Here is a 57,671-nt window from a genome sequence, read left to right on the forward strand (position 1 = left end):
GAGCCAAACAACACTGCTCTACCAACTCCTTCTGGGCTTCGATGAACTGAAGCAACTCGCTGTCGAATTCTGCGTAACTCTTTGTTTACCAAGGAGTTTTCCGTTTCGACTGCGCCGGAAGTGGGGCGAATTATAGACTTCCAGAATCTGCCGTCAACCTTTAATTTCATTTTTCTATCGAAGAGCCCAGCAACTCTTAAAAACCTCGCCTTCTATATAGAAGGCCCAAGAAATTGAGCAATATATTGCTCAATTGCCAGCAGTTGATCATCATAGTGCCCTCTGCCTCTATATGAACCTGGACAAACACCCCCAATGACCACTTCATCCCGCAGCCTGGGCTCGGCGCTGTTTCCTGTCGGCCTACTGCTGATTGCCATGGCCTCTATACAGTCGGGCGCTTCACTGGCCAAAAGCATGTTCCCGATTGTGGGCGCCCAAGGCACCACCACCCTGCGCCTGGTTTTCGCCAGCATCATAATGCTGCTGTTGCTGCGCCCCTGGCGCGCCAAACTCACCGCCAGGTCACTGCGTACCGTCATCGTTTACGGCATGGCGCTGGGCGGCATGAACTTCCTCTTCTATATGTCATTGCGCACCGTGCCCCTGGGTATTGCGGTAGCCCTGGAATTCACCGGCCCACTAGCCGTTGCCATCTATGCTTCCCGGCGTGCCGTCGACTTCCTGTGGATAGCCCTGGCCATTATCGGCCTGCTGCTATTAATACCCGTCGGTGAAGCAAGCCAAGGCATCGACCTGACCGGCGCCGCCTACGCATTGGGTGCGGGGATCTGCTGGGCCCTCTATATTCTGTTCGGCCAGAAGGCTGGCGCGGACAATGGCGTGCAAACCGCGGCTCTCGGCGTAATGATCGCCGCACTGTTCGTCGCCCCCATCGGTATCGTCCATGCCGGTAGCGCGCTGCTGACACCCGCGCTGATTCCGATCGCCATTGGCGTGGCGATTCTTTCCACCGCCCTCCCCTACACCCTGGAGATGGTCGCCCTGACCCGCCTGCCCGCGCGCACCTTCGGCACGCTGATGAGTATCGAGCCCGCGTTCGGTGCGCTTTCCGGGCTGTTTTTCCTCCAGGAATACCTGTCCCTGGCGCAATGGCTGGCGATCGCCTGCATTATCCTGGCCTCCGTGGGCGCAACGCTGACCATGCGTAGCCAGTCAAAGCCAATCATCGCGGCAGATTGAGACAGGATTTAACGAAGCTCTGGCATTTGCCGCTCAATTAGGCCATGTTTAGGCTGTAACTCAGTGTCAGTCATGGAGATTTTCGAATAAGGACATCCACCGACCCTACACTTGAGAGCGAGCAAAGCCAGCATCGGGCATTCCAACGGCGCGGCTATTAAGGATGGTAATGAAGCGAATTTTGATACTGCTTGTCGTCATCGCCTTGGCTGGGTGTGCCGCAACCACCAAGACAGAAGTCAAACGCGGAAAGAAAGGGCTGCATATCAACTGCTCTGGCCTGTCCTCCTCTTGGGACCAGTGCTACACCAGCGCAGCCAACTCGTGCGGCAAGAAAGGCTACAGAGTGATCGCCAAATCCGGCGACAACAGCGAGGAGCCGGGTGACTACCCCTTCGGCATCAACCCGGCCGGCTATACCAGCCGTAGCATGATCGTGCTCTGCAAGTAAGCGCTCATTCCTGCGAAATTCTCTGACTGAGCTCTTCATAGCTCGATGCAAGTACCTGCGCCTGAACCTGCGGGTCGACCATCATCCTGGCCACCACCAGTGCACCCACACACTGGGATAAGATCGCCCAGGCCAGGCTTTCGCTCTCCAAGATCCGCGCCCAGTTGGCCTGCAGCCGGCAAATCCACTCCTGGGCGTGTTGGCGTACCGCGATATCCGCACGGGCAATTTCCGCGCCCATGCTCGGCAAGGCGCAACCGTCTTGCACTTGCTCCACATGGGCCATGCTCAGATAGAACTTGAGGCAGCGCTGCAGGCGCTCCCGACTCTGCACCTCGCCCACACTCAAACGCTCCAGGCTTTGGCTCAACTCATGCTCGACGATGGAGCTGAACAGCGCGTCCTTGGACGAAAAGTGGCTATAAAAAGCCCCGCCACTCAGGCCAATGGCTTTCATCAGCCCATCTACGCCAACGCTGGCAAACCCTTCTTTTTTCGCCAGGGCCGCACTGCTGTGCAGGAGCTTGTCCCTGGTTTGCTGCTTGTGACTGACTGAATAGCGCATCGCCTCTCCCCTTGAAGACACCACCTTGACGCCTGCCGAATCGTAGCATAACGTTCGTTTAGTTAACGATCGTTTACCCAAGGACTTGCCATGACTGAGAATAAGAAAATCGTACTGGTCGTCGGCGCAGGCGACGCTACAGGCGGCGCCATTGCCAAGCGTTTTGCCCGCGAAGGTTATGTGGCCTGCGTCACCCGACGCAGTGCCGACAAGCTGCAACCCCTGGTGGACAGTATCCAGGCTGCGGGCGGCGAGGCTCACGGCTTTGCCTGCGATGCACGCAAAGAGGACGAGGTGATCGCGCTGATCGAGCAGATCGAAAGCGAGCTGGGTCCGATTGAGGCATTCGTGTTCAACATCGGCGCCAACGTGCCGTGCAGCATCCTCGAAGAAACCGCCCGCAAATATTTCAAGATCTGGGAGATGGCCTGCTTCTCAGGCTTCCTCAATGCCCGTGAAGTGGCCAAGCGCATGGTGACCCGCCAGCGCGGGACGATTCTGTTTACCGGGGCCACCGCCGGGTTACGCGGTGCCGCAGGCTTTGCCGCCTTTGCCGGGGCCAAACACGGCATTCGCGCCCTGGCCCAAAGTATGGCCCGCGAGCTGGGCCCGATGAACATCCATGTGGCCCACGTGGTCGTGGATGGCGCCATCGACACGGACTTCATCCGCGACAACTTCCCAAGCAAATACGCGCTCAAGGACCAGGACGGCATTCTGGATCCCGAGCATATCGCCGACAACTATTGGCACCTGCACCGCCAGCCACGGGATGCCTGGACCTTCGAACTGGACCTGCGCCCCTGGAACGAAACCTGGTAAGCACGCCAACATAACAATAAGCAGCGAGCATCCAACATGAGCAAAACCCTGGAATTCTTCTTCGACCTCGGCAGCCCCACCACCTACCTGGCCTACACCCAACTGCCCGGAATCTGTGCCGAAACCGGCAGCCAACTGGTGTATCAGCCCATCCTGCTGGGCGGCATCTTCAAGGCCACCGGCAATGCCTCGCCCGTCACCATCCCGGCCAAGGGCCGCTACCTGCTGCAAGACCTGGCACGCTACGCCAAGCGTTACGGGGTCCCCCTCAAGTTCAATCCGCACTTCCCCATCAATACCCTGACCCTGATGCGCGCCGTCACCGGCATTCAACTACGCCAGCCAGAACGCTTTATCGACTTCATCGACTGCCTGTTCCGGGCGATATGGGTGGAAGGGCGCAACATGGGGGATCCAGCAGTCGTAGCGGCGGTGCTGGCGCAACACCACTTCGACCCTGCCCAGGTGCTGGAGCTGACCCAGGATGAGGAGGTCAAGGACGCCCTCAAGCACAAGACCGAAGAGGCGATTGCCCGTGGCATGTTTGGGGCGCCTGCCATGTTTGTCGGCCAGCAACTGTTCTTCGGCCAGGATCGCCTGGACTTTGTCCGCGAAGCTTTGAGTTAAGCCTGCAAGCCGCTCGCCGGCCCACGCCTGCGAGCGGCCAGGCCTTATATAGCTGCCGTGCGCAACTGCAACCATTCCAGCGCGGCGCCGCTGAGCAACGGGCTCAAGCGTTGACGCACCTGGGCATGGTAGTCGTTGAACCACTGTCGCTCCTCGATCGTCAGCAGGGACGGTACCAGGCAACGGGTATCAATCGGGCACAGTGTCAGGGTTTCGAACTTGAGGAACTCGCCGAACTCGGTCTTACCCGCCTCCCGGTTCAACACCAGGTTCTCGATACGCACCCCCCAACGCCCTGGGCGATAGGTACCCGGTTCAATGGAGGTGATCATGCCCGGCTGCATCGCAGTTTGCGGCGCGGCCGCCGCCTGGTAGGCAATCACCTGCGGGCCTTCATGGACATTAAGGAAGTAGCCCACCCCGTGACCGGTGCCGTGACCATAATCCACGCCTTCGGCCCAGATCGGTGCGCGGGCGATGGCGTCCAGCAATGGCGAGAGGATGCCCTTGGGAAACTGCGCGCGCGACAAGGCAATCACGCCCTTGAGCACCCGCGTGCAATCGCGCTTTTGTTCCTCGCTCGGCGTGCCGATGGGCACCATCCGCGTGATATCTGTGGTGCCGCCCAGGTACTGGCCGCCCGAATCAATCAGCAGCAGGCCATCGCCTTCGATCACCGCGTGTTCTTCTTCGGTGGCATGGTAATGGGGCATCGCGCCATTGCCATTGAACGCGGCGATGGTATTGAAGCTCAACGACACATAATCCGGACGACGGGTACGCGCGGCCGTCAGGTGTTCATCAATGGTCAGCTCAGTGATGCGCTCGCGGCCCAAGGCCGAGTCCAGCCAGGCGAAAAACTCGCACAACGCCGCGCCATCCTGCTCCATGGCCCGGCGAATATGCTCGGCATCCGCCAGGCTTTTACGGGACTTGGCCAATGTAGTCGGGTTGAGGCCTTCGACCAGCTTCACGCCACTGGCCAGATTCTCCAGCAGCCCCGCCGTCACGCGTGCAGGGTCCACCTGCAGGCTGGCCCCGTCCGGCACTTCAGCCAGGGCCGCGGCCACTTCACTGTAGTCCCGCAGCGTCACGCCATCCTGTTCCAGCACCCCACGCAACTGGGCATCGACCTTGCCGAGGGCAACAAACAGCGTGGCCTGCTGCTGGTTGATCAGGGCGAACGAGACAAACACCGGGTTGAACGAAACATCTGCGCCGCGCAGGTTAAACAGCCAGGCGATGTCATCCAGGGTGGCAATAAAATGCCAATCCGCGCCCTTTTCCTTCAGGCTGGCGCGCAGTGCCGCGAGTTTTTCGCCTCGGCTGACGGTGGCCTGGGGCGGCAGGTGCTGGTAGATCGGCTGGTTGGGCAGCGCTGGGCGGTCGGTCCAGACCTCGCTCAACAAATCAATATCGGTACGCAGGCGCGCGCCCCGCTCAGCCAGCTTGCCGCCCAGGGTACGGGCCGACGCAACAGCCATCACCGCGCCATCCACGGCCACCACCCCGCCTTCCGGGGTTTGCTCCCCCAGCCACTCCAGCGGGCCGGGCTGCCCCGGTTGCAACTTCACCAACTCAATGCCGCTGCCGTTGAGTTCCTTGGTCGCCTGCTCCCAGTAACGGCTGTCTGCCCAGACGCCGGCGAAATCAGCCGTGACAATCAGCGTGCCGACCGAGCCATGAAACCCCGACAACCATTGCCGGCCCTGCCAGTAGCCCGGCAAGTATTCGGACAGGTGCGGGTCGGCCGATGGCACCAGCAGGGCATCAATGCCCTCCCGCTTCATCAACTCGCGGGTGCGCGCCAGGCGCTGGGGAACCGTTCCATGGGGCAAAGGCTGCGTACTCATCATCTCTCCTGCTAAGCACTCATAATTGTTATGTATTTCAAACCGCCCAAAAGGCCGGTGCGCTGGCCAACGAGTTCTTGATCAATTGCACCGCCTGATCGATATCCTGCCCGGTGGTAAACCGCCCCAGGCTCAAGCGAATGGTGCGACCGGCACTGCGCGCATCATGCCCCAGGGCAAGCAGTACATGGGAGGGCGCATTGCTGGCCGAATTGCAGGCAGAGGTCGCCGAAAAAGCGATCCCGGCGCTCAAGACCGCCGAATTGAACTCGCCTTCGCTGAAGGTCAGGCTCAAGGTGTGGGGGATCCGCTGGGTGGCGCTGCCGTTCAGGCGCACGCCGGGAATGTCCAGCAATTGCTCAAGCAAACGCTGGCGCAGGGCGACAATACCTGCCGACTCTTCGGCAAAGGATTGCGCGGCCAACGCGAAGGCACTGCCCATGCCTGCAATCTGGTGAGTCGCCAGGGTTCCCGAGCGCAGCCCGCCTTCGTGACCACCGCCATGGATCTGCGCCGTGACGTTCTGCTGCGCCCGCGGCCCGACATACAGCGCACCGATGCCTTTGGGGCCATACAGTTTATGCGCCGAAAACGACATCAGGTCCACCGGCCAGTGCGCCAGGTCGATCTCGACTTTGCCCGCCCCTTGCGCCGCGTCCACATGCAGCAGCGCGCCATGCTCACGCACCCGCGCACCAATGGCCGGGATGTCGTTGAGCGTGCCCAACTCATTGTTGACCAGCATCAACGACACCAAAAACGTGTCTTCGCGCAGCGCCTGGCTGACCGCCTCGACGGTAATCAGGCCATCGGCATCCGGCACCAGGTAGGTCACGGCAATCCCGGCTTGCTGCAATTGGCGGGCGGTGTCCAGCGTTGCCTTGTGCTCGATCTGACTGGTGATGATATGGCCACCGGCCACGCCCCGCGCCTGGGTCACACCCTTGAGCGCAAGGTTGTTGGATTCGGTAGCACCCGAGGTCCAGACGATCTGCTCGGCCTGGGCGCCGACCAGCTCCGCCACCTGACGGCGCGCTTGCTCGACCGTGTGCCGGGCCTGTTGGCCAAACGCATGGGAGCTGGACGCAGGGTTACCGAAATTGGCGTTGAAACCCAGGCACTCGACCATGACCTGGATGACCCGCTCATCCACCGGGGTGGTGGCGGCGTAGTCAAAATACAGAGGACGTTTATTCATGACGTTTAGAGACCCGCAGAGCATGTTCCCGAGATCAGCGTCTCAGGGGCAGCGACCAGTACAGAGTTCGTCAGGTTAACCTGATCGGATGCCATTAAAGAAAGACCACTTTATTTAAAAGTGCGTAGGAACGCTCCTGAAATTGAGCTTAACAGGCTCGACGAAAAGGATGGAAAACAAAAAGCCCGAAGTTCCTGTACGGAACCTCGGGCTCTGGGACGCCGCAGTTTGTCTCAGCTCGGACGGTCATGCAGGGTGACGTTGCGCTCGGCATTCATTTCACCCTGGCGATCAAAGCCCATTGGCGCCTGTGGCCGGGCTGCGAGTTCAGTTTTCTTCTGTTGATATTCATCAAACGACAAACCCCGCCGGTTCAGCCCTTCCATTGCCAATTGCCGGCTCTCCTCGACGGAGTACGGGCGCAATTCAGGCGCCGGACGGGTCGCACAACCAGCAAGAAAAGAGGCGACCAGCAACAAGGCAACAGAAAGTGAATGGTTCATGACGAAGGTCCTGCGAATTGGGCGTTGAGGCAATGGACACAGGCTACTCCCGCCTTTGCATCGGGAAAAATCATCCTCTGTGATAGTCGCTATCAGTCAATCCTTCATATTTCTTTTTGTTCTATAAATATACAAACACATTTGTTTACGGAATAAAAAAGACCCTCTATAACAGACTCCCAGCGTCGCAACTGCCTCCACGAGCCGCTCGGCCTCGCCACTGAACGCCTGCAAGCGGCGCAGGCCTGGTACGAGGTGGCGCACCGCGTTGGGCCAGCCCCTGCCGACATCCACGTCCTATTCCTTGAGGTGCCCATGCAGCTTTTGACCCTCGCGCCCTCGCCCGCACTCGCCACGTCGATTCGCGCCACCGCGCAAGTCTTCGAAGACCCCAAATCCCGGGCCTTGCTCGCGCATATCCAGCAAGTGGCGCCCAGCGAAGCCAGCGTGCTGATCATCGGCGAAACCGGCACCGGCAAAGAGCTGGTGGCCCGCCATATCCATAACCTCAGCGCCAGGCGCAACCGACCGTTCGTGGCGGTGAATTGTGGGGCGTTTTCCGAATCCCTGGTGGAAGCGGAGTTGTTCGGCCATGAAAAAGGCGCGTTCACCGGCGCTCTCGGCGCCAAGGCTGGCTGGTTCGAGGAGGCCGACGGCGGCACCCTGTTCCTCGATGAGATCGGTGATCTGCCCATGGCCATCCAGGTCAAGCTGCTGCGCGTCCTGCAAGAACGCGAAGTGGTGCGCCTGGGCTCACGCAAGAGCATTCCGATTGATGTGCGGGTGCTGGCGGCGACCAATGTGCAACTGGAAAAAGCCATCAATGCCGGGCATTTCCGTGAAGACCTGTACTACCGCCTGGACGTGGTCAGCCTGGAACTGAGCCCCTTGCGCGAACGCCCCGGCGATATCCTGCCCCTGACCCGGCACTTTATCGACGCCTACAGCCAGCGCCTGGGCTACGGCCCCATCACCCTCAGCCCCGAAGCCGAGCACAAGCTCAAGGGCTACAGCTGGCCGGGCAATATCCGCGAGCTGGAAAACGTCATTCATCACACCTTGCTGATTTGCCGCAATGGCCTGATTGAACGCGATGACCTGCGCCTGTCGAACATGCGCATCGAGCGCCAGGATGATAGCCAGCACAGCCTCGACCACAGTGCCGAAGCCTTGCTGGAGCGTGCCTTCCAGAAACTGTTTGACGAACAGGCCGGTGCCTTGCATGAGAAAGTCGAGGACGCATTGCTACGCGCCGCCTACCGCTTCAGCCACTACAACCAGGTACACACCGCCAACCTGCTGGGCCTGAGCCGCAATATCACGCGTACGCGCCTGATCAAGATCGGCGAACTGGCGGTCAACAAGCGGCGCCCAGAGGGAAGCCTGCAAGGTGAGCGCATGCTGCATCTATCGATATAGGCTGCACGCCAACGCGTTGTCGGCGCTGCGCTCGATACTGCGCAGCACCTGGAATGAACCGAAGGTCACGGCAGTAGCCTGATGGGCACGAATCAATGCCCAGAAGTTCTCGCCCTCGCTCTCCAGCCGCTGGAACGCCGTGGCACCGTCTTCGCGGGCCTGCCATTGCAGGTAGTTGAGCACCCGCCGCCCGTCATCACTGACCAGCACACTGGCACTCAGAAACCCCTCATGGCCTTGGGCCAGGCGCTCGCTCTGCTCGGACAGCGCCAACACCAGCGCGGACTGCTGCCGGGGCTCGATCTGAAACTCGATCACTTGGGTAAAACCATGACTTTTCGCTGAAGCTTGCATGACAAATCCCCTTTAGCTGTAGGTGCCACGCAGGGTAAAACCTCTAGTTAAGTTAAGGTCAAGCCTCTGTTTGAGAAACTGTTGAATGCACCGTTACAGGACAGTCGTCGGTTGCCCGCAGGCCACGAAAGGCCTGACCTATAGTGAAAAGACCGGAAGACCCGGCCCCTCACCCCCCTCAAGGAGAGCGAAATGAGCGTTAAACCCATTCCCGATGGCTACCACAGCATCACGCCCTACCTGGGCATCGACAAGGCAGCTGAAGCCATCGAGTTCTACCAAAAAGCCTTCGATGCCACCGTTTTCATGCGCCTGGACATGCCGGACGGCAAGGTCGGCCACGCCGAACTGCGCATTGGCGATTCGCCGATCATGCTGGCCTCGCCCTGTGATGAAATGGCCTTCGGCAGCCCTGGAGCGCACCCCACCAGCGTTGGCCTTCACCTGTATGTGAAGGACGTCGACGCACAGTACAAACAGGCGATCGCGGCAGGCGGCACGGCTATTTCCGAACCCAAGGATCAATTCTACGGCGACCGCTCCGGCACGTTGAGGGATCCCTTCGGACACGTCTGGTTCCTCGCCACTCATATAGAAGAGCTGACCGAGGAACAGATTCACAAGCGCGCCAAAGAGCTGTTTGCATAAGCCCCAATCCCCTAAAGCCCGCTCGCCACAAGGTGCAACCGCCCCCAGTGGCGAGCGGGCTTGCCCGCGCTGGGCTGCGTAGCAGCCCCGACCAGCAAGACCACCTGACTCTTGCAGAAACATCGAGTAGCCAGGTTTTGGGGCTGCTGCGCAGCCCAACGCGGGCAAGCCCCCTCGCCACACTTTTTTGTGCTCACTAACTGAACAGCAATGAGCCCCAACAGGGGTTTCCCGCGCACCTGAAACATTTGCTTTCATTTCTGCCTTAGGGTTTTGCGATTCTCATCCGTCTTAACTTAGATACAGCCCGTCGCGTAAGCAAAAGCTACGACCGGCCTTTCCCGGGCCTTTTCTGCCCTCCTCCGATCAAGACCCCCATAGACATGTCGAAGAAGTCACGCTCCAAACTCTGGTTTCTCGTCCACAGCTGGCTGGCATTGCCCATCTGGTTCTTCGTACTGATCGTCTGCGTCACCGGGACCCTGGCGGTGGTCAGCCAGGAAATCGTCTGGCTGGCCAACCCGGAAATGCGCGCCAGCAAGCCATCGGACGATGCCGAACTGCTCACTTACGACCAGATCCTCGCCGCGATCAAGCAGGCCGAGCCAAAGGCCATTGTCGAGTCCATCGTCCGTCCGGACGAATCGCATTTTGCGCTCGACGTCGACATCAGCTACCCCGACGGCCGCTCCGTGGCGGTCTACGTCAACCCGTACACGGGGGTCATCCAGGGCATCAGCCCATCGTTCAACTTCCGCCAGTTCACCCGCGCCTTGCATGGCTGGTGGCTGGTGCCGTTTACCAATGGCTTCAGTTGGGGCTGGTACCTGGTGTCGTTCCTCGGGCTGCCGATGCTCGCGTCGCTGGTCACAGGCCTGGTGGTGTACAAACGGTTCTGGAAAGGGTTCTTCAAGCCAACCCTGCGCTTCAAGCATGGGGCGCGGATTTTCTGGGGCGACTTCCACCGCCTGAGCGGCATCTGGTCGATCTGGTTTATCGCGGTGATTTCCATCACCGGCACCTGGTTCTTGATCCAGGCGCTTCTCGCGGACAACCAGATCACCATCTCCAGCCAGCCGATCGTGCCGGTGATCTCCCGGGACAAGGTGCCGCTGTCGGCCCCCGGTGTACCGGCACCGATGATCGCCCTGGACGATGCCATCAACATTGCCACCCAGCGTATCCCCGGCTTCGACGTCAGCTTCGTCGGCCTGCCAAGCAATGCCTACAGTCACTTGAGCATCGGCGGCCGCGGCTGGTACCCGCTGATGTTCCAGACGGCCGACATCAACCCCTACAACGGTGAAATCGCCGCCACGCACCTGCTGTCCGACCGCACGGGCCTGGAGTTCGTCACCGAGTCCATGCGCCCGCTGCACACCGGCGACTTTGGCGGGATCTGGATCAAGCTGGTCTGGTTCTTCTTCGGCCTGTTGCTGAGCATGATGGTCCTCAGCGGTCTGTTGATCTGGAGCAAGCGCACGGCCCTGGCCACGCTGCACGCGCTCAAGCGCAGCACCAAGGCCACGCGCAATACGGCGCCGGCCAACCCCATCGGCGCCATGCAGGCTGAAACCTCGGAGGGCAAATAATGAGCAAGGCCACCACCGTTCAAGCGCCCTCGCCACTGCGCGCCTTCTGGCTCAAATGGCGCTTTCACATCAATATCCTGCTGTTGCTGGTGCCCCTGGGTTTTATGCCCAAGTACTTTGCCGACGTCGCACTGTTTCGCGGCGACGCCGGCCTGGGCGAGCGCGAGGTCGGTGAAGTGCAGGTCGGCCCGTGGAGCATTACCCTCGCCGAGTTGCGCAATGAAGCGCCCCGCCCCGACCCGGCCGGCCCGATGAAATCCTTCAACGCCGCCCTGTGCGCCACCTGTGGCGACCAGGTCAAGGCCACCTACCTACGCATCGGCAAGCCCCGCAGCCTGCGGGCCGCCGGGGTGATTTTCTTCGGCACCCCGTACCGCATGGGCGCTGTGCTGCCGATCCCGGAACGCACCCCGCCCGACGCCGAACTGTGGATCACCATGGAAGGCTGGGACGGCAGCATGCAGCAGGCCTCCATTCCCTTGAGTCAGGCTTCGCCTGCCACCGTCGCCTGGTTGAACAAGCAAGGAGTTAAACCATGACTTTACTGCGCCTGACCCGCGCCTGCGCCGTGCTGATCCTCAGCCTGGGTGCAAGCAACTACGCCCTGGCCCACAACCCGATGTGCGAATGCAAGGAGATCCCCGGCGAACAGATCCAGTGCACCGGTGGTTTTTCCGACGGCAGCGGCGCGCCCGGCGTGACCCTGGATGTGATCGGCTACGACGAAACCATCCTGGTGCCCGGCAAGCTGGGGCCCGACTCGACGTTGACCTTCAAAAAACCTGCCGCCGAATTCTATGTGCTGTTTGACGCCGGTCCCGGCCACGTTGTCGAGATCGACCAAGCGGATATCCAGGCGCCATGACCCCCATGAACCCAGGCAGCACCCAGGTGGTCCGGCCCGCCGGTGCCGGGCACGAAACCCTCTACGTCCTGCTGCTGTGCCTGATCATCCTGGCCGTCGCCGGCACGGTGGTGTCCCTGCACGGCGAAACCCAGGCCGTCGAGGCCGTGGCCAGCCACCAGTTGGACGCCCGCCGCGACCTGAGCGCGGCCGAGCAAGGCATCTATGCCGACCTGCGGGTGACCCTGGATGAAATCCAGTTGCTGGCGCAGGAACAAAGCACCCTGCCGACGCCGGCGCAACTGGCCGAAGAAGGCTTCGCGCCCTTCGCCCAGGACGCCAGTTCGGTCAGCCGTGGCGACCACCACTGGCAATTGCTGGCGCCAGCGGCGTACCTGGGCCTGAGCCAGGCCAACGACACCAGCGGTTCACTGCTGATGCGCGTCAACGGCGCCGAGCCGGATATCTGGCTCAACCGCAGCGCCAACCTGGCCGCCCCCACCGACCTGAGCGACCAGGGGCTGATCGCCGCTGGCTGGCAGCAGGTCGTTGCGCAATTCGACGCTGGCGTCACCCGCCAGCATCGCCACTGAATTCATGCTGTCTCCGAGAGAAGATCGATTACCCATGTCTATGTCATCTCCCTTGCTCCGCCTGCTGCTGGTGGGCCTGTTCAGCGTCTTGCTGAGCCCCCTGGCCAATGCCGAGGCGGCCAAGCGCCTGCGTATCGGTATCACCCTGCACCCTTACTACAGCTACGTGGCGAATATCGTCGGCGACAAAGCCGAAGTGGTGCCGCTGATTCCGGCCGGCTTCAACCCCCATGCCTACGAACCGCGCGCCGAAGACATCAAGCGCATTGGCACCCTGGACGTGATCGTGCTCAATGGCGTCGGCCATGACGATTTTGCCGACCGCATGATCGCCACCAGCGAGCGCCCGGACATCCCGGTGATCGAGGCCAACGCCAATGTGCCGCTGCTGGCCGCCACCGGCAACGCGGCCCGCGGCGCCGGCAAGGTGGTCAACCCGCACACCTTCCTGTCCATCAGCGCGTCCATCGCCCAGGTCAACAACATCGCCCGGGAACTGGGCAAGCTCGACCCGGACAACGCCAAGGCCTATACCCAGAACGCCCGTGCCTACGGCAAGCGCCTGCGCAAGATGCGCGCCGACGCCCTGGCCAAGCTCACCAGCGCGCCCAACGCCGATCTGCGGGTGGCCACGGTGCACGCCGCCTACGACTACCTGTTGCGCGAGTTCGGCCTCGAAGTGACCGCCGTGGTCGAACCGGCCCACGGCATCGAGCCAAGCCCGAGCCAATTGAAGAAAACCATCGACCAACTGCGCGAGCTGGACGTCAAGGTGATCTTCTCGGAGATGGATTTCCCGTCCTCCTACGTCGATACCATCCAGCGTGAGTCGGGGGTCAAACTGTACCCGCTGTCGCATATTTCCTACGGTGAATACAGCGCCGAGAAGTACGAAGTGGAAATGACCGGCAACCTCAATACCGTGGTCCGGGCGATCCAGGAGTCGGGGGCATGACCGCGGTTGAACACCTGAATGTGGCCAGCATCGGCCCGACGATTGAGTTCGATAACGTCTCGCTGACCCTGGGCCGTACCGCGATCCTCGATAGCGTCAGCTTCCAGGTACAACCAGGCAGCATCCACGCCCTGGTCGGCCCCAACGGCGGCGGCAAGAGCTCGTTGATCAAGACCCTGCTGGGGCAGACGCCACACCAGGGCCAATTGAGCCTGCACTGGCCGAACACTCCCGGCACCATCGGCTACGTGCCCCAGGCCCTGGAGTTCGACCGTGGCCTGCCGATGACCGTCGACGACTTCATGGCTGCCATGTGCCAGCGGCGCCCGGCGTTTCTCGGCTTGTCCCGGCATTACGCCGGGGCGATTGGCGAGGCGCTGGAGCGCGTGGGCATGCAAGACAAGCGCAAGCGCCGCATGGGTGCGCTGTCCGGCGGCGAGCGCCAGCGTGTGCTGCTGGCCCAGGGCTTGATCCCGGCGCCGCAACTGCTGGTACTCGATGAACCGATGTCGGCCCTCGACGAAGCCGGGATCCAGGTGTTCGAACGCCTGCTGGGCGACTGGCGCCAGGCCGGGATTACCGTGCTGTGGATCGAGCACGACCTGGAGGCCGTGGGCCGCCTGGCGGATCGCGTCACCGGCCTGAACCGCCGCCTGCTGTTTGATGCCACGCCCAAGGAGGCACTGACCCCGGAACGCCTGCTGACGCTGTTTTCCACTCACCCACGGAGCGCAGCCCAATGAGCTACGAAGCCTTTCGCTTGATGGTCCAGGGCTGGGCTTCCTCCGGCTACTTGCCGGAAGCCCTGGCCTATGGGTTTGTGGTCAATGCCTTGCTCGCCGGCCTGTTGATCGGCCCGGTACTCGGTGGCCTGGGCACGCTGGTGGTGGTCAAGCGCTTTGCGTTTTTCTCCGAAGCCGTCGGCCATGCTGCACTGACCGGCGTGGCCGTGGGCATTCTGCTGGGGGAACCCTACACCGGGCCTTACGGCAGCCTGTTCGGCTACTGCCTGTTGTTCGGCATCCTGCTCAATTACCTGCGCAACCGCACCGGCCTGGCCCCCGATACGCTGATCGGCGTGTTCCTCTCGGTGTCCCTGGCCCTGGGCGCGAGCCTGTTGCTGATCCTGGCGGGCAAGATCAACGTGCATATCCTGGAAAACGTGCTGTTTGGTTCGGTCCTGACCGTCAACGGCAATGACCTGGCGGTGCTGGCGGTGGTCGGCTCACTGGTGATGGCCCTGGCATTGCCGCTGTACAACCGCATCATGCTCGCCAGCTTCAACCCGCAACTGGCCGCCGTGCGTGGCGTGGCGGTGAAGACCCTGGACTACCTGTTCGTGATCCTGGTGACCTTGATCACAGTGGCGGCGGTCAAGGTCATCGGTGCGATCCTGGTAGGCGCACTGCTGGTGATCCCGGCCGCCGCGGCTCGGCTGTTGAGCCAGTCACTCAAGGGCTTCTTCTGGATCTCGGTGGTGATTGCCACGCTCAGCACCCTGTGCGGGATTCTGTTGCCAATCATCTTCGACCTGCCTATCCCGTCCGGTGCCGCGATCATCCTCGTCGCCGGCATCGCCTTCGCCCTGGCCGCCATCGCGCGCGGCACGGTCCCCAGCCTGAAAGGGAATCTCGGATAATGCGCCCCGTTCTACGCCCCCTCGCCCTGGCCATCGCCTGCCTGATCAGCACCCCGCTGCTGGCAGCCGAAACGGCCACCCCCCTGCCGGTCGCCGCCCACGCCGCCAAACCGGTCAAAGTCCTCGCGGCCTTGCCCGTGACCTACGGCCTGGCCGCCGCCCTGCTCAAGGGCACTGCGGTCAAGCTGGAGCGTGCGGCACCGGCCAACCTGCCGGGTTCGCGCCAGACCTCGTACTTTACCGGGCGTGGCGCGCCGGCCTTGCATAGCCTGGCGCTGGACGCCGATGCGGCGATCGGCCTGCGCTCGCTGTGGCCGGATGACCCGCTGTACCCAGTGGCCCGGCGCAGCAATATCCGCATCGTCGAAGTGGACGCGGCGCGCCCGGTAGACGGCGGTCTGCCGGGCGTGGCCCTGCAACCGGGGACCGTAGATGGCCTCAATAGCCAGCCGTGGCAGTCGAGCAACAACCTGGGGCGCATGGCCGATGTCATGGCTGCCGACCTGAGCAGGCTGGCGCCCGGCGCCAAGGCCCAGATCGACGGCAACCTGGCCAGCCTCAAGCAACGCCTGCTCAAGCTGACTGCCGACAGCGAAGCCCGCCTGGCCCAGGCCGATAACCTGAGTGTGGTCAGCCTGAGTGATCATTTTGCTTATCTGATAAGTGGGCTGAATCTGGAGTTGGTCAGCACCGATCCGCGGCCGGATGCCGAGTGGTCCGCCGAGGCGCTACAGGCGCTGACGACCAGCCTGAAGGACAACGACGTGGCGTTAGTGCTGCACCATCGCCAACCGGCTGAGGCGGTGAAAGCGGCTATCAGTGCAGGGGGGGCGAAGTTGCTGGTGCTGGGTACTGACGGTGCGGACCCGATAGCGGAACTGGAAGGGAATGTGGATCAGGTGATCAAGGCCTTGGTGCCCTGAAAGCAAGGCAATACCCCTGTGTGTGTGCGAGCTTATGTGGGAGCGGGCTTGCCCGCGATGGCGGTGTATCAGTCAACTAATGTATCGACTGACACTTAGCCATCGCGGCATAGGTATCTACACAACTCTTTTATCTAGTGCTTATTGGGTTTGTGTACATATCCGTTGCTGCGGTCACGGCCACTTAGGGTTCCGCTCTTACAGCGGCTCACTTTGGAAAAGCCCCAAAGTAAGCAAAGGGCTTTTGCCCCACCACTCGGTGCCTCGCCTAGGCTCGGCATGCCCGCAGTCAGGCATTGCTCCGTGGGCCCGCCGCGATCGGCCATCCATGGCCGTGTCGCGGCTACCCCGGCATCCATGCCGGGGTGCCCACTGCGCAATACCTGCCTGCGGCCATCGTGGTTTAACGGGGCGCCTAAGATCAAAAGCCAGATCAAAAGCCAGATCAAAAGCAGAGCAACAGCAATGCCAAAGCCGGGGCGTGAAGCTGCATTCCCCCCTGTGGGAGCTGGCTTGTCGGATCGCCGCATCGCTGCGATGGCGGCCGAAAGAACACATCAGAGTGTCAGGTATTCATTTGTCATCGTTAACGACCATCGCAGGCAAGCCAGCTCCCACAGGTATATGCGCACGCCTCGACGATCAGGTCGGCTGTCAGGCCGCCTCGCTTTGCTTGTGATTTTGATCTTAGGCGCCCCGTTAAACCACGCTGGCCGTCATCCGATATTGATTTGGGGGGTAACCCGGCAGGACGCCGGGTTAGCCGCGCTGGGCCATGGATGGCCCATCGCGGCGGCCCCCCAAATCAATGTCGGATGACGGGCACACCGAGCCTGGGCGAGGTGCCGAGTGGTGGGGCAAAAGCCCTTTGCTTACTTTGGGGCTTTTCCAAAGTGAGCCGCCGTAAGGGCGGAACCCTAAGTGGCCATGACCGCAGCAACGGATATGTACACAAACCTAAGAATCACTAAAGAGATGTGTAGCCCATCGCAGGCAAGCCCGCTCCCACATTTGCTTGTGTTCAGCCAGCAACAACCTGCGCATCCATCTTCTGGCGCAAGCTCAGCGGGCGCATATCAGTCCAGACCTCTTCGATGTAAGCCAGGCACTCTTTCTTCATCCCGCTTTTACCCACGGTGCGCCAGCCCTCTGGCACGGCCTTGTAGTCAGGCCAGATGGAATACTGTTCTTCATGGTTGACCACCACCTGGAACAGGATGTCTTCGCGGTCAAATACTGAGGTCATTGCGGTTCTCCGTCACTCAAAGGCTGCCACGCACTGCGCGTGGCTGATGTATGTAGGAACGTATAGCGGCGCAGGAAAATTAGAGGCTGGCCACGGCCGCCGCCAAAGCCCGGCCGAAGATCTCTGCCACGCGGTCGATTTCTGCGGCGGTGATGACCAGCGGCGGCAGGAAACGCACCACGCTGCCATGGCGCCCGCCCAGCTCCAGAATCAACCCGCGCTTGAGGCACTCGCGCTGTACCAGCGGCGCCAATTGTCGATGGACCGGCGGGTGCCCCTGGACATCCGGCGCGCCGCTCGGGTTCACCAGTTCCACGCCCAGCATCAGGCCGCGTCCGCGGATATCCCCCAGTTGTGGAAAGTCCCGCTGCAGGATGCGCAGATGTTCACTCAAGCGCTCACCCATGGCGGCGGCGTGGTCGGCCACGTTGTGCTCCTTGAGGTAGCGCATCACCGCCGACCCCGCCGCCATGGCCATCTGATTGCCCCGGAAGGTGCCGGCATGGGCGCCCGGCAGCCAGGTGTCGAGCCACTCGCGATAGACCACCACCGCCAGCGGCAGGCTGCCGCCAATGGCTTTGGACAACACCACCACATCCGGAACAATGCCGGCATGTTCAAAGGCAAACATCTTGCCGGTGCGCCCGAAACCGCTCTGGATCTCATCCACGATCAGCGCCACCCCGGCCTGCTCGGTAATCCGCCGCAGGCCGCGCAGCCAGTCGAGGTCGGCCGGGATCACGCCGCCCTCGCCCTGCACCACTTCGACGATCACCGCCGCCGGTAGCAATACGCCGGCCTCCGGGTCGTTGAGCAGGTTTTCGAGGTAATGCAGGTTGACCTTGACCCCCTCTGCCCCACCCAGACCGAACGGGCACCGGTAATCATAGGGGAAAGGCAGGAACTGCACGCCGTTGGCCAGCAAGGCACCCAATGGCTTTTTCGGCCCCAGGCTGCCCATCAGGCTCAACGCGCCCTGGCTCATGCCGTGATAACCGCCCTGGAACGACAACACCGTGCTGCGCCCCGTGGCGGTGCGTACCAGCTTCAGCGCGGCTTCCACTGCATCGGTGCCGGTGGGCCCGCAAAACTGGATCTTCGCCTCCTGCGCCAGTTCCGCAGGCAGCAGGCCGAACAGGTCCTGCACAAACTGATCCTTGACCGGCGTGGTCAAGTCCAGGGTATGCAGAGGCAACTCGTCCTGCAGCACCTGCTGGATCGCCTCGATCACCACCGGGTGGTTATGCCCCAGGGCCAACGTACCGGCCCCGGCCAGGCAGTCGATAAAACTGCGCCCCTCAACGTCCTCGACATAAATGCCCTTGGCCCGCTTGAGTGCCAGGGGGATACGCCGTGGGTAACTGCGGGCATTGGACTCCTGCAGGCGCTGGCGGGCCAGCAGCGGTGATTCATCGAACTGGTAAAGCGTTTCCGCCGGCGTCGGGCTGGCCGACACCTGCAAATCGTCAATGCGACTGGTAGCGACTGACATCTCTAGATCCCTCAATACGCGGATGATGGTGACCAAACTGCCAACCCGTTGACGTCTGGCCCCCAAAGGGCATGCGCACGGATTTCCTGTTCTGGAAACGCTTCAGCGGCGTGAGGATTTACACCTGGGTCGTTGAAAAAACGGCGAATGGCTCACTCGCCGGCACTGCTGTACCTTTCGTTCAACGCATAGAGAATCGCGCAGGTGTCGATATCCAGTTGCCCACGATAGTCGGAGGGCCGGAAGTGCATCTGGAACGCACGCACCCGTTGCTGGAACGCCTGGCGGTTTCGTGCCGGGGCGTAGCCGTAGCGCTGAAAGGCCCGTTCGATCTCCACCTCCTGGGGCAAGCCCATGCGAAAGCGGCGCACATAGGCGTTTTTGATCTCTTCATCGAACCAGGCGCCAATGCCCGCCTCGAACAAGCCGTGCCAGGGCAGCCGTGGACCTGGGTCACTTTTGCGCCAGAACGCCACATCCGAATGGCCGACGATATCGGTGGCGCCGATCTGCGGATGACGGGCGCAAATGTCGTGGATCAGCGCGATCAGTACCTCGATTTGCTCCGCCCCGTAGGCAGGAAAGGTAAAAACCCCACCATCGTCGCGAGCCAGATTGACGATCTCGATGCCGATGGAGCGCGTGTTGACGTTATCGCGGCCCGCCCAATGACTGGCCCCCGCATGCCAGGCGCGCTGATGCTCATCCACCAGCTGGAATACCCGCAACTCGTCGTAGCCGGCGTCTCGATAACCCGCCTCGAGGGGGTCGGGCAGCAGGTAATGGGCACTGACACCCTGCTGCGTCAGGGTGCGCAGGGAAGAGGCGAAGGGCGCGGCGGTGTAATGCACCACCAACTGGCGCACGGCTTCGCCATTGCGTTGATTAAAATCCTGGGCGGGATAAGTGGAGTCGATGACCAACATAGGCGCTGTCCTTTTCAATACAGGCTGAGTCATTCAGCCGGCAAACCTGCAAACACAAAAATTAACGCCATCCTGAAGCGTCGGGCCTGAGGATGGCGGTAGTTATGTGGGTGCAAGGAAAGATCAGCGTCGCAGCGGCATCCCCAGGTCGACCCGCAGGCCGTCGGGCTGGCTGTCGAAGGCCAGGGAACAGGAACAGCGCTGGACAATCGCCTGCACGATGGCCAGGCCCAGGCCACAACCACCGCTGTTGCCATTGCGCCAGAAACGTTGAGTCAGATGTTGCAGGTCTTCGCTGGAGATCGGCGCGCCGTGGTCGCGCACGCGGAACACCACCTGATTGCCCTGGGTAAACACACTCAATTCCACCCGCGTATCGGCCGGGGTATGGCTCAGGGCGTTATCCAGCAGGTTGCGCAAGGCGGCAACCGCCAGGCCCACGGGCATTTCCACCGGGTTATCGGGCAGGTTGTCCGGCAAGATCAGGTCGATGCGCCGGTTGTCGCCGGCGTTGGCGTCCTGGATCGCCAGGCGCGCCACCTGCTCGGCACTGGACTGCAAGCCGTCATCAAACGACAGGCTGCCCTCGACCCGCGCCAGCAGCAGCAATTGCTCAAGGGTGCGATGCAGGCGGTCGGCGCCCTCCTCGGCATGGGCCAGGGATTGGTCGCGGGCCGCGCCGTCGGTCATGCGTGCCACTTGCAGGTGGGTCTTGATCGCCGTAAGGGGGCTGCGCAGTTCGTGGGCGGCATCGCCCGTCAGCCGGCGCTCGCGCTCAATGGCCTTGGCGATGCGTTGCAACAGCTGGTTCTGAGTGTCGAGCAACGGCTTGAGCTCGCTGGGCAACGGATGAATCTGCAAGGGCTCGAGGGAGTCGGCGCTGCGGCGCATCAAGGCATCGCGCATACGGTTGAGTGGCACCAGGCTCTGGCCGATCCCCAGCCACAACAGGCACAGGCAGCCCAGCAGAGCCACGCCCACCGGCACCGAGGCCGCCAGCAGGATCGACATATTCAGCGCCTCGCGCTCCACCTGGCGGTCGGCGGTGGTGATAAACAAATCGCCCCGGGCCAGGGTAAAGCTGCGCCAGGCGGCGCCGTCGATGATCTGGTCGCGAAAGCCACTCTGCCGGGATTCCAGGCCCTGATCCGGGGTGGTATGGCTGCGCGCCAGGACTTCGCCACGCAGCGAACTGACCTGGCACGCCATGCCCCCCGGCACATTCAATTGCTCGGCGCCAAAGCGTTTGCCCTCGCCCACACTGGCCAGGCCGGGCATCTGCTCCATCAGCCCGGCCACCATGCGCGCCGACGCCACCAGTCGCTGATCCAGGGAAAACATCATCTGGTTACGCAGGTCGTTGAGCATCCAGGTCGCTGCCAGCACCCAGATCAGCACAAAAGCGGCGCCCAGCTTGAACGTCAGGCGCAGACGCAGGCTCATCACGAAGCGTCCTCTCCACCGTCCGCCGGGCCCAGGCGGTAGCCCAGGCCACGCACGGTCTCGACAATGCCATTGCCCAATTTGCGGCGCAGGTGGTGGATATGCACGTTGAGGGCGTTGCTTTCCAACTCATCGTTAAAGCCGTAGACGCTGTCTTTGAGCTGCTCGCTGGACAGCACCCGGCCACGGTTGTGCAGCAGTGCCTGCAACAACGCCTGTTCACGGCGGGACAAGTCCACCGATTGGCCGCCCAACAGGGTCTCCCGGCTGCTGGGGTTGTAGGTCAGCCGGCCATGCTCGATCAGGTTGACGCTACGCCCGGCCACCCGGCGCAGCAGGGTTTGCAGGCGGGCCGCCAGTTCACGCAAGTCGAAGGGCTTGAGCAGGTAATCGTCGGCGCCGGCCTGCAGGCCGTCGACCCGGTTGGTCACTGAATCCCGCGCGGTGAGGATCAGCACCGGAATCTCCAGGCCTGCACTGCGCTGTTGTTGCAGCAGTTTCAGGCCGTCTTCATCCGGCAGGCCGAGGTCGAGCACCATGATGTCGAACTCCGCCGCCTTGAGCATCGCCCGCGCGGCTGCGGCCGTGGCTACGCGCTCGACCGTAAAGCCCTGGGCGCCGAGACCGGCAACGATGCCACTGGCAATCAGGTCATCGTCTTCACAGACCAGTACGTGCATGCTGAACCCTTTGCAAAAATGCTGATTTAAAGGAGGGCGGATTAAGCGCGCATTATGCCGGCAAAAGAGGCGCGCTTCGAAAATCCCGACACTCTAGAATAGCCCGGTTAATCATCGGTTAATCAGCACCCCACATTGTGTGCCCCACTTGCATCGAACTAAGGCTTGACCATGCGGCATCTGTTTATCTTCCTGTTGGTGTTGTTCACCGGATTGGCCCAGGCCGCGCCTGGCAACAATCCGTTCGAGACCAAGGCCGAGTTCCTCCCGGTAGGCAAGGCCTTCACCTTTACCTCCGAGCGCCTGGCTTCCGGTGAAACCCAGCTGTATTGGCAGATTGCCGACGGTTATTACCTGTACCAGCAACGCATGAAATTCGAAGGCCTGGCCGAACAGCCCGTGCTGCCCCAGGGCGAAGCCCATAGCGACGAGTTCTTCGGCGAGCAACAGGTGTACCGCCAGGGTCTGGAAGTGAAGCTTCCGGCCGGTGCCACCGGCAAGGTCAAGCTGGGCTGGCAGGGCTGTGCCGATGCCGGCCTGTGCTACCCACCGCAATCGCTCACCGTGGACCTGGGTGGTAACCCCGCCGTGGCCGCCACCGCCGAGGCCCAGGATGAAAGCCTGGCCAGTGGCCTGCAGCAACGCAGCCTGGGCTGGAGCCTGCTGGTGTTCTTCGGCCTGGGCCTGCTGCTGGCGTTTGCCCCGTGTTCGCTGCCGATGCTGCCAATCCTTGCTGGCCTGGTGGTGGGCAGCGGTGCCAGCCCACGCCGTGGTTTTGCCCTGGCCAGCAGTTATGTGGTGTGCATGGCCCTGGTGTATGCCGCCCTCGGCGTGCTGGCCGCGCTGGCCGGCAGCAACCTCGCCGCGCTGCTGCAAACCCCGTGGATCCTCGGCAGTTTCGCCGGGTTGTTTGTGATCCTCGCCCTGCCGATGTTCGGTTTCTTTGAACTGCAACTGCCGGCCTTCCTGCGCGATCGCCTGGACAACGCCAGCCGCCAGCAAAACGGCGGCAGCCTGATCGGCGCCGGGGTGCTCGGCGCCTTGTCCGGTCTGCTGGTGGGCCCGTGCATGACCGCGCCCCTGGCCGGCGCCCTGCTGTATATCGCGCAAAGCGGCAATGCCCTGCACGGCGGCCTGATCCTGTTTGCCATGGGCATCGGTATCGGCGTGCCCTTGCTGTTGCTGGTGACCGTGGGCAATCGCTTCCTGCCCAAGCCGGGCACCTGGATGAACGTGCTGAAGGGCGTGTTTGGCTTCCTGTTCCTCGCGACCGCCGTGTTGATGATTCGCCCGGTCGTCGACGAAAGCCTGTGGCTCGGCCTGTGGGGTGTACTGGCGCTGGTCATGGCCTACTGCGGCTGGAGCCTGGCCCGTGAGTACGGGCTGATCGCCAAGGCACTGGGTGCCGGCTCCCTGGTCCTGGGGCTGTGGGGCGCGATCCTGGTGATCGGCGCCGCCGCTGGCAGCGACGACCTGTGGCAGCCGCTCAAGGTCTTCGGTGGCTCGACGGTGGCCGGCGCGCCGACTGCCCATGACAGCTTTATCACCCTCAACGACCCGGTAGCCCTGCAAGCCCAGCTCGACAGCGCCAAGGCCCAGGGCCAATGGGTGCTGCTGGACTACTACGCCGACTGGTGTGTGTCGTGCAAAATCATGGAAAAACAGGTGTTCGGCAAACCCGAAGTGATGGACGCCCTGAAGGACGTACGCCTGCTGCGCCTGGACGTCACCGCCGACAACGCCGCCAGCCGTGAGCTGCTCGGTCGCTACAAAGTCCCTGGCCCACCGAGCTTCGTCTGGATCGGCCCCGACGGTGCAGAGCGCCGCGCCCAACGCATCACCGGCGAAGTGGATGCCGCAGCCTTCCTGCAACGCTGGACCCAGACCCGGGAAGCACTCTGATGCTGACCTTGACCATCGGCACCTTTGCCATTGCCTTGAACCATCTGCTGCTGATCAGTGCGCTGATCCTCGCCACAGTCGTGGGCTGGCGCGTGGCCAAGCGGGGCGGCGAGAACCCCGAATCGGTGCTGTTCAGCCTGTTCCTGCTGGGCATGCTCAGTGCGCGTATCGGCTTTGTCTTGATGTACTGGTCGTACTACCGCGACGACCCGTTGCAGATCGTCGACCTGCGCGACGGCGGTTTCCTGGCCTGGCCTGGGGTGATCGTGCTGATCATCGCCGCCCTGCTGTGGAGCTGGCGCCGCCCGGCCCTGCGCAAACCGCTTAGCGCCGGTGTGGTCAGCGGCCTGGCCTTCTGGGCACTGGCCAGTTTCTCGTTGAACATCTACGAAAAAGGTACGCGCCTGCCGGACATCGCCCTGCGCAATGCCGATGGCGAAACCGTGCAACTGGCTGACTACCAGGGCGGCCCGCTGGTGATCAACCTCTGGGCCACCTGGTGCCCGCCCTGCCGGCGGGAAATGCCGGTGCTGGAAAACGCCCAGAAGCAGCGGCCGGACGTGACCTTCCTGTTCGTCAACCAGGCCGAAAGCATGCAAAGCGTCAGCACCTACCTGGCTACCCAGGGCCTGAACCTGGACAACGTGCTGTTCGACGCCAGTGGCCGCCTGGGCCAGGCCGTGGGGTCCATGGCCCTGCCGACCACCCTCTTCTATCAAGCCGATGGCCGGCTGATCAACAGCCACCTGGGCGAACTGTCCCAGGCCAGCCTGGCCCGCGCCATGGAATATTTCGACCCCACGGACAAGACTGCCGCCAAGACGGCCCCTGCAAGGAAACCCTTATGCCCCGCCTCTGCCACCTGCTAACCCTGCTGCCCCTGACCCTGGCTGCCAGCCTCGCCCACGCCGAAGAATGGCCGGCGCCGATCAAACAGATCGAAGCCAAGGGCGCCAAGATCATCGGCAGCTTCGACGCGCCGGGCGGGCTCAAGGGCTATGCCGCGCAATACCAGAACCGCGGCATGGCGCTGTACCTGACCGCCGACGGCCAACACGTGATCGCCGGCAATCTGTATGACGCCAAGGGCAATGACCTGAGCACCGCGCCCCTGGAAAAGCTGGTCTACGCCCCAATGGCCAAGGAAATCTGGGCCAAGATGGAACAGAGCAGCTGGATCCAGGACGGCGATAAAAACGCGCCGCGCACCGTCTACCTGTTCAGCGACCCCAACTGCCCGTACTGCAACATGTTCTGGGAACAGGCACGGCCCTGGGTCAAGGCGGGCAAGGTACAGTTGCGCCACATCATGGTCGGGATTATTCGCGAAGACAGCCCGGGCAAATCGGCGGCGCTGCTGGCAAGCAAGGACACAGCCCAGGCCCTGGAAGAACATGAGTCTGCCGGCAAAGCCAGCAAGCTCAAGGCCCTGACCAAGATTCCGGCCCAGATCCAGGCCAAGCTCGATGCCAATATGAAGTTGATGGAGGAGTTGGAGTTGTCGGCCACGCCGGCGATTTTCTATCTGGATGACAAGGGCCAGTTGCAGCAACAGCAGGGGGCGCCGTCGCCGGATAAGTTGGGGAAAATCCTCGGGCCCAAGTGACTCGGATTAACCCCACGCCACTAACAAGAATGCCCGCACAAAGCGGGCATTCTTGTATCTCGTTGGTCCAATACCTAACGGCCGAACCCGAGCGTTTGCTCACCCCTTTTCTGCAGGGCGGGCATTAGCTCAATGACGATAAGTCTCGCCACCATGCCAGATGGTTAGCGAATCAATCGCTCCATGCACAAGACACAAAACGTCAATACGGACTATTTTTGCTCCGTTTTCAGCCTCGAAATCGACCCAGGTCCTCGTCGCTGCCTCACGTGTCCCAAGTAGCTGATTATTTTCACCAAAGAACCTGAACGTCGCGATATCGGTGCCGGTATTTGCATAACCGAATCTCACCCGTGCGCATCTGAACTTAAACTTCAGACGTGATAGCTGCATTGTATTAGCGCTACCGCAGCGCACTGCCAATGCCTTGCCCTCAATCATTCCCGGCACCAGTTCTCCGGCAGTTCTGACTGGATGAAGCCCAATTCCAGGGGGAGATGAGGCTGGTAATTCAAAATCCAATAAGCGCGTATTGATGATAGTCCCTGCCCCCAGATACTCCTGGCTCGGATAACTCTCAAAATCATCAAAATCGGTTAAGAAATTGGCCCGGATAATCAGCTCCAGAATCGGAAACACCACCGCTTCACTTTCATGGGTACTGCCATCGGCGGTCACCTTACAGGTAAACATCAGGCGGCTGAGGTCCTTCAAGAGCTCAAGTTCGAAACGCTGTAACGCCTTTTTCAAACCTGTACTCGCTTCACCTGCTGTCACCCCCTGACCCAAGTAAACGTTGATCGTATAAGGGTTGCCATTCTTTTGGGTACCGACGCCCCGCAACCATACTTTCTGGTCCGGCAAGATAAACCACCAGGGTTCAACGGTGATATCCGCGTTCCCATTAAAGGTGCGTAAGTCCAGAATATTGTTGGTTGCCTGCGGCACCACCGGCACCGGCAAATGTATCGGATCGCTGATTTGCAGATCGAGGTCCGGAGAAGTCGCCACTTTGCACAGGCTGGTAACGGTGTAGTTGATCTTCACCGTCTTGCCAATCCCACGAATCACCGCCTCCCGGGGGATATGGAAATCCACGTAATCCGGGTCATTGCTGCCAGGCTTCGAGGCCAGCGGCAGGCAGGTACCGTCTGCGCGTTTCCAGCACACGCTGATTGCATGGCCGGGGCTGATCAGGTCATAGGCCACTCGCACCGTCACGCCATCGCGGCCGTTGTATACCGTGAGCTGCGAGCCTACCGCTTCGCGCACCGTGGGCGCTTCGAGTACCAGGTCCTCCTGGGCGATTTCGAGGGTCAGCGATGCAAATTCCTTGGCGCTGGCCTTGTCGGACTCGCCATTGAAGTTCACCGCGAAATGCACTTCAAAGGCACTGCAATCCGCCAGTTTTTGCAGTTCGTTGCGCGCCAGTGCCGCGGTGACGCCACCGGCCAGCCATTCCTCGGTTACCGCCTGACCTTCCAGCACCTCAAAACGGTAGGGGCTGCCATCCTCCAACTCACCCGTCACCCACAGCCAGCAAGGTTGGCCCAGGGCCAGATAGGACCAGGTAGCCACCATCGCCGTGGCATCGCCCCCAAAGGTATTAAGGTCCAACGTGCTGCCCGTGGCCTGTTCCACCGCAGGCGCGGGCAGGCCGCTGAGATCCAGGACCTGCACCTCTTTCACCGGCGACTCCCAGAAGCCACCGCAGGCACGCGACACATTGTAAGAAACCGATATTTTCTGACACAGGTTGGCGCTGATCGCAGAGGCCGGAATCGGGAACACCATGTTTCGCTCATCTACACCGACAGTACGACACTCCAACGCCGGCGAACCGAGCCCTGGTGTGCCGGTAAACGTCGGGCACACCCAATCCCCCGGACACATATGCCCGTACGCCACCTGAAGATGCGCGCCCTCCACCGTGTTCACCGGGTTGAGTAGCCAGCCGTTGGCGCCGCAGTCTACGGACTCGACGAGATGGGGGGCCGTCAACTCCAAGTGGGGCTCGGTGAGCAGATTCACCAGCAGTGAAGGAAAAGACCTGTAGACCGGCCTTGAATCCTTACGCGGAAGAAACTCGACACTAAAGAGAACATACAACTGGCTGTCATGTTTGAGCGCCGCCAGTTGGGCCCGAGACAAGGTTCTGGTCCAACCGCTACGCACGTCTTCTTCAGTAATCGGCGCGTCATCAAAAGGGAGCAGCCGGGCTTTCGAGCCATCCGGGTAAACACCACCGATAAACAACTGAATAACCTGGCTGGTGCCGATAAACGGCCAAGGCGCGACATGAACAGTCACCGGGTCATCACAGCACATCCCTCCAAGGTCCAGGGTGTTGAACGGCGCTTCGAAAATCTGCGGCTGGGGCAGGTTGGCCGGCAGTGGGATCCTGACCACACCTTCAGGCGACGTGTACGGCTCCCCATCCCGGGTCACGGTATAGGAGAAATGCGCGAAGTTATCCAGGCGCATGCCCACGTATTCCGGCGGCACATGGAAGTCGATGCACCCCTCCTCTACGCCATACTGCGGTGCAATCGGCGCGCAATCACCGAAGGTGGATTCCCAGCACAGGGCAATATGGTCCGTGCTCTGCATATCCTCGTAACAAACACGTACCGTGGCCCCCTCCAACAACTTGAGGGGATCAACCTGACCCTGGCCTTGCGCCTCGACCAATATCGGGGCTTGCAAATGCAGGGAGGTATCGACAAACAACAGCGCCGTGTTGCGAGGATGAAACTCGTGGGCGTTTTCGGGCAGTCGGGTTTCGTAGATCGGATCGACCGGTACCGGCGGCTTGGGATCGGCGCCATCAAAGATCACGGCGATATGAAGGGTCAGTGCCGAATAGTCTTCCCGTCGCGCCATCCAGCCCCGTGACAGCTTGAACTCAAAGACATGATCGTCATGGGCTTCGGCCTCCATGACCACATGGTCCCGCGCCACCCAGCTAAACGCGAACGGCGGCTTGTGCTGATCACCGGCCACATTGATAAACAGGCGCTGCCCGGCCTGAATCATGGGCCAGGCGTTAAGGCGGATGGTCTCATCGCCCCTGAATGTCTTCATATCCAGTTGCCAGGTGCTATGGACATACTGGGCATGCTCAAACTTCGGCAGCGACTCCTTGAGGTCCGCCTCCCTGATCTGCTGGACCTCCAACTCCAGCACCAGCGATTCCTTCAACTGGCCTGCCACCCGCGCGGTGTACCAGACCAAAACCGTATGCCCAATGCTGGTGCTGACCGATTGCCAGGGAACCGGAATATCAATACTGCCGCTGGTACTGCCCGGTTGCACAACAGGTTCAAACACCGGCTCGTCCTGGCCCTTGATCGCCCAGTACAAGGTAATGGGCCCCGTGCCCATTCCCGTAAAAGCGACGGTCGCGACAGTGCCGTTTTTCGCCTTGATGGGGTCCAGGGTGTTGTTATTGACGGCGTAGCGAATCTGCGGATAGGGCAATTCGACAGCAACCTCGGCAGGTGCCTGGGTAGCCGCCAACGGCGGGCTTTGGGGGGTGGTTTTTTTGACCATGATGCGACCTCCTGTCTGGGAAAGATAACCAGCAAGCCTGCTGGGCAGGCCCAAATCTGCAGTTATCTAGCCCCGGAAACAGGAGGTTTGCCTACTGTCAGAATTGACAGTAGGCACCCCAAAAATGTGCAAAACCGACCAATGGCGTGCCGCCTGTATGGCGGCCCGTTCGCCGACTCAAAGCCCCTCCAGCTCCGCCATCAAATCGCTCAGGCGGTCCACCGTGCCGGCACTGATGTCACTGGCCGCCAAGCCCTCGATGTACGTCGCCAACTCCGCCACCGTGCTGCATTCGAACATCGCCCGCAGCGGCACATCCCGTTGCAGGCTCTTTTGCACCCGCGAGGCGATTTGCGTGGCCAGCAACGAATGCCCGCCCAGCTCGAAGAAGTTATCCAGCACGCCCACCTGCTCGACCTTCAGCACCTCGGCCCAGATTGTGGCCAGGGTCTGCTCCAGCTCGCTGCGCGGCGCCAGGTAATCCTGGCTGTGCAACTGACCGATCTCCAGAGCCGGCAAGGCCTTGCGGTCGAGCTTGCCGTTGGCGTTCAACGGCAGGCGCTCCAGCCACAGCCAGTGCAACGGCACCATGTACTCCGGCAGTTCGCTGCGCAGGCGCTGCTTGATGCGGTCCAGGCGTTCGCCAGGGTTAAGGCTGGCATCGCTCGCCACCAGGTAACCCACCAAGTGCTTGCCATTCACGCCCTCCTGCACACCCACCGCCGCGTCGCGCACCTCGGGCTGCTCGTGCAGGCGCGCCTCGATTTCACCGAGTTCGATGCGGTAGCCGCGAATTTTCACCTGATGGTCGATGCGCCCGACGTACTCCAGCACCCCATCGCTGCGCCGCCGCGCCAGGTCGCCGGTGCGATACAGGCGTTCTCCCGGCGCACCAAATGGATCCGCCACAAACACTTGCGCAGTACGCAGCGGGTCGCTGACGTACCCGCGCCCTACCCCGGTGCCCGCCACACACAACTCACCCACCGCCCCTTGCGGCACCAACTCCAGCGCGCCGTCGAGCAGGTACAAACGGTTGTTGTCAGTCGGCGTGCCGATCGGCAGGTAGGTGCCACGGGTCGAGGCCAGGTCGACGCAAAAGAACGCCACGTCATCCGAGCATTCCGCCGGACCATAGGCGTTGACCAGGCCGATATCCGGGTAACGCAGCAGCCATTGGTGCGCCAACTCTGGCGGCATGGCCTCCCCCGTCGGCAGCATCCAGCGCAGGCCCTGCAGGCTGATGCGCTCCTGGACAAGCATGCCCTGGATCAGCGACGGCACGCTTTCCAGCACCGTGATGCCCTGGGCCTGGACATGGGCCAGCAGGCCCTGCGGATCATGGGCGATGGTGTTGGGCACAATGTCCACCCGTGCGCCAAACAACGGCGCGGCGAGGAATTGCCACACCGAAATATCGAAGCTTTGCGACGCGGTCTGGGCGATCACATCCTGCTCGCTCAACTGCAGGTATGGCACCTTGCTCAACTGATTATTGAGCATGCCGCGCTGCTCGACCATCACGCCCTTGGGCAGCCCGGTGGAGCCGGAGGTGTAGATCACGTAGGCGAGGTTGTCCGGGGCACTGTAGATCCCCGGATTGCTATCCGCGCCCGCCAACTCCTCCCACACCAGCAACTTCGGCCGCGCGCCGCAGGCAAAGTCTTCGAGCAACACCTGCGCCTGTTCAAGGCAAGCTGCCGTGCACACCAGCAGCGGCGTGCGGCTCAGGTCGATGATCCGGCTCAGGCGCTGGGCCGGCAGGCCGGGATCCAGCGGCAAATAACCGGCACCGGCCTTGAAGCTGCCGATGATCATGCCCAGCAGTTCCAGGCCGCGCTCGGCCAGCAGCGCCACCGGCTGATCCAGGCCGACACCCGCCGCGACCAGGGCATGGCCCAGGCGGTTGCTGTGCTGGTTCAGCTCGGCATAGCTCCATTGCCGGTCCAGGCAACTGGCGGCAATGCGCTGCCCATGCTGCGCCACCTGCGCTTCAAACAGTTCAACGTAGCTGCTTTGCAGCGGGTAGTCGTGGGCGCTCTGATTGCAAGCGTGCACCAGGAACTCACGCTCCTGCTCGCCAATCAGCGGCAGGTCGGCCATATCGCCATGGAAGCCCTGCACCAGCGCCAGCAGCAGGCGCTTGAACTCAGCAAGCATGCCCTGCACGGTGCTTTCATCGAAATAACGCTGGTCGTAGGACAGGTGCAGGCCCAGGTCATCCCCCGGGTAACACACGGCGGTCAGCGGGAAGTTGGTGTGGGTACGGCCCGAGTCCGAGGTGGCGTTCAGGCTTTGCGCACGGTCCAGCACCGAGACTTCCACCGGAGCGTTTTCAAATACAAACAGGCTGTCGAACAGCGGCTGGCCCTTGGGCAGTTCGCTGTGTTCCTGGATTGTCACCAGCGGCAGGTATTCGTACTCGCGCAGCTGCATATTGCTGTCGAGCAAGGCGCTCAACCAGTGGCGCACGCTGCACGGCTGATCGTCCTCGGGCAACTTGACCCGCAAGGCGATGCTGTTGATAAACAGGCCGACCGTGCGCTGCATGTGCGGCATGTCCACCGGGCGCCCGGCCACCGTGACGCCGAACAACACGTCACGCTCGCCGCTCAAGCGCCGCAGCACCAAGGCCCACGCCGCCTGGGCGAAGGTATTGACGGTCAGTTGATGAGCCTGGGCCAGCTCGCGCAATTGCGCACCATCACGGGCATCCAGACGGGTATAGCAATCCCCCACCACCATGCCGCCACTGTGGCCGGCGTGTTCACGCAGGAATGGCCGGTCGCTGGGGATCGGTGTGGTGCGCTCAAACCCTTGCAGGTTCTGCTGCCACCACTGCCGCGCCTCCGCCAGGTTCTGACGTTGCAGCCAGGCGATGTAATCGCGATAGCGTGGCGGCGCGGCCAGTTGTGCTTCGCGACCTTCACCCAGGGCGGTGTAGATATCGAAAAAATCATTCATCAACAACGAACGGCACCAGGCATCAATCAGGATGTGGTGGTTGCTCATCATGAACCAGTAACGGGCCTCGCCGACGCGGATCAGGCGCAGGTGGAACGGCGCCTGATTGAGCAGATCGAAACCGGCCTCGCGCTCGCTTTTGAGCAGCGCTTGCAGGCGCGGCTCCTGTTGCTCGGCCGGGGTGCCGGTCCAGTCCAGGTATTCGATCGGCGTGCTGCCGGGCTTGTGGATCACCTGCAACATCGCTTCGCCGACGTTCCAGCAGAACGACGCACGCAAGGCTTCATGCCGGGCGATCACGGCTTTCCAGGCCAGGGCAAAGCGCTCGGGGTTGAGCTCGCTGTTGATGCGGTAGCGGTCCTGCATGTAATAGAGGCCGGTGCCCGGCTCCAGCAGGGTATGCAACAGCAGGCCTTCCTGCATGGGCGTCAGCGGATACACATCCTCGATGGCGCTGGCCGGCACCGGCAACGCGTCCAGTTGCACCTGGGTCAGGTGCGCCAGGGGGAAGTCGGACGGCGTCAGGCCGCCGGCATCATCGCGCAGGCAATGGGCGATCAGGCTCTGCAACTCGCCCAGGTAGGCCTCGGCCAGCTCGCTGATGGTCTGGTGGTCGTGGCGCTCGCGGCTGAAGGTCCAGCGCAGCAGCAGTTCGCCGCCGTACACCTGGCTGTCCACACTCAAGGCGTTGGGCAGTGGCGCATCCGGGTCATGGGCCGGGCCGGCAGACACGTCCAGCGGGTGGAACAGCGCCTGGCTGTCGAAGCTCTGGTCGAACTGCCCGAGGTAGTTGAAGGTAATCGAGGCGTTCGGCAACGCCGCCATGGCCTGGCGACAGGTACGGTCGGCCAGGTAGCGCAGCACGCCATAGCCCAGGCCTTTGTGCGGCACCGCGCGCAGTTGCTCCTTGATCGCCTTGATCGACGCGCCCTGGCCGCTGGCCTCCTCGATATCCAACGGGGTCAGGCGCAGCGGGTAAGCGCTGGTGAACCAACCGACACTGCGGGTCAGGTCGATCTCATCAAACAGGCTTTCGCGGCCGTGGCCTTCCAGCTGGATCAGGGTCGATGCGTGGCCGCTCCAACGGCACAGCACGCGGGCCAGTGCAGTCAGCAATAGGTCGTTGACCTGGGTGCGGTAGGCGCTCGGTGCCTGTTGCAGCAACTGCCGGGTGCGCTCGGCATCCAGGCGCACACTGATAGTCTCGGCGTCGCGGTTGCGCAGGCTGCCGTACGCCCGGTCCACCGGCAGTTCAACCGGCGGGCCCGCCAACTGTTGCTGCCACAGGCTCAGTTCTTCACGCAGGGATTCGCTACTGGCATAGGCCTGCAAACGCGCGGCCCAGTCGCGCAAGGCGCTGGTCTTGGCGGGCAGGCTGACGGCCTGGCCGTCGCTCAATTGGCGATAGACGTTTTGCAGGTCTTCGAGCAATACGCGCCAGGACACGCCATCCACCACCAGGTGATGGATCGCGATCAGCAAGCGTTGCTGGCCAAGCGGCCCGTCCACCAGCAAGGCGCGCAGCAGCGGGCCGTGCTCCAGGTCGAGGCTGCGCTGGGCATCGGCGAACAGCGCCTCGCACTGCGCCATATCCGCCACCTGGGCCAGCCACAACACGCCGCCTTCCGGCACGGCCAGATGCTCGGCGTGCCATTGCGCGTCGTGCTGGGTGAAGCTCAGGCGCAAGGCGTCATGGTGTTCCAGCACGGCCAGCAGCGCCTGTTCCAGGCGGTGCGGGTCCAGGGCCTGCACCGGCGCCAGCACCAATGCCTGGTTCCAGTGCTGACGCGCCGGGATTTCGCTGTCGAAGAACCAATGCTGGATCGGCGTCAGGCCCGAGGGGCCGGTCAACAGCCCTTGCTCGGCAGTGACCTGCTCACTGCACGTGGCCACTGCGGCCAGGGCCTGCACGGTCTGGTGCTGGAACAGGTCGCGGGGGCTGAAGTGAATCCCCGCCTGCCGCGCCCGGCTGACCACCTGGATCGACAGGATCGAGTCGCCACCCAGCTCGAAGAAGTTATCGTGCAGCCCGACCTGCTGCACATTGAGCACCGCACACCAGATCGCGGCCAGGCTCAGTTCCAGCGCATTGCTCGGCGCCACGTACTGCTGCCGATTGGCCTCGGGGTCCGGTTGCGGCAAGGCGCGGCGGTCGAGCTTGCCGTTGGCGGTCAGCGGCATGCTGTCGAGCACTATCAAGTGCGCCGGCACCATGTAGTCCGGCAGTTGCGCCTTGAGGTGGGTCTTGAGCGCCTCGCGCAAGGCGGCGTGATCGCGGGCATCGCTGACCAGGTACGCCGCCAGTTGCTTGCCACTCGGCGCATCCAGGGCCAGGACCACCGCCTCACGGACCGCCTCGTGCTCAAGCAGGCGGGTTTCGATCTCGCCCAGTTCGATGCGGAAACCACGGATTTTCACCTGATGGTCGATCCGCCCCAGGTACTCCACCAGGCCATCGGCACGCTGGCGCACCAGGTCGCCGGTACGATAGAGCCGCCCGCCATCGGCATACGGGTCGGCCACAAAACGTTCGGCGGTCATGCCCGCACGCTGGTGATAACCCTGGGCCAGGCCGGCGCCGCCCACGTACAGCTCGCCAGTCGCACCTTGGGGCACCAGCGCCAGGTCGGCATCCAGAATATAGGCGACCCGCGCGCCGATGATGCTGCCGATCGGCACGCTGCCGGCGCCCTCCTCCAACACCTCAGGGGCCAGGCTGGCCAGGGGCATGACCACCGTTTCGGTCGGCCCATAAGCATTGAAGAACAGCGCCGGCTGGAACGCTGCGCGGATGCGCTGCAGGTGCTCGCCAGTCAGCGCCTCGCCACCGGTGATGCACATGCGCACCGGTAGGGTCTGGTTTTGCGTGGCCAGCCATTGGGCCAACTGGCTGCCATAGCTAGGGGTGAAGCCGAGGATATTGATCCGATGCTCACGGATCAGCCCGCAAATTTCTTCGGCATCCCATTGCCCCTGGGCGCGCAACACCACCTGCGCACCACTGAGCAGCGGCACCAGCAGGCGCTCGGTGGCGGCGTCGAAATTGATCGAATAGAAGTGCAGCTCGCAATCGTCGGGGCGCATGCCAAAGCGCTCGATCACCGCCTGGCAATGCATGGCGATTTCACCGTGGGACACCACCACGCCCTTGGGCTTGCCGGTGGAGCCGGAGGTGTAGATCAGGTACGCCTGATGCTGCGCCAGGCTGATCGCCGGCAGGTCACTGGCCGGGTAGTTGGCGAGCACCGGCAAGTCATCTTCCAGGCACCAGCAACTGACGCTGGCGGGTAACTCACCAAGGGCGTCGAACATCGCCGCATCGCTGAGCAACAGGCCGATGCCGCTGTCTTCGATCATGTAGTGCAGACGGTCCAGCGGGTATTCCGGGTCCAACGGCACATAGGCGCCACCGGCCTTGAGGATCGCCAGCAGGCCGATGACCATTTCCAGTGAGCGTGGCAGCGCCAGGCCGACCCGCACCTGCGGGCCCACCCCACGCTCGCGCAGCATCCAGGCCAGGCGGTTGGCGCGGCTGTCCAGCTCGCGGTAACTCAGGGTTTGCCCGGCGAAGGTCAGCGCGGGCGCATCCGCACGGGCCTGCACCTGTGCGCTGAACAGCGAATGAATGCACTGGTCGAGACGGTGCTCGCCGGCCTCGATACCGAGGCCGTCTTGCAGGGCGCGTTGCTCATGTGCCTGGAGCATCGCCAACTCGCTCAAGCGCTGTTGCGGATCGGCAATCAGCGCCTCCAGCAGGTTGCGCCAATGGGCGGCCATGCGCGCAATGCGCGGCTCGTCGAACAAGTCGGTGCTGTAGGTCAGGCAGCAACCCAGGCGATGATCGAGGTCGGTGACTTCCAGGTTGAGGTCGAACTTGGTGGCACGCGCATCGTTGGCCAGGTACTCGACGGTCATCCCGGCCAGCTGCCGGCTTTGCTGGAACTCCCAGCGCTGCACGTTGCACATCACCTGGAACAGCGGGTTATACGCAGCACTGCGCGGCGGCTGCAGGGCTTCCACCAAGTGGTCGAACGGCAGGTCCTGATGGGACTGGCCTTCGATTACGGTGTGGCGCACGTGCTCAAACAGCTCAGCAACGCGCATCTGCCCGTCGAGCTGGCAACGCAGCACCTGGGTGTTGAGGAACGCGCCGATCAGCCCTTCGCTTTCCGGACGGATGCGGTTGGCCACCGGCGCACCGATGCGCAGGTCGGTCTGGCCGCTGTAGCGGTAGAGCAGCGTCGCCAGGGTCGCGGTCATGGTCATGAACAGGGTCAGGCCATGTTCGGCATTGAAGGCGCGCACCTTGGCGGCGAGTTCATCGCCAAGGTCAAAACGGTACAGCTCGCCCTGATGACTTTGCACCGCCGGGCGTGGCCGGTCGCTGGGCAGTTCCAGCAGCGGATGCTCGTTGCCCAGTTGCGTGGTCCAGTAGTCGAGCTGGCGCTGGCGTTCACCGGCCTCCAGCCATTGGCGCTGCCACACGCTGTAGTCCAGGTACTGCACCGGCAACGGTTCCAGGGGCGATTCGCGCTCGTCGATAAAGGCTTCGTACAGCGCGCTGAGTTCACGGGCAAAGATGTCCATGGCCCAGCCTTCGGTGACGATGTGGTGCAGGGTCAGCACCAGGTAGTGTTCCTGCTCGCCGGCCTTGACCAGACAGGCGCGCAGCAACGGTCCGGTTTCCAGGTTGAACGGGCGGTGGGCTTCCTGGTCGGCCAATTGCTGCACGCGCAGTTGGCGCTCGGCTTCGGTAAACGCCGAGAAATCCTGCCAGTTCATGCGCACGCTGCTTTGCGCGGCGACGTTCTGCCGGGCCACACCATCGACACTCGGGAAGGTGGTGCGCAGGGTTTCGTGGCGCATGATCAAGGCTTGCAACGCCGCCTCGAAACGCCCCACATCCAGCACCCCGCGCAAGCGCGCCATGCCACCGACGTTATAGGCCGGGCTGTCCGGCTCCATTTGCCAGAGGAACCACATGCGCTGCTGGGAATAGGACAGCGGCACCGGCTGGCGGCGATCCACCTTGCCGATCGCGCTCTGTTGGTTGCGTTGGCCGCTGGCCTGGATCAGGCGCACCTGTTCGGCAAACGCCCCCAGCTCACTGGTTTCGAACAAGGTACGCAGGGGCAGCTCCACATCACAGGCCTGGCGTGTGCGGGAGATGATTTGCGTGGCCAGCAGTGAATGGCCGCCAAGGGCGAAGAAGTCGTCGCGCAGGCCGACACGCGGCAGGCCCAGCACTATGCGCCAGATCGCGGCGATCTGCTGTTCCAGGGCGGTGTGCGGCTCGACATGCTCACGCACCTGCCACACCGGCTCCGGCAAGGCGCGGCGGTCGACTTTGCCGCTGGGGCTCAGGGGCATGACATCGAGGCGGATCAGTTGCGCCGGCACCATGTACTCCGGCAACTCGGCGGCCAGTGCGGCTTTCACGTCCAGCTCATCCAGCTCGCCGCTGGCCGTGTAGTAACCGATCAACTGCGCACCGCCGGCGGTCTCGCGAATCAACACCAGCGCCTGGGCGATGCCCTCCTGGGCCAGCAGCCGCGCCTGGATTTCTTCCGGCTCGACCCGAAACCCGCGCAGCTTGACCTGCTGATCCAGGCGCCCGAGGTACTCCAGCACGCCATCAGCCGTCCAGCGCACGCGGTCGCCGGTGCGGTACAAACGGGCGCCCGCCGCGCCCAGTGGGTCGGCGACAAAACGTTCGGCGGTCAGCCCGGCACGCCCCAGATAACCACGGGCCAGGCCAATCCCGCCGATGCACAGCTCACCCGGCACCCCTGCGGGCAGCAGGTTGAACTGCTCGTCCAGCACCCGGCAAAGCACGTTGCCCAACGGCCGGCCAATCGGCGAGCGCTCGCCGTCGGTGCGCTGACAGTGCCAATGGGTGACGTTGATTGCCGTTTCGGTCGGGCCATAACGGTTGTGCAACTGCACCGCCGGCAATTGCGCGAGGAGCCGATTGCGCAACTCGGCGGGCAAGGCTTCGCCCCCGGAAAATACCCGGCGCAGGCTGGTGCATTCGGCCGCCAGCGGTTCATCGACAAACAGCTGAAGTAGCGGCGGCACAAAATGCAGGGTGGTCACGCCATGCTCCTGCACCAACTGTGCAATGCGATGGGGGTCGCGATGCTCGCCGGGGCCGGCCAGTACCAGGCGGCAACCGCTGATCAGTGGCCAGAAACACTCCCACACCGACACGTCAAAACTGATCGGTGCCTTTTGCATCAGCACATCGCTTTCATCCAGCTGGTAAGTGGCCTGCATCCACTGCAAGCGCTCGGCCAGGGCGCCATGGGTATTACCCACGCCCTTGGGCTGGCCGGTGGAGCCGGAGGTGTAAATCACATAGGCGAGGTTGTCGGCATTCAAGTGCAGGCCCGGCGCCTGGGTCGGCCAGCTGTCAAGCTTGAGGCTGTCCATGGCGATCACCGAAACGCCCTCGGCCACCGGTAGCTGTTGCAGCAGAGGGGTCTGGGTCAGCAACAATTGCACGCCGCTGTCGGCCAGCATGTAGGCCAGGCGGTCGGCGGGGTAGTCCGGGTCCAGTGGCACATAGGCGCCGCCGGCCTTGAGGATCGCCAGTAAGCCGATCAGCAGTTGCGGCGAACGCTCGGCGGCAATCGCCACGCACACGTCCGGGCCGACGCCTTTGTCGCGCAGGTAATGGGCCAGGCGGTTGGCCTGGGTGTACAGTTGGGCGAAGGTCAGGCTGGCGTCCTGCCAGACCAGGGCGGTGCGCTCGTCGCTGTGTTGGTTGAGTTGTTCCGGCACCAGGCGCTGCGCCGGGGCGCACGGGGCCTCGCTCCAGTTGCGTTGCTCGGTGTGCTCGTCGGCCTGCAGCAGCGCAAGGTCGCCCACCGCTTGGTGCGGTTGCGCACAGGCCGCTTGCAACAGGTTGATCAAATGCGTGGCCAGGCGCGCGATGGTGCTGGCGTCGAACAGCTCGTCAGCGTAGTCGAATGACAGGCTCAGGCGCCCGTTGCGGTCTTCTTCGCTGTGCAGTTGCAGGTCGAACTTGGCTTCGCGGCTGTGCCACGGCAGCTCTTCGGCCAGCAGGCCCGGCAGGCGGCGCAAGGCACTCAGGTCACGCTGCTGGTGGTTGAACATGACCTGGAACAGGCCTTGTTCCCGGGCTTGGGGGAAGGCTTCCAGCAGCTGTTCGAAGGGTAAGTCCTGATGGGCCTGGGCCTCGGTGGCGGCCAGGCGCGTCGCCGCCAGCAGCTCGCTGAAGGGCAGGCGCGCATCCACTTCGGCGCGCATCACCAGGGTATTGATAAAGAAGCCGATCAGGCCCTGGGTTTCGTGGCGCCCACGGTTGGCGTTGGGCACACCGATGCGGATATCGCGCTGGCCGCTGTAGCGGTGCAACAGGCTCTGGAACGCCGCCAGCAACAGCATGAACGGCGTGACCTGGTGCGCTTGGGCGGTCTGGCGGATCGCTTCGCCCAGGCCGGCGTCCAGGCGCACGCTGTAGCGTGAAGCGCTGCGCCGTTGCTGGGCCGAGCGCGGGTGGTCGGTGGCCAGGCTCAAGATGGGATGTTCGTCACCCAGTTGCTGCTGCCAGTAGGCCAACTGGCGCTGGCCCTCGCCTGCGGCCAGCCATTGGCGCTGCCAACTGCCGTAGTCGGCGTACTGCACAGCCAGGGCCGGCAACTCGAGGCGCTGGCCCTGGGACGCAGCAGCGTAGAGGCGCGAGAACTCGTCGAGCAATACAGTCAGCGACCAGCCATCGGCGATGATGTGGTGCAGGGTCACCAGCAACTGGTGATCTTCATCGTCCAGGCGCAACAGCGTGACCCACAACAACGGGCCTTGCTCCAGATCGAACTGGGTGCGTGCCTCGTCCTCGCGGATCTGCGCGGCGCGGGTTTCACGCTCGGCCAGCGGCAGGTCGCGCAGGTCGCGCAGGTCGATGACTTGCACGGCAAACTCACGCTGTGCATCCACGCGTTGGTAGCCCTGGCCGTCGCGTTCATAGAACCGCGTACGCAGCGCTTCGTGGCGCTGGATCAGTTGCGCGAAGCTTGCGTGCAGCGCGTCTTCATCCAGCTCGCCGCGCAGGCGCAGGGCACCGGGGATGGTGTAGGCGCTACTCTGCGGGTCCAGTTGCCAGGTGATCCACAGGCGATTTTGCGCCAGGGATTGCGGCATATCCTGCTGGCGTGACAAGGCGCTGATTGCGCCCTGGGCCACGCCCCCCTCCGCCTGCAATTGGCCGACACTGACGGCGAAATCGGCCAGCACCGGCGCCTCGAACAGCAGGCGCAGATTGAGTTCCAGGCCCAGGGTTTCGCGCAGGCGGGCAAGCACTTGGGTGGCGCTGATGGAGTTGCCGCCGAGCAAGAAGAAGTGATCATCGCCAGCCACTTGCGCCACCTGCAACTGTTCGCACCAGATCGCGGCGATCTGCTGTTGCAGGTCTGACGCCAGTGCCCCATCGCCCGCCTGCGCGCGCTGATCGGGGAACTGCGCGTAGCTGTCGAGGCTGCCATCGGCCAGGCGGGTGCGGCAGGCCGAACGCTGGACCTTGCCACTGGAGGTTTTCGGCAACGCGCCGGGGTTGAGCAGCACCACCACGCAGGGCGCTTCTTGATAGGCCTCGGCCACTGCCTGGCGAATGGCTTTGATCAGGGCTTCCGGCGGCAGGATCTTCTGCACGCTGCGGCTGATTTCTGCGGCGATGCCGATACCTTCCAGGCCCTGGTCATTCACCGCAAATGCCGCGACACGCCCCTTGCGCACCACTTCCACTTCGCGCTCGACGGTTTGCTCGATGTCCTGCGGGTACAGGTTGTGCCCGCGCACGATCAGCAGGTCTTTCAGGCGCCCGGTGATAAACACCTCGCCGTCGCGGATAAAGCCCAGGTCACCGGTGCGCAACCAGGTGCGACCGGCGTGCTTTACAAACGTCTCGGCGGTGGCTTCGGGGTTGCGCCAGTAGCCGTGGGCAATGCTCGGGCCGGTGGCCCAGATTTCGCCGACGCAGTTGTCGTCCAGCTCGGCGAGAGTCTGCGGCTCGACGATCAGCACCGCGTGCTCGGGCTGGCTCGTGCCACAGCTCATGATCGCAGTGCCCTGCCCTGGTTCGGCACGGTTGGCGGCCAGCGCCTGTTCGTCCAGGCGCAACGCCGGGATGCCCTGGCCACGGGTGCCGCCGGCGACAAACAGGGTCGCTTCGGCCAAGCCATAGGAGGCGAAGAAGTTGTTCGGGGTAAAACCGCACGGGGCGAACTTCTCGGCGAAGCGCTCCAGGGTGTCGAGACGGATCGGCTCGGAACCGGAATAGGCCACGCGCCAATGGCTCAGGTCCAGGCGCTCAAGGGCCGAGTCGCTGACCCGCTCGCTGCACAGGCGGTAGGCGAAGTCCGGGCCACCGCTGATGGTCCCGCGGTATTGGCTGATCGCTTCCAGCCAGCGCAACGGGCGGCCAAGGAAGTACGCCGGCGACATCAACACGCAGGGCACGCCGCTGAAGATCGGTTGCAACAGGCCGCCAATCAAGCCCATGTCGTGGTACAGCGGCAGCCAGCTGACAATCACGTCATCGGGGTTGAGGTCGATGCCAAAGCCGCGACGGATCAGCAATTCGTTAGCCACCAGGTTGCCGTGGCTGACTTGCACACCTTTGGGCAAGGCGGTGGAGCCGGAGGTGTATTGCAGGAAGGCGATATCGTCGTCCTGCAGGTTTGGCGCGACCCAGCCGGCGGCGATTTCGCTGTGCAGTTCATCCACGCAGAGCAAGGGCGGCGCTTGCTCGATCTGCCCCAGGGCGTCGCGCAAACCACTGCTGGTCAGCAACAGCCTGGGCTCGGCATCGGCGATGATCGACAGCAACCGCTCCTGGTGATGCCGGCGAGTGGACTCCGGCGGATAGGCCGGCACCGCGATCACCCCCGCGTACAGGCAGCCAAAGAACGCCGCGACATAATCCGGGCCGCTGGGGAACAGCAGCACCGCACGCTCACCCAGCCCGGCCGAGGCCTGCAAGGCGGCAGCGATGGTGCGGGCGCGCAGGTCCAGGTCACGGTAGCTGAGCACCACGGTCTCGGCGGCAGACTCAGCCAGAAAGCGCAGGGCCACCTGGTCCGGGGTCTGCGCGGCGCGGCGCTGGAGAGACTGGACCAGGGTGCGGGGAAGTTCGAAGGCGTCCATCATGAGGGGTTCCTGCCTGAAATCGGCTTACGGGGAAATCGGGGATAGAGGGCATGGGCGCGCGGCGGCGTGTTCAGCCGGTCGCCAGGGCCGCCCGCCGTGCAGCGCTATGGCGCCAGCGGGTCAAGTGCTCGTCGGCGTAGCGGCGCAGGCAGCGCAACAGTGAGCTTTCCTGTTGCACCAGAAAGAAATGGTGCCCCTCGAACATGTCCAGGGAGAAACCACTGGCGGTGTCTTCCTGCCAGTCGAGTAACTCGTCGGCGCGCACGTCGTCCTGCTTGCCGCCAAACACATGGATCGGCATCGACAACGGCTCGCGCTCGCCATACTGGAAACTGCCACACAACAGGAAGTCGGCGCGCAGGATCGGCAGCGTCAATTGCATCAATTCGCGGTTGGTCAACGCGTCTTCGGGCGTGCCCTTGAGCTTGCGCAGGCGCTCGATCAGTTGGGTGTCGTCTTTTTCAATGGCGTATTCGCTGACATCCCGTCGCGCCGGGCCGGCGGTGGCCGAAGCAAACAGCGCCAGGGGTGCAGGCAGCCCGCGTTCGCGCAGGGCATGGGCCAGCTCGAAAGCCAGCAAACCGCCCAGGCTATGGCCAAACAAGGCGTAAGGGCCGTCGAGTTCGGCGCTGATCTCATCCGCCAACTGCGCGGCAAGCACCTTGATATCGCGCTGCAAGGGCTCGTCCATGCGCATGCCACGCCCCGGCAACTCCAGCGGGCGCACTTGCAACCACTCCGGCAGTGCCCGACGCCAGCGGCTGTAGAACATGGCGCTGGCGCCCGAATAGGGCAGGCAAAACAGGCGCAAGCGGGTCGACGTGCTCATCTCAGACCACCCCTGCCTGGATCGCTGGGTTCTCGCGATAGAAACGCATGTCGTCCTCCTCCGGGTGCAAATCCATGGCCGGCGTGTTGGCTGGCCTGTCACCAATGAGAACGGATGGCCCGGCAAAATAATTAGTCTGCCTGCCAGGGCCGGCACACAAAGAGAAGCGCCTCACAGTTTGTATTTCGGTATAAGATTAGTTCCACTTCTCATTTGACAATCATTATCATTAAGCATAATTTGTTGCCCGATGTGTAGGAGGCCTCAGCAGGGATGCCCTCCACTAACCATATTTGCAGCAAGGTGATTTCCATGACGGAACAAGTATCCACAAGCAGGTGCGATTCACCGTTACTCCAGGCGTTTGTCGATAATCGACTGATCCTGGTCAAGATCGCGGCGCGCATTACCGGCTGCCGTTCCCGTGCCGAAGACGTGGTGCAGGACGCCTACTTCAGACTGCAATCGGCCCCGCAGATCACCTCATCGTTCAAGGCTCAACTGAGCTACCTGTTCCAGATCGTGCGTAACCTGGCTATCGACCACTACCGTAAACAGGCCCTGGAACTGAAGTACTCCGGGACGGAAGAGGAAGGCTTGAATGTGGTTATTCATGGTGCTTCACCGGAAACCTCGCACATCAATTTTTCCACCCTGGAAAACATCGCCGACGCCCTGACCGAACTGCCCCAGCGCACGCGCTACGCGTTCGAGATGTACCGTCTGCATGGCGTGCCGCAAAAGGACATCGCCAAGGAACTGGGGGTGTCGCCAACGCTGGTCAACTTTATGATCCGTGATGCGTTGGTGCACTGCCGTAAGGTTTCGGGGACCCATAGCGATACGTTTGCCCGACGGGTCTGAGCACCACGCCATTGCAATGAGGCATGAGCTTGTGTGGCAGCGGGCTTGCCCGCAATGGCATTGGATCAGCCAGTCAATCCAGTGGCTGACACACCGCTATCGCGGGCAAGCCCGCTCCCACACAAGCCCCCACAGTTGATCTTCATTGCCCCCAAGGTCTCAGGCCAACCCACACCGCTCAAAAAACCGCTCCCGCCCCAGCATCATCAGCGCCGCGCGCTTGTGGGGGAAGTCGAACTCCTTCTCGCAGTGGAAACACTGGTTCTGCATATACCCAATCATCTTCGCGTTGTCGGCCCTGGGCTCCGCCACCACCCACTGGGTGCGCGGGTCGTCGAGAAACAGGTAGTGCACCAACGCCGCCAGCCAACTGGCCACCTTGTGCGGCCCGCGGTGGTGCTCCTCCCCCACCAGCATATGGATGCCCCGATCGTAATCGTCCACCTCATAGAACGGCGCAATGCGATCCTCCCTGGCCCAATACGCCTCGAAATAGGCAAACGGCTCATCGTCGAAACAGCCGATCAGCGTCAAGGCATGTGGGTCAGCTGCAAGCTTCTCCAGATACTCCCGATGCTGCTCCAGGCTGCCGCTTTCCTGCCAGAAACTGGCGACCCGCGCGCTGTTCTGCCAGCGATTGAAGCGGGCCAGGTCCACGTCGATCTCCAGCGTACGCAGTGAAATCCACGCGCCCAGGCGCGCGTCGAAACGTCGGTAGACTTCGCCGCACGGTTTGGGCGCACGCACCGGATGGCGCTTGCCATTGCTGAGGATCATTTGCTGCGGATAAGCGCCACTCACCGGCTGGCCCAACCACGGCTGTGGCAATTGCCAGAACAGAGTGCGCTCGCAACGGAACTGCCCTGCCACATCCGTGGCCAGCAGCAGGCCGCTGCGCAGGGCCTCGTCAGGGGCGTGTTCGAGGTGCCAGACCAGTTGCTGGCGCTCAGGCTCACGGGCAAACAGCCAGTAACAGGCGGCCCACAAGGCCTGCACCGACGGCACCTCACCGGGGCTTTGCAACTGCAGGTGCAGCTCTTCGCCGCGCGCCAGGCGCAGACGCACCAGCGGCTGGCCAGCGAGAGTCAGGGTCAGGCGGCCATCGCTTTCGTCTGCGTTAAGGGCAGGCCCTGCCGGGAGTGGCAGGACTGACAAGTCTTGGGGATTGGGCATGGAGGGGGCTCACGATAATCGTCGACAGTTAGACGAAGTGACGTGAACCAGCAGCAAAAATTTAAGCGGGCGTTACCCGGATCAGGGTGCGTCAGCTACCGGCAGCACATCAATGCGGTACGGTTCGAAGATCTTCAACAGCTCGCCGCTGTCGCGCAGATCCTTGAGCAATGCGGCAAACGCCGGGCCGCTGATCGCCGCCTTGGGCCGCAGCAAAGCGTAGTGGTGGTACACCTGATCAATGCGCTCCGACACCAGGAACTGCCCGGCGGTGTCGGGATTGCGCACCATAAAGTCACTCAGGTAGGAACGCGTGACCAGGGCGATATCCGCGCGGCCACGGGTCACCATCAGCAAGTTGCTGTCATGGGAATAGGTCAAGGTGGCGTTGAACTGCGTGGCCATGGCCTTGGGGTCGGGGTTGAAGTTGGCGAAGGCGTAGTGATAACCGCTGAACACCGCCAGGCGCTTGCCCGCCAGATCGGTGAAATAGCCCTGGTCGCGGCCGGTCTGGCGCTGGGTGACGAATATCTCGGCGTCCTCCAGGCCCATGTCGACACTGGTATGGGGGATATCCTGCCAACCCCACTGCGGGTTCTCGAAGATGGCCATATCGACCCGGCCCTGCTGGAAATCACGAAAACGCCGGGGAATGGAGGTGGGTACCAGCACAAACTGGTACTCGCGCTGCGCACGGTTCAGCGCCTCCAGCAATTGCGGGAGCAGCCCGCTGTCGGCGCCCTGCTCCGGGCGCACCGTATACGGTGGAAAATGCGCAGCACCGACCCGTACCAATTGGGCCGCCGAAACCTGCGCCTGCCACAAGGTGCCCATTGCCCATACTGTTAATCCTGCAGCCAGCCGCAATGGCGAAAACATCAGGCACGCACCGTTCAAAATCTGGATCTCGCTAAGCTAGGCGTTTTTGTCTGGGGAGACAACTTCCGGCCCGACAATTAAATCGCTTGCTTTACCCGCCTAATCCGCCTTCAGCACCAGCAGCAATGCTTCATCGGCCAATTGCTCGAGGGTCATGCTGCCCTGGGCGCGGAACCAGGTCGTGGTCCACGACAGCGCCCCGGTCAGGAAACGCCGAGTGATAAATACATCACCCTTGATATACCCAGCCTGCTTGGCCTCCCCCAATACCTGCAACCAGATCTCTTCGTAGACATCGCGCAATGCCAGCACCTGGGCCTGCCCTTCTGCCGACAGCGAACGCCATTCATACACCAGCACCGCCATGGCCTCGCCGCTGCCGCCCATGATCGACTGCAACTCACAGCGAATCAGCGCCAGCACCCGTTCGCGCACGCTGCTCGCCTCGGCCAGGGAGGCGCGCATCATCGCGGTGTTGTAATGGATGGTTTCTTCCATCACCGCCCGCAGGATTTCATCCTTGCTCTTGAAGTGGTGGAAAATGCTGCCGGACTGGATTCCCACCGCACTGGCCAGGTCGCGCACGGTGGTGCGTTCATAGCCCTTGTTGCGAAACAGGTGAGCCGCGGTCTGCAGCAGCTTGCCCCGGGCGCTGTCGGGGTCGGTCAGTTGCCCGCCGTCCACCATGGTGCGCATCACCTCCAGGGCTTTTTGCTCATCCATGCTGCTCTCCTCAACTACTTTGATTGCGTCATGGCCGGCAATTTAGGCCGTGGCAGCCACCCAAGCAAGCGCTTGGGCATAAGTTGTGTACGCAGTTTACAAACCAAGCGCTTGCTTGGTAGTCTCGACCCAACGATTTTGCAGAGAAGGACGTCCCATGAACAAGACCGTTCGTATCGGCTGCGCCAGTGCATTCTGGGGCGACACCTGCACCGCCGCCGCGCAGTTGGTGCAAGGCGGCGCGCTGGACTACCTGGTGTTCGACTACCTGGCCGAAGTCACCCTGTCGATCCTCGCCGGGGCGCTCATGAAAGACCCCCAGGCCGGCTACGCCCCGGATTTCGTCGAAGTACTGGCGCCCTTGCTCGGTGATATCCAGCGCCAGGGCATCCGGGTGATCAGCAACGCCGGCGGCATCCACCCCCAGGCTTGCGCCGCCGCCTTGCAGGCCGCCTGCGACCAGGCCGGGGTGCCGCTGAAAATCGCCGTAGTGCTGGGCGATGACCTGCAACCGCAGTTCAAGCAACTGCAGGGCATCAGCGATATGTTCAGCGGCGCGCCTTTGCCGGCGATGTGCGTGTCGACCAATGCCTACCTCGGCGCGCCGGGCATCGTCCAGGCCCTGCAACTGGGCGCCGATATCGTTATTACCGGGCGCGTGGTGGACAGCGCAGTGGTCAGCGCGGCCCTGGTGCATGAATTCAACTGGGGGTGGCAGGACTACGACCACCTGGCCCAGGCCGCACTGGCCGGGCATATCATCGAATGTGGCGCGCAGTGCACCGGCGGCAACTTCACCGATTGGCGCGAGGTGCCGGACTACGAGCACATCGGTTTCCCGATTGTCGAGGTCAGTGCCGACGGCCAGTTCACCGTCAGCAAAGTGCCGGGCACAGGCGGCCTGATCAGCGAACTGAGCGTCGCCGAACAACTGCTGTATGAGATCGGCGACCCGCGCGCCTACCTGCTGCCGGATGTGATCTGCGACTTCAGCCAGGTCACGCTGGAGCAACAAGGCGAAAACCGCGTGCGTCTGCGCGGTGCCAAAGGGCTGGCACCCACCGACCAGTACAAAGTCAGTGCCACCTACCCCGACGGTTTCCGCTGTACCGCCAGTTGCCTGCTGGCCGGCATCGACGCGGTGGCCAAGGCCGAACGGGTCGGCCAGGCGATCATCAACAAGACCTCGCAGTTGTTCAGCCAGCGCGGCTGGGCACCCTATACCGAGGTCAGCATCGAGTTGCTCGGCAGTGAGGCCACCTACGGCGCCCATGCCCGGCGCCAGGACTGTCGCGAAGTGGTGCTCAAGCTGGCGGTGCGTCACCCAAGCAAACAGGCCCTGGTGCTGTTCGCCCGGGAAATCGCCCAGGCGGCCACCGGCATGACGCCGGGCCTGACCGGCATTGTCGGCGGCAGGCCCACGGTGTATCCACTGATCCGCCTGTTTTCGTTCCTGATCGACAAAAGCGCGTGCCGCCTGAGCGTCGACTTCCAGGGGCAATCCCACCCTTGCGAACTGCCTGCCACGGCCGCCCTGAGTACGCCCCACGCGCCCCTCGACCCGCCCAAATCCGAAGGCCACGCCGAGGCCAGTGTGCCCCTGGTCAAGCTGGCCGTGGCGCGCTCCGGGGACAAGGGTAATCACAGCAATATTGGCGTAATCGCGCGCCGGCCCGAATACCTGCCATGGATTGCCGAGGCACTGACCCCAGAGGTGATCGTCGACTGGATGAGCCATGTACTCGACCCACTGCACGGGCGCGTCGAGCGCTGGTACCTGCCGGGCAGCCACAGCCTAAACTTCCTCCTCGAAAATGCCCTGGGCGGCGGCGGTATCGCCAGCCTGCGCATCGACCCACAAGGCAAGGCTTTCGCCCAGCAACTGCTGGAAATCCCGATTGCCGTGCCCCGCCACATCGCCGATCAACTCACCTAAGGGACTCTCGCCGTGGCCTTCGACTCGATCTTCAAAGCCGACCTGTTCCAGGGGCAGACCCTTATCGTCACCGGTGGCGGCAGCGGCATTGGCCGTTGCACCGCCCATGAACTGGCGGCACTCGGCGCCCATGTGGTGCTGGTGGGGCGCAAGCCGGAAAAGCTGCAACGGGTCACCCAGGAAATTGCCGAAGACGGCGGCCACGCCAGCTGGCACGCCTGTGATATCCGCGATGAAGAAGCGGTGAAGGCGCTGGTCAGCCAGATCATCGAGGCACACGGGCCGATCCAGGGTCTGGTGAACAATGCCGGCGGCCAATACCCCTCGCCCCTGGCGTCGATCAATCAAAAAGGCTTTGAAACCGTGCTGCGCACCAACCTGGTGGGCGGTTTCCTGATGGCGCGGGAAGTGTTCAATCAGTCAATGAGCAAGCACGGCGGTGCCATCGTCAACATGCTGGCCGACATGTGGGGCGGCATGCCCGGCATGGGCCACTCGGGCGCAGCGCGCGCGGGGATGGACAACTTCACCAAGACCGCCGCGTTCGAATGGGGTTACGCCGGGGTGCGGGTCAACGCAGTGGCGCCGGGCTGGATCGCCTCCAGTGGCATGGACACCTACGAAGGCGCGTTCAAGGCGGTGATCCCGACCTTGCGCGAGCATGTGCCCCTCAAGCGCATTGGCACCGAATCGGAAGTCAGTGCGGCGATTGTGTTCCTGCTCAGCCCCGCCGCCGCATTCGTCAGCGGCAGCACCTTGCGCATCGACGGCGCCGCCAGCCTGGGCAGCCGCGCCTGGCCGCTGCACAAGGCGCAGCCGCCGAGCCCGTCGTTCAATGGTTTTCACCGCGCCTACCTGCCGGATGTGCTCAAGGAGGGCCAATAAACCATGCCGGTCATCGACTCCCTACTCGACACCCACAGCCCGCAGTTCGCACAGAACCGCGAGGCCATGCTCACCGCCACCCATCATCTGCGCCAACTGGAACAGAACCTGTTGGACAAGGCCGCCGAGGCCAAGGGCAAGTTCGACAAACGCGGCCAACTGCTGCCCCGTGAGCGCCTCAACCTGTTGCTCGACCCCGGTGCGCCCTTCCTCGAACTGGCAAGCCTGGCCGGTTACAAGCTGCACGACGACAAGGATGGCAGCGCGGCCGGCGGCGGGCTGATTGCCGGTATCGGCTATGTCAGCGGCGTGCGCCTGCTGGTGGTGGCCAACAACAGCGCAATCAAGGGCGGGACGATTTCCCCCAGCGGCTTGAAAAAATCCCTGCGCCTGCAACAGATCGCCATGGAGAACAAACTGCCGGTGGTGACCCTGGCCGAAAGCGGCGGCGCCAATCTTAATTACGCGGCGGAGATTTTCGTCGAAGGCGCGCGCAGCTTCGCCAACCAGGCGCGGATGTCAGCCATGGGCCTGCCGCAGATCACCGTGGTGCACGGCTCGGCCACCGCCGGCGGTGCCTATCAGCCGGGGCTTTCGGATTACGTGGTGGTGGTGCGCGGCAAGGCCAAGCTGTTCCTGGCCGGCCCGCCGCTGCTCAAGGCCGCCACCGGCGAAGTGGCGACGGACGAGGAACTGGGCGGCGCCCAGATGCATGCGCAAACCGCCGGCACCGCCGAATACCTGGCGGAAAATGACGCCGACGGCGTGCGCATCGTGCGCGAGATTGTCAGCCTGCTGCCCTGGGACGACCGGCTGCCACCCCAGCCGGCGCGGGCCTATACAGAGCCGCTGTATCCGATTGAAGAGCTGCTGGGCCTGATCCCCTCGGACCCGAAAAAACCCTATGACGTACGGGAAATCATCGCGCGTATCGCCGATGGCTCCAACTTCCTGGAGTTCAAGGGCGAGTTCGATCCCCACACCGTCTGCGGCCACCTGCACATCCAGGGCCGGGCCTGCGGATTTATCGGCAACAACGGCCCGATCACGCCCAAGGGCGCGAGCAAGGCCGCGCAATTTATCCAGCTGTGCGACCAGAGCCAGACGCCGCTGCTGTTTTTCCACAACACCACCGGCTTTATGGTGGGCACCGAATCCGAGCAACAAGGCGTGATCAAGCACGGCGCGAAGATGATCCAGGCGGTGGCCAATGCCCGTGTGCCCAAGCTCACGGTAGTGGTCGGCGGTTCCTACGGCGCCGGCAACTATGCGATGTGCGGGCGTGGCCTGGACCCACGCTTTATCTTCGCCTGGCCCAATAGCCGCACCGCCGTGATGGGCGGCGCCCAGGCCGGCAAGGTGCTGCGCATTGTCACCGAGGCCAAGCAGTTGAAAGACGGCCTGGTGCCCGACCCCAAGGTGCTCGACATGCTCGAGCAGGTCACCGCGCAGAAACTCGATAGCCAGTCCACGGCCCTGTATGGCAGCGCCAACCTGTGGGACGACGGGCTGATTGACCCGCGGGACACCCGCACGCTGCTGGGCTACCTGTTGGATATCTGCCAGCAAGCCCAGGTGCGCCAATTGCAACCCAACAGCTTTGGCGCCGCGCGCTTTTAACGATCAGGAGAACAATAAAAATGATCTTCACCCAGGAACACGAAGAGCTGCGCCGTACCGTACGGGGTTTTGTCGAGCGCGAGATCAACCCCCACGTCGACGAATGGGAAAAAGCCGGGCGCTTTCCCATCCACGAGATCTTCCGCAAGGCCGGCGACCTCGGCCTGCTGGGCATTTCCAAGCCTGAAAAGTTCGGCGGCATGGGCCTGGACTACAGCTACTCGATTGTCGCCGCCGAAGAGTTCGGCACCATCCGCTGTGGCGGCATCCCGATGTCCATCGGCGTGCAGACTGATATGTGCACCCCGGCCCTCGCACGTTTTGGCTCCGATGAACTGCGCGACGAATTCCTGCGCCCGGCCATCAGCGGCGAACAGGTGGGTTGCATCGGCGTCTCGGAAACCGGCGCTGGCTCCGACGTGGCCGGCTTGAAAACCCACGCCCGCAAGGACGGCGACGACTACGTGATCAACGGCAGCAAGATGTGGATCACCAACTCCCCCAGCGCCGACTTTATCTGCCTGCTGGCCAACACCTCGGACGGCAAGCCGCATATCAACAAGTCACTGATCATGGTGCCGATGAACACCCCCGGGATCAGCGTCAGCCCGCCCCTGGAAAAGCTCGGCATGCACAGCTCGGAAACCGCCCAGGTGTTTTTCGATGATGTGCGCATCCCACAGCGCAACCGCATCGGCCACGAAGGCGCGGGCTTCATGATGCAGATGCTGCAGTTCCAGGAAGAACGGCTGTTTGGCGCGGCCAATATGATCAAGGGCCTGGAGGCCTGCGTCGACAGCACCATCGCCTACTGCAAGGAGCGCCAGACCTTCGGCAAGGCCCTGATCGACAACCAGGTGATCCACTTTCGCCTGGCCGAGCTGTCCACCGAGATCGAGTGCCTACGCGCGCTGGTCTACCAGGCCACCGAGCAATACCTCAAGGGCCAGGACGTGACGCGGCTGGCCTCGATGGCCAAGCTCAAGGCCGGGCGCCTGGGCCGCGAAGTCAGCGACAGCTGCCTGCAGTACTGGGGTGGCATGGGCTTTATGTGGGACAACCCGGTGGCCCGTGCCTATCGTGATGTGCGCCTGGTGTCGATTGGCGGCGGCGCCGACGAGATCATGCTGGGGATCATCTGCAAACTGATGGGTACGCTGCCGGGGAAAAAATCGTGAACGCCTGTGAAACCCTGCTGCTGGAGCCGCACAACGGCGTGTTGCACATCACCCTCAACCGCCCGCAGAACCGCAATGCCATGAGCGTGCAGATGGTCAGCGAACTGCGCGCCGTGCTGACGGATGTCGCCCGTGACGAGCAGGTGCGGGCATTGGTGATCAGTGGCGCTGGCGGACACTTCTGTGCGGGCGGCGATGTTAAGGACATGAGCCGCGCGGGCAGCCGCGAAGGCTTGCGTGATTTGAACCGGGTGTTTGGCGCGCTGTTGCAAGAAGTCGAAGCCCTGCCCCAGGTGGTGATTGTGGTGTTGCAGGGCGCGGTGCTGGGCGGCGGTTTTGGCCTGGCGTGTGTCAGCGACATCGCCATTGCCGACCACCAGGCACAGTTCGGCTTGCCGGAAACCAGCCTCGGCGTGCTGCCGGCGCAGATCGCGCCGTTTGTGGTGCGGCGCATCGGCCTGACCCAGGCCCGGCGCCTGGCGCTGACTGCGGCGCGGTTTGACGGGGTCGAGGCGCAGCGCCTGGGGGTGGTGCATTTTGTCGAGCATGACCCCCAAGGATTGGCGCAGCGCCTGGATGAGGTGTTGGGGCAGGTATTGCGCTGTGCACCGCGTGCCAATGCGCGAACCAAGGCGTTGTTGCTCCAGAGCCTGGATCAGCCGTTGGAGCTGCTGCTGGATCAGGCTGCCGATTGGTTTGCCGAGGCGGTGACCGGGGAAGAAGGCATTGAGGGGACACGGGCGTTTGTCGAGAAACGCAAGGCCAGGTGGGTGAGTTGATCTTGAAAACGCCACATCCCCTGTAGGAGCTGGCTTGCCTGCGATGCGGGCACCTGGGTCTGTCAGGGATACCGAGGTGATGCAATCGCAGGCAAGCCAGCGCCTGCGCAACCAATCAAACAGGGACCCAAAATGCCCAGTTTCAATAAAATACTGATCGCCAACCGCGGCGAAATCGCCTGCCGAATCCAGCGCACCGCCCAAGCCCTGGGCTACCGCACCGTGGCGGTCTATAGCGCAGCCGACGCCAACGCCCTGCACGTACAAATGGCCGACGAAGCGGTGAACATCGGCCCCGCCCCGGTGCAACAGTCCTACCTGAACATCCCGGCGATCCTCGATGCCGCACGCCTGACCGGCGCCGATGCGATCCACCCCGGCTACGGCTTTCTCTCGGAGAACCCCGAGTTCGCCAAGGCCTGCATTGCCGCCGGCCTGGTATTTATCGGCCCCAGCGCCGACGCCATCGAGTTGATGGGCAGCAAGCGCCTGTCAAAAATCGCCATGCTCGACGCCGGGGTGCCGTGCATCGCCGGCTACCAGGGCAGCGCGCAAGACGACGCCACCCTGCAGAGCGAAGCCGAGCGCATCGGCTACCCGCTGATGATCAAGGCCAGTGCCGGCGGCGGCGGACGCGGCATGCGCCTGGTACACGCGCCGGCGCAGTTGCTCGAACAACTGCACACCGCACGCTCCGAGGCCCTGAATGCCTTTGGCAGCGACGAACTGATTCTGGAGCAGGCGCTGATCGAACCGCGCCATGTGGAAATCCAGCTGTTCGGCGATGCCCACGGCAACCTGATCTACCTGGGCGAACGTGATTGCTCGGTCCAGCGCCGCCATCAGAAGGTCATCGAAGAAGCACCCTGCCCGGTCATGACTACCGAACTGCGCCAGGCCATGGGCGAAGCGGCGCTCAAGGCCGGACGCGCAGTGGCGTATGTCGGCGCGGGCACTGTGGAGTTCCTGCTGGACCGGAGCGGGCGGTTCTATTTCCTGGAAATGAACACCCGCCTGCAGGTGGAGCACCCGGTCACCGAACTGATCACCGGCCTGGACCTGGTGGACTGGCAACTGCAAATCGCCGCCGGCCAGCCCCTGCCCTTGCGCCAGGACCAGGTGACGCTGAGCGGGCATGCCATGGAAGTGCGCCTGTACGCCGAAGACCCGGCCCAGGGTTTCTTGCCACAAACTGGCGAGGTGTTGCGCTGGGAGCCGGCGGCCGGGGTGCGGGTCGATCATGGATTGCAAGCCCCGCAGCGCATCAGCCCGTTTTATGATCCGATGCTGGGCAAGATCATCGCCCATGGCGCTACCCGCGAAGAGGCACGGCGCAAGCTGCTGCGGGCGGTGCAGGACTGCGTGCTGCTGGGGATCCCCAGCAATCAGCGGTTACTGGTGGACCTGCTGAGGCATGCGCAATTTGTCGCGGCGGATTTCAGCACCGGATTTATTGCCGAACACTTCAGTGATATTGCCCGCCCTGCCGTCAGCGAAGAAGACCTGGCTCTGGCCGCCGCCCTGTTTTATCGGCACAGCGCGGCAGTGCATGGCCCGGCCCTGGCAGGCTGGCGCAACAATGCCAGCGTGCCCTGGACCTACCGCCTGGGCGTCGATGAGCACCGCCATGAGGTCAGCGCCCGCTTACTGGCGGAGGATCATCTGCAAGTCGGCAACATCGACATCCACCTCCTCGACAGCGACGGACGCTGGGCCAGCCTGGTGATCAACGGCATTCGGCGGCGGATTGCCTATCACCTGCAAGGCTCCCAGCTCTGGCTGTTGAATGCCGGCACCAGCCTGTGCGTGAGCAACCAGACGCAAACCGTGGCCAGTCGTGAAGCGCCCGTCAGCAGCGGCACGGTCAAGGCGCCGATGGACGGTGCCATTACCCTGCTGCAGGTGCGCGAAGGGGATGTGGTGAGCAAGGGCCAACTGCTGCTGGTGCTCGAAGCGATGAAAATGGAGCATCCGCTCAAAGCGGGCATCGACGGGGTGGTCAAGGCCATTCACGTCAGCGCCGGTGATCAAGTGCGCAATCGCCAGGTATTGCTGCAGATCGAGTAGCCCTGGGCGGAACTACCAGGCTTGGCTACGCTCTATCCCCATCAGAAAGGGATGAGTACGGGAACCTGCGATGCCTCATTGGCTGATTATTGATCTTGAAGCCACAACGGATGACGGCGGCTGGCCCGTGTCGGAGATGGAAATCATCGAAATCGGCGTGAGCCTGGTCAACCGCCAGGGCCGCGAGCTGGACCATTTCCAGCGCTTCGTGCGGCCCTTGCGCCGCCCGTTGTTGACGCCGTTCTGCCGCCAGCTGACGCACATCAGCCAGGCCAGTATCGACAGCGCAGCGCCCTTGACCGAGGTCTGGCCGCTGTTCGAACGCTGGCTGGGCCAGCATCATCCGCGCCTGGAAGGCTGGGCCAGCTGGGGCGACTATGATCGCCAGCAACTGGAGTTGGAGTGGCAGCGCCATGGCCTGGCCAGCGCGCTAAGCCAGACACCCCATGTGAACCTCAAGCAGCGCTTCGCCAAGGCCCGACGCCTGGACAAGCCGTTGGGGCTCAATGGCGCCTTGCAACTGGCGGGCATGCAGTTCAACGGCCAGCAACACCGGGCACTGGAAGATGCGCGCAATACCGCACGTTTGCTGCCGTTGATTTTGCCCGTGTAGAAGGCATACTGGCCGACCTTTCTTGCCCCTTTTTTCGAGGATTCGCCCATGTTCAAAGTCAATGAGTACTTCGACGGCACCGTCAAGTCGATCGCCTTCGGCACCCCTGAAGGTCCGGCGACCATCGGCGTGATGGCTCCGGGTGAGTACGAATTCGGCACGGCCCAGCGTGAAATCATGCACGTGGTCTCGGGCGCGCTGACCGTCAAGTTGCCAGGCAGCGACGCCTGGGAAACCTTCGCCGCCGGCAGCCAGTTCAATGTGCCTGCCGACAGCAAGTTCCAGCTCAAGGTGGCCGTGGACACTGCCTACCTCTGCGAATACCGCGGCTAAGCTTTTCCCGCGCACAAAAAAATGCCCGCCTCCCAAGAGGCGGGCATTTTTCATGGGCGACGGTTATTCGAGGATCGTCACCGGCATGCCGACTTCCAGGCGGCCCGCGCCGTCATTGACCAGGTTCTGGCCGAACATCACGCCATCGGGCTGTTTGCGGTAGGTTTCCAGGGTCGCCAGCGGCTGGCGATCGGCACTGCGCTCCCCGGTCGCCGGGTCGATGGTGGTGAGGATGCACCGCGAGCAGGACTTGACCACCCGGAACTCCACCTCACCAATGCGCAGGCGCTTCCAGCCATCCTCGGCAAAAGCCTCGCTGCCTTCGATCACCAGGTTGGGGCGAAAGCGCAGCATTTCCATGGGCCGGCCGACGCGTTGCGACAAGTCGTCGAGAGACGCCTGGCCTATCAGCAACAAGGGGAAACCGTCGGCGAACGCCACCTGGTCATCGTCCTTGCCGTAGCCGGCCGCCGTGGTGCGCGCGCGCTCCAGCGGGACTTGCACCAAACGTGTCGGTTTGCCGATGAACTGGCTGACCCAATCGGCGGCCTCAGCACCGGCGTCCGGGACCCGCAGGGTGTCGCGCCAGATGGTGACACCGCGCAGCTCGGCATCGGCGCCGGGCAACGCCACATCCAGGGTGGGCAGGCCAGCAGCGCTCAAGGTCAGGCCACCGGCGGCATTCCATAACGCCGACAGCTGGCTCATCTGCGCCACGGCACGCTGGGTCAGGAATCGCCCGCTGGCCTCGTCCACCAGCATCCAGCGTCGGTCCCCGTCCAGCCCGAGTTTATCCAGGCCGATATGCGACAAGGTCTCTGCCTTGCCCGACTTCAAGGGGTACCGATACAACGCGCTGAGACGAAGCATGAGCGTGGGTTCCTGTGAGCAAAAGCGTCACCCTATACGAGCACGCCGACAGAATCAAAATTTCTCCAGGCCGGCAATTAGAGGCCCCCTCGTCACAGGCCGGAATCAGGCCGGCACTTCGTCCAGCATCAGGCGCTGGCGCACCACATCCACCAACTTGTCGGGCTGGAATTTGGAGAGGAAGTTGTCGCAACCGACCTTCTTCACCATCGAGTCGTTGAAGCTGCCCGACAAGGATGTGTGCAGCACCACATAGAGGCCGCGCAGGCGTGGGTCGTTGCGGATCTCGGTAGTCAGGCGGTAGCCGTCCATCTCGGGCATTTCGGCGTCGGTGAAGATCATCAACAGTTTGTCGGTCATCACCTGGCCGCTGTCCGCCCATGCCTTGAGCATGTTCAAGGCCTTGAGGCCGTCACTGGCGATATGCATCTTCACCCCCAGTTGCCCCAGGGTGTCGCGCAGTTGCGACAAGGCCACGTTGGAGTCATCCACCAACAGCACTTCGCGACCACGGGCACGTTCGAGCACCGGATCCTCGAGTTTTTCCCGGGAGACCTTGGCGTTGTAGGGCACGATCTCGGCGAGAACTTTTTCCACGTCGATGATTTCCACCAACTGCTCATCCACCTTGCTGATGGCCGTGAGGTAGTGCTGGCGGCCGGCGCTCGCCGGCGGTGGCAGGATCGACTCCCAGGTCATGTTGACGATGCGGTCGACGCCGCCCACCAGGAACGCCTGTACCGAGCGGTTGTACT

Annotated in this window: 44 protein-coding genes (1 of these 44 running past the window's edge); 26 read left to right on the forward strand and 18 right to left on the reverse strand. The window is 62.9% G+C overall.

Annotated elements, in window-relative coordinates; translation table 11 throughout:
- Positions 1–315 precede the first annotated feature (315 nt).
- Entirely contained in the window at positions 316–1,203 is an 888-nt protein-coding gene (rhtA, locus tag PSFL_RS26970; RefSeq protein WP_057441473.1) for a threonine/homoserine exporter RhtA, read from the forward strand.
- Positions 1,204–1,372: 169 nt separating this feature from the next.
- Positions 1,373–1,654 carry a hypothetical protein gene (locus PSFL_RS26975; RefSeq protein WP_057445083.1) on the forward strand — a complete coding sequence of 94 codons (282 nt, stop codon included), beginning with the start codon at positions 1,373–1,375 and terminating at the stop codon, positions 1,652–1,654.
- A 4-nt stretch (positions 1,655–1,658) separates the two neighbouring features.
- Here the strand turns inward: PSFL_RS26975 and PSFL_RS26980 are convergent, their stop codons facing one another.
- The gene (locus tag PSFL_RS26980; RefSeq protein ID WP_115127889.1) at positions 1,659–2,219 is read right to left on the reverse strand and encodes a TetR/AcrR family transcriptional regulator; all 561 of its coding nucleotides are present in this window, start codon (positions 2,217–2,219) and stop codon (positions 1,659–1,661) included.
- A gap of 90 nt (positions 2,220–2,309) precedes the next feature.
- On the opposite strand from PSFL_RS26980, the gene PSFL_RS26985 reads away from it, so the two are divergent.
- Both PSFL_RS26985 and PSFL_RS26990 read left to right on the forward strand, forming a co-directional pair.
- Positions 2,310–3,041 carry an SDR family oxidoreductase gene (locus PSFL_RS26985; protein WP_057441470.1) on the forward strand — a complete coding sequence of 244 codons (732 nt, stop codon included), beginning with the start codon at positions 2,310–2,312 and terminating at the stop codon, positions 3,039–3,041.
- A gap of 36 nt (positions 3,042–3,077) precedes the next feature.
- Positions 3,078–3,668, forward strand: coding sequence for a 2-hydroxychromene-2-carboxylate isomerase (locus PSFL_RS26990; RefSeq protein WP_057441468.1), 591 nt, complete (start codon positions 3,078–3,080; stop codon positions 3,666–3,668).
- Between the two features lie 44 nt (positions 3,669–3,712).
- On the opposite strand, the gene PSFL_RS26995 is transcribed toward PSFL_RS26990, so the two are convergent.
- From PSFL_RS26995 to PSFL_RS27005, 3 genes are all read right to left on the reverse strand, one after another.
- Entirely contained in the window at positions 3,713–5,521 is a 1,809-nt protein-coding gene (locus PSFL_RS26995; RefSeq protein WP_115127886.1) for an aminopeptidase P family protein, read from the reverse strand.
- Between the two features lie 37 nt (positions 5,522–5,558).
- Positions 5,559–6,719: a cysteine desulfurase family protein gene (locus tag PSFL_RS27000; RefSeq protein WP_057441465.1), complete on the reverse strand. Its 1,161-nt coding sequence runs from the start codon at positions 6,717–6,719 to the stop codon at positions 5,559–5,561.
- Positions 6,720–6,952: 233 nt separating this feature from the next.
- A complete protein-coding gene (locus PSFL_RS27005) occupies positions 6,953–7,222 on the reverse strand; it encodes a hypothetical protein (protein ID WP_397470667.1) in 270 nt (89 codons plus the stop codon).
- A gap of 315 nt (positions 7,223–7,537) precedes the next feature.
- Here PSFL_RS27005 and PSFL_RS27010 point away from each other — a divergent pair, with 315 nt between their 5' ends.
- Positions 7,538–8,641 (forward strand): sigma-54-dependent Fis family transcriptional regulator, encoded by a 1,104-nt coding sequence (locus PSFL_RS27010; RefSeq protein ID WP_115127883.1) that lies wholly within the window; start codon positions 7,538–7,540, stop codon positions 8,639–8,641.
- Here the strand turns inward: PSFL_RS27010 and PSFL_RS27015 are convergent.
- The gene (locus PSFL_RS27015) at positions 8,630–8,995 is read right to left on the reverse strand and encodes an antibiotic biosynthesis monooxygenase (protein ID WP_115127882.1); all 366 of its coding nucleotides are present in this window, start codon (positions 8,993–8,995) and stop codon (positions 8,630–8,632) included. The two genes, PSFL_RS27010 and PSFL_RS27015, sit on opposite strands and share 12 nt — an antisense overlap.
- Before the next feature lie 192 nt (positions 8,996–9,187).
- Here PSFL_RS27015 and PSFL_RS27020 point away from each other — a divergent pair, with 192 nt between their 5' ends.
- The 9 genes from PSFL_RS27020 (at position 9,188) to PSFL_RS27060 (ending at position 16,189) form a co-directional block, all read left to right on the forward strand.
- On the forward strand, positions 9,188–9,643 hold the full coding sequence (locus PSFL_RS27020) for a VOC family protein (protein WP_057441459.1): 456 nt from the start codon (positions 9,188–9,190) through the stop codon (positions 9,641–9,643).
- 383 nt (positions 9,644–10,026) lie between these two features.
- Positions 10,027–11,235 carry a PepSY domain-containing protein gene (locus tag PSFL_RS27025; RefSeq protein ID WP_057441456.1) on the forward strand — a complete coding sequence of 403 codons (1,209 nt, stop codon included), beginning with the start codon at positions 10,027–10,029 and terminating at the stop codon, positions 11,233–11,235.
- The gene (locus tag PSFL_RS27030) at positions 11,235–11,774 is read left to right on the forward strand and encodes a hypothetical protein (RefSeq protein WP_057441455.1); all 540 of its coding nucleotides are present in this window, start codon (positions 11,235–11,237) and stop codon (positions 11,772–11,774) included. Before PSFL_RS27025 ends, PSFL_RS27030 begins: the two co-directional genes overlap by 1 nt.
- Positions 11,771–12,100, forward strand: coding sequence for a hypothetical protein (locus PSFL_RS27035; protein ID WP_057441453.1), 330 nt, complete (start codon positions 11,771–11,773; stop codon positions 12,098–12,100). Before PSFL_RS27030 ends, PSFL_RS27035 begins: the two co-directional genes overlap by 4 nt.
- A 5-nt stretch (positions 12,101–12,105) precedes the next feature.
- Positions 12,106–12,672, forward strand: coding sequence for a DUF6162 family protein (locus PSFL_RS27040; protein ID WP_057441451.1), 567 nt, complete (start codon positions 12,106–12,108; stop codon positions 12,670–12,672).
- Between the two features lie 34 nt (positions 12,673–12,706).
- A complete protein-coding gene (locus tag PSFL_RS27045) occupies positions 12,707–13,627 on the forward strand; it encodes a metal ABC transporter substrate-binding protein (protein ID WP_397470668.1) in 921 nt (306 codons plus the stop codon).
- Positions 13,624–14,370 carry a metal ABC transporter ATP-binding protein gene (locus PSFL_RS27050; protein WP_397470669.1) on the forward strand — a complete coding sequence of 249 codons (747 nt, stop codon included), beginning with the start codon at positions 13,624–13,626 and terminating at the stop codon, positions 14,368–14,370. The genes PSFL_RS27045 and PSFL_RS27050 overlap by 4 nt, the downstream gene beginning before the upstream one ends.
- Positions 14,367–15,266, forward strand: coding sequence for a metal ABC transporter permease (locus tag PSFL_RS27055; protein ID WP_057441446.1), 900 nt, complete (start codon positions 14,367–14,369; stop codon positions 15,264–15,266). Before PSFL_RS27050 ends, PSFL_RS27055 begins: the two co-directional genes overlap by 4 nt.
- Positions 15,266–16,189, forward strand: coding sequence for a metal ABC transporter solute-binding protein, Zn/Mn family (locus PSFL_RS27060; protein WP_397470670.1), 924 nt, complete (start codon positions 15,266–15,268; stop codon positions 16,187–16,189). Before PSFL_RS27055 ends, PSFL_RS27060 begins: the two co-directional genes overlap by 1 nt.
- A 1,021-nt stretch (positions 16,190–17,210) precedes the next feature.
- On the opposite strand, the gene PSFL_RS27065 is transcribed toward PSFL_RS27060, so the two are convergent.
- The 5 genes from PSFL_RS27065 to PSFL_RS27085 form a co-directional block, all read right to left on the reverse strand.
- The gene (locus PSFL_RS27065; protein ID WP_032862749.1) at positions 17,211–17,435 is read right to left on the reverse strand and encodes an MbtH family protein; all 225 of its coding nucleotides are present in this window, start codon (positions 17,433–17,435) and stop codon (positions 17,211–17,213) included.
- Between the two features lie 79 nt (positions 17,436–17,514).
- The gene (locus tag PSFL_RS27070; RefSeq protein WP_397470671.1) at positions 17,515–18,927 is read right to left on the reverse strand and encodes an aspartate aminotransferase family protein; all 1,413 of its coding nucleotides are present in this window, start codon (positions 18,925–18,927) and stop codon (positions 17,515–17,517) included.
- 152 nt (positions 18,928–19,079) lie between these two features.
- Entirely contained in the window at positions 19,080–19,853 is a 774-nt protein-coding gene (locus tag PSFL_RS27075) for an N-acetylmuramoyl-L-alanine amidase (protein WP_397470672.1), read from the reverse strand.
- A 123-nt stretch (positions 19,854–19,976) separates the two neighbouring features.
- Positions 19,977–21,296 (reverse strand): ATP-binding protein, encoded by a 1,320-nt coding sequence (locus tag PSFL_RS27080; RefSeq protein ID WP_057960212.1) that lies wholly within the window; start codon positions 21,294–21,296, stop codon positions 19,977–19,979.
- Entirely contained in the window at positions 21,296–21,976 is a 681-nt protein-coding gene (locus PSFL_RS27085) for a response regulator transcription factor (RefSeq protein ID WP_057439143.1), read from the reverse strand. Before PSFL_RS27085 ends, PSFL_RS27080 begins: the two co-directional genes overlap by 1 nt.
- 171 nt (positions 21,977–22,147) lie before the next feature.
- Between PSFL_RS27085 and dsbD the strand changes: the two genes are divergently transcribed.
- From dsbD to dsbG, 3 genes are read left to right on the forward strand one after another with little or no spacing between them, the layout of a single operon-like run.
- Positions 22,148–23,878, forward strand: a complete 1,731-nt coding sequence (dsbD, locus tag PSFL_RS27090) for a protein-disulfide reductase DsbD (RefSeq protein WP_198848806.1) — start codon at positions 22,148–22,150, stop codon at positions 23,876–23,878.
- Entirely contained in the window at positions 23,878–24,747 is an 870-nt protein-coding gene (locus PSFL_RS27095; protein ID WP_057439144.1) for a TlpA disulfide reductase family protein, read from the forward strand. The genes dsbD and PSFL_RS27095 overlap by 1 nt, the downstream gene beginning before the upstream one ends.
- Positions 24,723–25,484 carry a thiol:disulfide interchange protein DsbG gene (dsbG, locus tag PSFL_RS27100; RefSeq protein WP_397470673.1) on the forward strand — a complete coding sequence of 254 codons (762 nt, stop codon included), beginning with the start codon at positions 24,723–24,725 and terminating at the stop codon, positions 25,482–25,484. Before PSFL_RS27095 ends, dsbG begins: the two co-directional genes overlap by 25 nt.
- Positions 25,485–25,613: 129 nt before the next feature.
- Here dsbG and PSFL_RS27105 read toward each other — a convergent pair whose 3' ends face one another.
- From PSFL_RS27105 to PSFL_RS27115, 3 genes are all read right to left on the reverse strand, one after another.
- Positions 25,614–29,036 carry a hypothetical protein gene (locus PSFL_RS27105; protein WP_397470674.1) on the reverse strand — a complete coding sequence of 1,141 codons (3,423 nt, stop codon included), beginning with the start codon at positions 29,034–29,036 and terminating at the stop codon, positions 25,614–25,616.
- A 177-nt stretch (positions 29,037–29,213) separates the two neighbouring features.
- Positions 29,214–42,167, reverse strand: coding sequence for a non-ribosomal peptide synthetase (locus tag PSFL_RS27110; RefSeq protein ID WP_397470675.1), 12,954 nt, complete (start codon positions 42,165–42,167; stop codon positions 29,214–29,216).
- A 70-nt stretch (positions 42,168–42,237) separates the two neighbouring features.
- Positions 42,238–42,996, reverse strand: a complete 759-nt coding sequence (locus PSFL_RS27115; RefSeq protein ID WP_057439146.1) for a thioesterase II family protein — start codon at positions 42,994–42,996, stop codon at positions 42,238–42,240.
- 312 nt (positions 42,997–43,308) lie between these two features.
- Between PSFL_RS27115 and PSFL_RS27120 the strand changes: the two genes are divergently transcribed.
- Entirely contained in the window at positions 43,309–43,860 is a 552-nt protein-coding gene (locus PSFL_RS27120; RefSeq protein ID WP_029298131.1) for an RNA polymerase factor sigma-70, read from the forward strand.
- A 159-nt stretch (positions 43,861–44,019) separates the two neighbouring features.
- Here PSFL_RS27120 and PSFL_RS27125 read toward each other — a convergent pair whose 3' ends face one another.
- The 3 genes from PSFL_RS27125 to PSFL_RS27135 form a co-directional block, all read right to left on the reverse strand.
- A complete protein-coding gene (locus tag PSFL_RS27125; protein ID WP_397470676.1) occupies positions 44,020–45,033 on the reverse strand; it encodes a GNAT family N-acetyltransferase in 1,014 nt (337 codons plus the stop codon).
- Between the two features lie 81 nt (positions 45,034–45,114).
- Entirely contained in the window at positions 45,115–45,912 is a 798-nt protein-coding gene (locus PSFL_RS27130) for an ABC transporter substrate-binding protein (RefSeq protein ID WP_115127868.1), read from the reverse strand.
- A 99-nt stretch (positions 45,913–46,011) separates the two neighbouring features.
- Complete coding sequence (locus PSFL_RS27135) at positions 46,012–46,635, reverse strand: TetR/AcrR family transcriptional regulator (protein WP_057439148.1); 624 nt, start codon at positions 46,633–46,635, stop codon at positions 46,012–46,014.
- A 157-nt stretch (positions 46,636–46,792) separates the two neighbouring features.
- Between PSFL_RS27135 and PSFL_RS27140 the strand changes: the two genes are divergently transcribed.
- The 8 genes from PSFL_RS27140 to PSFL_RS27175 all read left to right on the forward strand — a co-directional run bounded on the left by PSFL_RS27140 (position 46,793) and on the right by PSFL_RS27175 (position 56,046).
- Positions 46,793–48,571 (forward strand): acyclic terpene utilization AtuA family protein, encoded by a 1,779-nt coding sequence (locus PSFL_RS27140; RefSeq protein ID WP_397470677.1) that lies wholly within the window; start codon positions 46,793–46,795, stop codon positions 48,569–48,571.
- Between the two features lie 12 nt (positions 48,572–48,583).
- Positions 48,584–49,456, forward strand: a complete 873-nt coding sequence (locus PSFL_RS27145) for an SDR family oxidoreductase (protein ID WP_397470678.1) — start codon at positions 48,584–48,586, stop codon at positions 49,454–49,456.
- Between the two features lie 3 nt (positions 49,457–49,459).
- Positions 49,460–51,076 (forward strand): geranyl-CoA carboxylase subunit beta, encoded by a 1,617-nt coding sequence (atuC, locus tag PSFL_RS27150; RefSeq protein WP_397470679.1) that lies wholly within the window; start codon positions 49,460–49,462, stop codon positions 51,074–51,076.
- Positions 51,077–51,096: 20 nt separating this feature from the next.
- Positions 51,097–52,254 carry a citronellyl-CoA dehydrogenase gene (gene atuD, locus PSFL_RS27155; protein ID WP_057439150.1) on the forward strand — a complete coding sequence of 386 codons (1,158 nt, stop codon included), beginning with the start codon at positions 51,097–51,099 and terminating at the stop codon, positions 52,252–52,254.
- Positions 52,251–53,033: an enoyl-CoA hydratase/isomerase family protein gene (locus tag PSFL_RS27160; protein WP_115127864.1), complete on the forward strand. Its 783-nt coding sequence runs from the start codon at positions 52,251–52,253 to the stop codon at positions 53,031–53,033. Before atuD ends, PSFL_RS27160 begins: the two co-directional genes overlap by 4 nt.
- Positions 53,034–53,165: 132 nt before the next feature.
- Entirely contained in the window at positions 53,166–55,100 is a 1,935-nt protein-coding gene (locus PSFL_RS27165; protein WP_397470680.1) for an acetyl-CoA carboxylase biotin carboxylase subunit, read from the forward strand.
- 70 nt (positions 55,101–55,170) lie between these two features.
- Positions 55,171–55,713: an exonuclease domain-containing protein gene (locus PSFL_RS27170; RefSeq protein WP_057439153.1), complete on the forward strand. Its 543-nt coding sequence runs from the start codon at positions 55,171–55,173 to the stop codon at positions 55,711–55,713.
- Between the two features lie 48 nt (positions 55,714–55,761).
- Positions 55,762–56,046, forward strand: a complete 285-nt coding sequence (locus PSFL_RS27175) for a pyrimidine/purine nucleoside phosphorylase (protein WP_032862771.1) — start codon at positions 55,762–55,764, stop codon at positions 56,044–56,046.
- Between the two features lie 63 nt (positions 56,047–56,109).
- On the opposite strand, the gene PSFL_RS27180 is transcribed toward PSFL_RS27175, so the two are convergent.
- Together PSFL_RS27180 and PSFL_RS27185 are read right to left on the reverse strand one after the other, a co-directional pair.
- Positions 56,110–56,916, reverse strand: coding sequence for an MOSC domain-containing protein (locus PSFL_RS27180; RefSeq protein WP_115127863.1), 807 nt, complete (start codon positions 56,914–56,916; stop codon positions 56,110–56,112).
- A 105-nt stretch (positions 56,917–57,021) separates the two neighbouring features.
- On the reverse strand, positions 57,022–57,671 hold the 3' portion of the coding sequence (locus tag PSFL_RS27185) for a chemotaxis protein CheV (RefSeq protein WP_057960227.1). 286 nt of this gene lie beyond the right edge of the window; only the last 650 of its 936 coding nucleotides appear in the window; its start codon lies beyond the right edge, outside the window; the stop codon is at positions 57,022–57,024.

This window comes from Pseudomonas sp. DD1, assembly GCF_044510355.1.
GTDB lineage: Bacteria > Pseudomonadota > Gammaproteobacteria > Pseudomonadales > Pseudomonadaceae > Aquipseudomonas > Aquipseudomonas shahriarae.

What these genes read in the sequence shown, in the direction of transcription:
- PSFL_RS27165 (WP_397470680.1), top strand. Translation starts at nt 53,166, where the DNA reads ATGCCCAGTTTCAATAAAATACTGATCGCCAACCGCGGCGAAATCGCC.
- atuD (WP_057439150.1), top strand. Translation starts at nt 51,097, where the DNA reads ATGATCTTCACCCAGGAACACGAAGAGCTGCGCCGTACCGTACGGGGT.
- PSFL_RS27040 (WP_057441451.1), top strand. Translation starts at nt 12,106, where the DNA reads ATGAACCCAGGCAGCACCCAGGTGGTCCGGCCCGCCGGTGCCGGGCAC.
- PSFL_RS27015 (WP_115127882.1), bottom strand. Translation starts at nt 8,995, where the DNA reads ATGCAAGCTTCAGCGAAAAGTCATGGTTTTACCCAAGTGATCGAGTTT.
- PSFL_RS27125 (WP_397470676.1), bottom strand. Translation starts at nt 45,033, where the DNA reads ATGCCCAATCCCCAAGACTTGTCAGTCCTGCCACTCCCGGCAGGGCCT.
- PSFL_RS27085 (WP_057439143.1), bottom strand. Translation starts at nt 21,976, where the DNA reads ATGCACGTACTGGTCTGTGAAGACGATGACCTGATTGCCAGTGGCATC.
- PSFL_RS27000 (WP_057441465.1), bottom strand. Translation starts at nt 6,719, where the DNA reads ATGAATAAACGTCCTCTGTATTTTGACTACGCCGCCACCACCCCGGTG.
- PSFL_RS27065 (WP_032862749.1), bottom strand. Translation starts at nt 17,435, where the DNA reads ATGACCTCAGTATTTGACCGCGAAGACATCCTGTTCCAGGTGGTGGTC.
- PSFL_RS27045 (WP_397470668.1), top strand. Translation starts at nt 12,707, where the DNA reads ATGTCTATGTCATCTCCCTTGCTCCGCCTGCTGCTGGTGGGCCTGTTC.
- PSFL_RS26995 (WP_115127886.1), bottom strand. Translation starts at nt 5,521, where the DNA reads ATGAGTACGCAGCCTTTGCCCCATGGAACGGTTCCCCAGCGCCTGGCG.
- PSFL_RS27010 (WP_115127883.1), top strand. Translation starts at nt 7,538, where the DNA reads ATGCAGCTTTTGACCCTCGCGCCCTCGCCCGCACTCGCCACGTCGATT.
- PSFL_RS27030 (WP_057441455.1), top strand. Translation starts at nt 11,235, where the DNA reads ATGAGCAAGGCCACCACCGTTCAAGCGCCCTCGCCACTGCGCGCCTTC.
- PSFL_RS27055 (WP_057441446.1), top strand. Translation starts at nt 14,367, where the DNA reads ATGAGCTACGAAGCCTTTCGCTTGATGGTCCAGGGCTGGGCTTCCTCC.
- PSFL_RS27060 (WP_397470670.1), top strand. Translation starts at nt 15,266, where the DNA reads ATGCGCCCCGTTCTACGCCCCCTCGCCCTGGCCATCGCCTGCCTGATC.
- PSFL_RS27115 (WP_057439146.1), bottom strand. Translation starts at nt 42,996, where the DNA reads ATGAGCACGTCGACCCGCTTGCGCCTGTTTTGCCTGCCCTATTCGGGC.
- PSFL_RS27020 (WP_057441459.1), top strand. Translation starts at nt 9,188, where the DNA reads ATGAGCGTTAAACCCATTCCCGATGGCTACCACAGCATCACGCCCTAC.
- PSFL_RS27175 (WP_032862771.1), top strand. Translation starts at nt 55,762, where the DNA reads ATGTTCAAAGTCAATGAGTACTTCGACGGCACCGTCAAGTCGATCGCC.
- PSFL_RS26980 (WP_115127889.1), bottom strand. Translation starts at nt 2,219, where the DNA reads ATGCGCTATTCAGTCAGTCACAAGCAGCAAACCAGGGACAAGCTCCTG.
- rhtA (WP_057441473.1), top strand. Translation starts at nt 316, where the DNA reads ATGACCACTTCATCCCGCAGCCTGGGCTCGGCGCTGTTTCCTGTCGGC.
- PSFL_RS27105 (WP_397470674.1), bottom strand. Translation starts at nt 29,036, where the DNA reads ATGGTCAAAAAAACCACCCCCCAAAGCCCGCCGTTGGCGGCTACCCAG.
- PSFL_RS26985 (WP_057441470.1), top strand. Translation starts at nt 2,310, where the DNA reads ATGACTGAGAATAAGAAAATCGTACTGGTCGTCGGCGCAGGCGACGCT.
- PSFL_RS27170 (WP_057439153.1), top strand. Translation starts at nt 55,171, where the DNA reads ATGCCTCATTGGCTGATTATTGATCTTGAAGCCACAACGGATGACGGC.
- PSFL_RS27135 (WP_057439148.1), bottom strand. Translation starts at nt 46,635, where the DNA reads ATGGATGAGCAAAAAGCCCTGGAGGTGATGCGCACCATGGTGGACGGC.
- PSFL_RS27110 (WP_397470675.1), bottom strand. Translation starts at nt 42,167, where the DNA reads ATGATGGACGCCTTCGAACTTCCCCGCACCCTGGTCCAGTCTCTCCAG.
- PSFL_RS26975 (WP_057445083.1), top strand. Translation starts at nt 1,373, where the DNA reads ATGAAGCGAATTTTGATACTGCTTGTCGTCATCGCCTTGGCTGGGTGT.
- dsbG (WP_397470673.1), top strand. Translation starts at nt 24,723, where the DNA reads ATGCCCCGCCTCTGCCACCTGCTAACCCTGCTGCCCCTGACCCTGGCT.
- PSFL_RS27025 (WP_057441456.1), top strand. Translation starts at nt 10,027, where the DNA reads ATGTCGAAGAAGTCACGCTCCAAACTCTGGTTTCTCGTCCACAGCTGG.
- PSFL_RS27130 (WP_115127868.1), bottom strand. Translation starts at nt 45,912, where the DNA reads ATGTTTTCGCCATTGCGGCTGGCTGCAGGATTAACAGTATGGGCAATG.
- PSFL_RS27180 (WP_115127863.1), bottom strand. Translation starts at nt 56,916, where the DNA reads ATGCTTCGTCTCAGCGCGTTGTATCGGTACCCCTTGAAGTCGGGCAAG.
- PSFL_RS27035 (WP_057441453.1), top strand. Translation starts at nt 11,771, where the DNA reads ATGACTTTACTGCGCCTGACCCGCGCCTGCGCCGTGCTGATCCTCAGC.
- PSFL_RS27120 (WP_029298131.1), top strand. Translation starts at nt 43,309, where the DNA reads ATGACGGAACAAGTATCCACAAGCAGGTGCGATTCACCGTTACTCCAG.
- PSFL_RS27070 (WP_397470671.1), bottom strand. Translation starts at nt 18,927, where the DNA reads ATGTCAGTCGCTACCAGTCGCATTGACGATTTGCAGGTGTCGGCCAGC.
- PSFL_RS26990 (WP_057441468.1), top strand. Translation starts at nt 3,078, where the DNA reads ATGAGCAAAACCCTGGAATTCTTCTTCGACCTCGGCAGCCCCACCACC.
- PSFL_RS27075 (WP_397470672.1), bottom strand. Translation starts at nt 19,853, where the DNA reads ATGTTGGTCATCGACTCCACTTATCCCGCCCAGGATTTTAATCAACGC.
- PSFL_RS27050 (WP_397470669.1), top strand. Translation starts at nt 13,624, where the DNA reads ATGACCGCGGTTGAACACCTGAATGTGGCCAGCATCGGCCCGACGATT.
- PSFL_RS27080 (WP_057960212.1), bottom strand. Translation starts at nt 21,296, where the DNA reads ATGAGCCTGCGTCTGCGCCTGACGTTCAAGCTGGGCGCCGCTTTTGTG.
- atuC (WP_397470679.1), top strand. Translation starts at nt 49,460, where the DNA reads ATGCCGGTCATCGACTCCCTACTCGACACCCACAGCCCGCAGTTCGCA.
- PSFL_RS27005 (WP_397470667.1), bottom strand. Translation starts at nt 7,222, where the DNA reads ATGAACCATTCACTTTCTGTTGCCTTGTTGCTGGTCGCCTCTTTTCTT.
- PSFL_RS27095 (WP_057439144.1), top strand. Translation starts at nt 23,878, where the DNA reads ATGCTGACCTTGACCATCGGCACCTTTGCCATTGCCTTGAACCATCTG.
- PSFL_RS27140 (WP_397470677.1), top strand. Translation starts at nt 46,793, where the DNA reads ATGAACAAGACCGTTCGTATCGGCTGCGCCAGTGCATTCTGGGGCGAC.
- dsbD (WP_198848806.1), top strand. Translation starts at nt 22,148, where the DNA reads ATGCGGCATCTGTTTATCTTCCTGTTGGTGTTGTTCACCGGATTGGCC.